Origin of the sequence: Methylobacterium sp. Leaf85 (assembly GCF_001422125.1) — a bacterium.
GTDB classification, from domain to species: Bacteria; Pseudomonadota; Alphaproteobacteria; order Rhizobiales; family Beijerinckiaceae; genus Methylobacterium; species Methylobacterium bullatum.
This window is the reverse complement of the sequence record NZ_LMME01000001.1, coordinates 449873-506859: the sequence shown is the minus strand read 5'-3', so window position 1 is coordinate 506859 and position 56987 is coordinate 449873. Positions and strand designations below refer to the sequence as shown.

52 protein-coding genes and 1 tRNA gene (2 of these 53 running past the window's edge) are annotated in these 56987 nt (G+C 67.0%); 28 read left to right on the top strand and 25 right to left on the bottom strand.

Annotation, left to right across the window (positions count from 1 at the left end):
- The 3 genes from ASF08_RS02325 to ASF08_RS02315 form a co-directional block, all read right to left on the bottom strand.
- Positions 1-1984, bottom strand: partial view of an efflux RND transporter permease subunit gene (locus ASF08_RS02325; RefSeq protein ID WP_056140652.1) — the 5' portion only. 1115 nt of this gene lie to the left of the window's left edge; the window shows 1984 of its 3099 coding nt (coding positions 1-1984); the start codon lies at positions 1982-1984; the stop codon falls past the left edge of the window.
- Between the two features lie 62 nt (positions 1985-2046).
- Positions 2047-3132: an efflux RND transporter periplasmic adaptor subunit gene (locus ASF08_RS02320; protein WP_018044968.1), complete on the bottom strand. Its 1086-nt coding sequence runs from the start codon at positions 3130-3132 to the stop codon at positions 2047-2049.
- Positions 3129-4247: an efflux RND transporter periplasmic adaptor subunit gene (locus ASF08_RS02315; RefSeq protein WP_056140649.1), complete on the bottom strand. Its 1119-nt coding sequence runs from the start codon at positions 4245-4247 to the stop codon at positions 3129-3131. The genes ASF08_RS02320 and ASF08_RS02315 overlap by 4 nt, the downstream gene beginning before the upstream one ends.
- Positions 4248-4348: 101 nt before the next feature.
- On the opposite strand from ASF08_RS02315, the gene ASF08_RS02310 reads away from it, so the two are divergent.
- The gene (locus tag ASF08_RS02310; RefSeq protein ID WP_056140646.1) at positions 4349-4942 is read left to right on the top strand and encodes a TetR/AcrR family transcriptional regulator; all 594 of its coding nucleotides are present in this window, start codon (positions 4349-4351) and stop codon (positions 4940-4942) included.
- Positions 4943-4948: 6 nt separating this feature from the next.
- On the opposite strand, the gene ASF08_RS02305 is transcribed toward ASF08_RS02310, so the two are convergent.
- Positions 4949-5848 carry a histone deacetylase family protein gene (locus ASF08_RS02305; protein ID WP_200931814.1) on the bottom strand — a complete coding sequence of 300 codons (900 nt, stop codon included), beginning with the start codon at positions 5846-5848 and terminating at the stop codon, positions 4949-4951.
- Positions 5849-6011: 163 nt separating this feature from the next.
- On the opposite strand from ASF08_RS02305, the gene ASF08_RS02300 reads away from it, so the two are divergent.
- The 3 genes from ASF08_RS02300 (at position 6012) to ASF08_RS02290 (ending at position 9619) form a co-directional block, all read left to right on the top strand.
- Positions 6012-7172 carry a ceramide glucosyltransferase gene (locus ASF08_RS02300; RefSeq protein WP_056140641.1) on the top strand — a complete coding sequence of 387 codons (1161 nt, stop codon included), beginning with the start codon at positions 6012-6014 and terminating at the stop codon, positions 7170-7172.
- A gap of 96 nt (positions 7173-7268) precedes the next feature.
- Entirely contained in the window at positions 7269-8645 is a 1377-nt protein-coding gene (eat, locus tag ASF08_RS02295) for an ethanolamine permease (protein ID WP_056140638.1), read from the top strand.
- 275 nt (positions 8646-8920) lie between these two features.
- Positions 8921-9619, top strand: a complete 699-nt coding sequence (locus ASF08_RS02290; RefSeq protein ID WP_056140635.1) for a glutamine amidotransferase-related protein — start codon at positions 8921-8923, stop codon at positions 9617-9619.
- A gap of 43 nt (positions 9620-9662) precedes the next feature.
- On the opposite strand, the gene ASF08_RS02285 is transcribed toward ASF08_RS02290, so the two are convergent.
- Positions 9663-9749 (bottom strand) — tRNA-Leu (locus ASF08_RS02285).
- Between the two features lie 143 nt (positions 9750-9892).
- Between ASF08_RS02285 and ASF08_RS02280 the strand changes: the two genes are divergently transcribed.
- Both ASF08_RS02280 and ASF08_RS02275 read left to right on the top strand, forming a co-directional pair.
- On the top strand, positions 9893-10474 hold the full coding sequence (locus ASF08_RS02280; protein ID WP_018044975.1) for a YqaA family protein: 582 nt from the start codon (positions 9893-9895) through the stop codon (positions 10472-10474).
- Complete coding sequence (locus ASF08_RS02275) at positions 10471-10962, top strand: disulfide bond formation protein B (protein ID WP_056140628.1); 492 nt, start codon at positions 10471-10473, stop codon at positions 10960-10962. The genes ASF08_RS02280 and ASF08_RS02275 overlap by 4 nt, the downstream gene beginning before the upstream one ends.
- Positions 10963-10980: 18 nt before the next feature.
- Here the strand turns inward: ASF08_RS02275 and ASF08_RS02270 are convergent, their stop codons facing one another.
- The 4 genes from ASF08_RS02270 to cpdR form a co-directional block, all read right to left on the bottom strand.
- A complete protein-coding gene (locus ASF08_RS02270) occupies positions 10981-11466 on the bottom strand; it encodes a DUF1178 family protein (RefSeq protein WP_056140625.1) in 486 nt (161 codons plus the stop codon).
- 25 nt (positions 11467-11491) lie between these two features.
- Complete coding sequence (locus tag ASF08_RS02265) at positions 11492-12367, bottom strand: carbon-nitrogen hydrolase family protein (protein WP_056140622.1); 876 nt, start codon at positions 12365-12367, stop codon at positions 11492-11494.
- Positions 12364-12636 (bottom strand): glutaredoxin 3, encoded by a 273-nt coding sequence (gene grxC / locus ASF08_RS02260; RefSeq protein WP_056140619.1) that lies wholly within the window; start codon positions 12634-12636, stop codon positions 12364-12366. The genes ASF08_RS02265 and grxC overlap by 4 nt, the downstream gene beginning before the upstream one ends.
- Positions 12637-12754: 118 nt before the next feature.
- The gene (gene cpdR, locus ASF08_RS02255; protein ID WP_003603128.1) at positions 12755-13111 is read right to left on the bottom strand and encodes a cell cycle two-component system response regulator CpdR; all 357 of its coding nucleotides are present in this window, start codon (positions 13109-13111) and stop codon (positions 12755-12757) included.
- A gap of 208 nt (positions 13112-13319) precedes the next feature.
- Here cpdR and ASF08_RS02250 point away from each other — a divergent pair, with 208 nt between their 5' ends.
- Entirely contained in the window at positions 13320-14228 is a 909-nt protein-coding gene (locus tag ASF08_RS02250) for an N-formylglutamate amidohydrolase (RefSeq protein ID WP_056140616.1), read from the top strand.
- Positions 14229-14552: 324 nt separating this feature from the next.
- Here ASF08_RS02250 and galU read toward each other — a convergent pair whose 3' ends face one another.
- Entirely contained in the window at positions 14553-15419 is an 867-nt protein-coding gene (gene galU, locus ASF08_RS02245; RefSeq protein ID WP_026176136.1) for a UTP--glucose-1-phosphate uridylyltransferase GalU, read from the bottom strand.
- Positions 15420-15607: 188 nt separating this feature from the next.
- Here galU and galE point away from each other — a divergent pair, with 188 nt between their 5' ends.
- The 3 genes from galE to ASF08_RS02230 all read left to right on the top strand — a co-directional run bounded on the left by galE (position 15608) and on the right by ASF08_RS02230 (position 19599).
- Complete coding sequence (gene galE / locus ASF08_RS02240) at positions 15608-16600, top strand: UDP-glucose 4-epimerase GalE (RefSeq protein ID WP_056140613.1); 993 nt, start codon at positions 15608-15610, stop codon at positions 16598-16600.
- Positions 16597-17823, top strand: coding sequence for a lytic murein transglycosylase (locus ASF08_RS02235; protein WP_156629421.1), 1227 nt, complete (start codon positions 16597-16599; stop codon positions 17821-17823). The genes galE and ASF08_RS02235 overlap by 4 nt, the downstream gene beginning before the upstream one ends.
- A 405-nt stretch (positions 17824-18228) precedes the next feature.
- Positions 18229-19599, top strand: coding sequence for an SGNH/GDSL hydrolase family protein (locus ASF08_RS02230; RefSeq protein ID WP_056140898.1), 1371 nt, complete (start codon positions 18229-18231; stop codon positions 19597-19599).
- 78 nt (positions 19600-19677) lie between these two features.
- On the opposite strand, the gene ASF08_RS02225 is transcribed toward ASF08_RS02230, so the two are convergent.
- The 4 genes from ASF08_RS02225 to gltB form a co-directional block, all read right to left on the bottom strand.
- Positions 19678-21111 carry a glutamate synthase subunit beta gene (locus ASF08_RS02225; RefSeq protein ID WP_056140607.1) on the bottom strand — a complete coding sequence of 478 codons (1434 nt, stop codon included), beginning with the start codon at positions 21109-21111 and terminating at the stop codon, positions 19678-19680.
- Between the two features lie 72 nt (positions 21112-21183).
- Positions 21184-21585, bottom strand: a complete 402-nt coding sequence (locus ASF08_RS02220; RefSeq protein WP_056140605.1) for a type II toxin-antitoxin system VapC family toxin — start codon at positions 21583-21585, stop codon at positions 21184-21186.
- Complete coding sequence (locus tag ASF08_RS02215) at positions 21585-21815, bottom strand: hypothetical protein (RefSeq protein WP_056140600.1); 231 nt, start codon at positions 21813-21815, stop codon at positions 21585-21587. Before ASF08_RS02215 ends, ASF08_RS02220 begins: the two co-directional genes overlap by 1 nt.
- 95 nt (positions 21816-21910) lie before the next feature.
- On the bottom strand, positions 21911-26623 hold the full coding sequence (gltB, locus tag ASF08_RS02210; protein ID WP_056140597.1) for a glutamate synthase large subunit: 4713 nt from the start codon (positions 26621-26623) through the stop codon (positions 21911-21913).
- Between the two features lie 434 nt (positions 26624-27057).
- Here gltB and ASF08_RS25965 point away from each other — a divergent pair, with 434 nt between their 5' ends.
- Both ASF08_RS25965 and ASF08_RS02205 read left to right on the top strand, forming a co-directional pair.
- Positions 27058-27189, top strand: coding sequence for a hypothetical protein (locus tag ASF08_RS25965; RefSeq protein ID WP_274533759.1), 132 nt, complete (start codon positions 27058-27060; stop codon positions 27187-27189).
- Between the two features lie 129 nt (positions 27190-27318).
- Entirely contained in the window at positions 27319-28185 is an 867-nt protein-coding gene (locus tag ASF08_RS02205) for a hypothetical protein (RefSeq protein ID WP_244474423.1), read from the top strand.
- 85 nt (positions 28186-28270) lie between these two features.
- On the opposite strand, the gene ASF08_RS02200 is transcribed toward ASF08_RS02205, so the two are convergent.
- The 6 genes from ASF08_RS02200 to ASF08_RS02175 all read right to left on the bottom strand — a co-directional run bounded on the left by ASF08_RS02200 (position 28271) and on the right by ASF08_RS02175 (position 35417).
- The gene (locus ASF08_RS02200; RefSeq protein WP_018044990.1) at positions 28271-28564 is read right to left on the bottom strand and encodes a formate dehydrogenase subunit delta; all 294 of its coding nucleotides are present in this window, start codon (positions 28562-28564) and stop codon (positions 28271-28273) included.
- 41 nt (positions 28565-28605) lie between these two features.
- Positions 28606-29463: a formate dehydrogenase accessory sulfurtransferase FdhD gene (gene fdhD, locus ASF08_RS02195; protein WP_056140593.1), complete on the bottom strand. Its 858-nt coding sequence runs from the start codon at positions 29461-29463 to the stop codon at positions 28606-28608.
- Entirely contained in the window at positions 29450-32311 is a 2862-nt protein-coding gene (fdhF, locus tag ASF08_RS02190) for a formate dehydrogenase subunit alpha (protein ID WP_056140590.1), read from the bottom strand. Before fdhF ends, fdhD begins: the two co-directional genes overlap by 14 nt.
- A 13-nt stretch (positions 32312-32324) precedes the next feature.
- Complete coding sequence (locus tag ASF08_RS02185) at positions 32325-33884, bottom strand: formate dehydrogenase beta subunit (protein WP_056140587.1); 1560 nt, start codon at positions 33882-33884, stop codon at positions 32325-32327.
- Positions 33881-34354, bottom strand: a complete 474-nt coding sequence (locus ASF08_RS02180; protein ID WP_018044994.1) for a formate dehydrogenase subunit gamma — start codon at positions 34352-34354, stop codon at positions 33881-33883. The genes ASF08_RS02185 and ASF08_RS02180 overlap by 4 nt, the downstream gene beginning before the upstream one ends.
- 154 nt (positions 34355-34508) lie before the next feature.
- Positions 34509-35417 (bottom strand): LysR family transcriptional regulator, encoded by a 909-nt coding sequence (locus ASF08_RS02175; protein WP_018044995.1) that lies wholly within the window; start codon positions 35415-35417, stop codon positions 34509-34511.
- A 423-nt stretch (positions 35418-35840) separates the two neighbouring features.
- Here ASF08_RS02175 and coxB point away from each other — a divergent pair, with 423 nt between their 5' ends.
- The 14 genes from coxB to ASF08_RS02105 all read left to right on the top strand — a co-directional run bounded on the left by coxB (position 35841) and on the right by ASF08_RS02105 (position 50952).
- The gene (coxB, locus tag ASF08_RS02170; protein WP_056140584.1) at positions 35841-36692 is read left to right on the top strand and encodes a cytochrome c oxidase subunit II; all 852 of its coding nucleotides are present in this window, start codon (positions 35841-35843) and stop codon (positions 36690-36692) included.
- 107 nt (positions 36693-36799) lie between these two features.
- Entirely contained in the window at positions 36800-38428 is a 1629-nt protein-coding gene (ctaD, locus tag ASF08_RS02165) for a cytochrome c oxidase subunit I (RefSeq protein WP_018044997.1), read from the top strand.
- A gap of 198 nt (positions 38429-38626) precedes the next feature.
- Entirely contained in the window at positions 38627-39589 is a 963-nt protein-coding gene (locus ASF08_RS02160) for a heme o synthase (protein WP_027172192.1), read from the top strand.
- A gap of 5 nt (positions 39590-39594) precedes the next feature.
- Complete coding sequence (locus ASF08_RS25145; RefSeq protein ID WP_162238932.1) at positions 39595-39759, top strand: hypothetical protein; 165 nt, start codon at positions 39595-39597, stop codon at positions 39757-39759.
- Positions 39760-39802: 43 nt separating this feature from the next.
- Complete coding sequence (locus ASF08_RS02150; protein ID WP_056140582.1) at positions 39803-40417, top strand: cytochrome c oxidase assembly protein; 615 nt, start codon at positions 39803-39805, stop codon at positions 40415-40417.
- A 165-nt stretch (positions 40418-40582) separates the two neighbouring features.
- On the top strand, positions 40583-41434 hold the full coding sequence (locus ASF08_RS02145; protein WP_018045001.1) for a cytochrome c oxidase subunit 3: 852 nt from the start codon (positions 40583-40585) through the stop codon (positions 41432-41434).
- A 140-nt stretch (positions 41435-41574) separates the two neighbouring features.
- Complete coding sequence (locus ASF08_RS02140) at positions 41575-41943, top strand: DUF983 domain-containing protein (protein WP_026176139.1); 369 nt, start codon at positions 41575-41577, stop codon at positions 41941-41943.
- Entirely contained in the window at positions 41943-42719 is a 777-nt protein-coding gene (locus tag ASF08_RS02135) for an SURF1 family protein (RefSeq protein ID WP_056140579.1), read from the top strand. Before ASF08_RS02140 ends, ASF08_RS02135 begins: the two co-directional genes overlap by 1 nt.
- Positions 42720-42814: 95 nt before the next feature.
- Entirely contained in the window at positions 42815-43237 is a 423-nt protein-coding gene (locus tag ASF08_RS02130; protein WP_056140577.1) for a DUF4864 domain-containing protein, read from the top strand.
- Between the two features lie 262 nt (positions 43238-43499).
- Complete coding sequence (thrC, locus tag ASF08_RS02125; RefSeq protein ID WP_056140572.1) at positions 43500-44912, top strand: threonine synthase; 1413 nt, start codon at positions 43500-43502, stop codon at positions 44910-44912.
- 6 nt (positions 44913-44918) lie between these two features.
- Positions 44919-46214 carry a M16 family metallopeptidase gene (locus tag ASF08_RS02120; protein ID WP_056140569.1) on the top strand — a complete coding sequence of 432 codons (1296 nt, stop codon included), beginning with the start codon at positions 44919-44921 and terminating at the stop codon, positions 46212-46214.
- A gap of 393 nt (positions 46215-46607) precedes the next feature.
- Positions 46608-49427, top strand: coding sequence for an EAL domain-containing protein (locus ASF08_RS02115; protein WP_238253768.1), 2820 nt, complete (start codon positions 46608-46610; stop codon positions 49425-49427).
- Positions 49428-49541: 114 nt separating this feature from the next.
- Positions 49542-49919 (top strand): hypothetical protein, encoded by a 378-nt coding sequence (locus ASF08_RS02110; RefSeq protein ID WP_018045009.1) that lies wholly within the window; start codon positions 49542-49544, stop codon positions 49917-49919.
- A gap of 76 nt (positions 49920-49995) precedes the next feature.
- Entirely contained in the window at positions 49996-50952 is a 957-nt protein-coding gene (locus ASF08_RS02105) for a ferredoxin--NAD(+) reductase (protein WP_200925963.1), read from the top strand.
- A 126-nt stretch (positions 50953-51078) separates the two neighbouring features.
- Here ASF08_RS02105 and ASF08_RS02100 read toward each other — a convergent pair whose 3' ends face one another.
- From ASF08_RS02100 to ASF08_RS02090, 3 genes are all read right to left on the bottom strand, one after another.
- Positions 51079-51792 carry an RlmE family RNA methyltransferase gene (locus ASF08_RS02100; RefSeq protein ID WP_056140564.1) on the bottom strand — a complete coding sequence of 238 codons (714 nt, stop codon included), beginning with the start codon at positions 51790-51792 and terminating at the stop codon, positions 51079-51081.
- Positions 51789-52895 (bottom strand): Ppx/GppA phosphatase family protein, encoded by a 1107-nt coding sequence (locus tag ASF08_RS02095; protein ID WP_026176142.1) that lies wholly within the window; start codon positions 52893-52895, stop codon positions 51789-51791. Before ASF08_RS02095 ends, ASF08_RS02100 begins: the two co-directional genes overlap by 4 nt.
- A gap of 109 nt (positions 52896-53004) precedes the next feature.
- Positions 53005-53475, bottom strand: a complete 471-nt coding sequence (locus ASF08_RS02090) for a response regulator (RefSeq protein WP_018045013.1) — start codon at positions 53473-53475, stop codon at positions 53005-53007.
- 392 nt (positions 53476-53867) lie between these two features.
- On the opposite strand from ASF08_RS02090, the gene ASF08_RS02085 reads away from it, so the two are divergent.
- Entirely contained in the window at positions 53868-54626 is a 759-nt protein-coding gene (locus ASF08_RS02085) for a cold-shock protein (RefSeq protein WP_056140561.1), read from the top strand.
- 174 nt (positions 54627-54800) lie between these two features.
- On the top strand, positions 54801-55067 hold the full coding sequence (locus ASF08_RS02080; protein ID WP_056140558.1) for a hypothetical protein: 267 nt from the start codon (positions 54801-54803) through the stop codon (positions 55065-55067).
- On the opposite strand, the gene lpxB is transcribed toward ASF08_RS02080, so the two are convergent.
- Both lpxB and ASF08_RS02070 read right to left on the bottom strand, forming a co-directional pair.
- On the bottom strand, positions 55045-56235 hold the full coding sequence (gene lpxB, locus ASF08_RS02075) for a lipid-A-disaccharide synthase (RefSeq protein ID WP_200931813.1): 1191 nt from the start codon (positions 56233-56235) through the stop codon (positions 55045-55047). The two genes, ASF08_RS02080 and lpxB, sit on opposite strands and share 23 nt — an antisense overlap.
- A protein-coding gene (locus ASF08_RS02070) for an LpxI family protein (protein ID WP_056140555.1) crosses the window boundary here: on the bottom strand, positions 56232-56987 show its 3' portion. 129 nt of this gene lie beyond the right edge of the window; 756 of the gene's 885 nt are visible here — the last part of the coding sequence; the start codon falls outside the window, past its right edge; it ends in the stop codon at positions 56232-56234. The genes lpxB and ASF08_RS02070 overlap by 4 nt, the downstream gene beginning before the upstream one ends.

Genomic DNA, 56987 nt, shown 5'->3' with positions numbered 1-56987 from the left:
TCGGTCGGCCCACGGGGGGACCGAGGTCGAGGGAGTGGACGAAGACGTCGGTGCCGACGAATTCCTTGGCCGCCAGCGCCTCGAATTTCTGGATCATCTTATCGCGGGCCTCGAGCGAGGAGGTTACCACGATGATCTGGCCGAAGAACGCGTTGCCGAGCTGCTGGTCCAGCGGAAGATAGAAGCGCACCGCGCCCTGCCCGACATAGGAGCTCCAGCGCAGGATCTCGGGATCGCCCTTCAGCGTCGCCTCGAACCGGTCCATCTGGGCCTTGGTCTCGGCGATGCTGGCATTCTGCGGCAAGGTCATGTCCACGAGGATCTCGGGACGGTCGGAGGCCGGGAAGAACTGCTGCTGCACGAACTGGATGCCGTAGAGCGACAGGCCGAGCAGGCCGACGCAGAAGGCCACGGTGGTCCAGCGGAACCGCATGGCCGGCAGCAGCAACGCGCGGAAGGTGCGAAGCAGGAAGCTCGGCTTGTCGTGGTGCTTCTTGATCGTCTTCGGCAGCAGCTTCACACCGATGAGCGGCGCGAACAGCACCGCCACGACCCACGAAATCAGGAGAGAGGCCGCGATAACCACGAACAGGCTGTAGGTGTATTCGCCGGCCGCCGAGCCGTTGAAGCCGATGGGCAGGAAGCCCGCCACGGTGACCAACGTGCCCGTGAGCATCGGGAAGGCGGTGGAGGTATAGGCGAAGGTCGCCGCCTTCTTCAGGGTGTCGCCCACCTCCAGCCGTGCGACCATCATCTCGACGGTGATCATGGCGTCGTCGACGAGGAGGCCGAGCGAGATGATGAGGGCGCCGAGCGAGATGCGCTGCAGCGTGACGCCCATCACCTGCATCACCACGAAGACCACGGCGAGGACGAGAGGGATCGAGAACGAGACCACGAGCCCCGCCCGCCAGCCGAGGCTGATGAAGCTGACGCCCAGCACGATGACCACGGCCTCAATGAGGGCCTTGGTGAAGCCGCCCACCGCCTCCTCGACGATCTTGGGCTGATCCGAGACGAGGTGGATGCCGACGCCGTAGGGCAGCTCGCCTTCGAGCTTCTTCATCCGCGCCTTGAGGTCGTGGCCGAAGGTCAGCAGGTTGCCCGAGGGCTGCATGGCGATGGCGAGGCCGATCGCCGGCTGGCCGTCGAACCGGAACAGGGCCGTGGGCGGATCGGTGAAGCCGCGCGAGATCTCGGCCACATCGGAGAGGCGGAAGAAGCGGTCGTTCACCCGCAGGTTGATGGTCCTGAGACTGTCCTCGGAAATGAACTGGCCGCCGACCCGCACGGAGACGCGCTCGGGGCCGGCCTGGATCACGCCGGAGGGGGCGATGGCATTCTGAGCCTGCAGCGTTGCGATGACGGCGGCCTGGTCGACGCCGAGGCCGGCGAGCTTGCGGGTGGAGAAGTCGAGGTAGATGACTTCGTCCTGCGCGCCAAGGAGCTGCATCTTGCCGGCATTGTTGACCTTCTTCAGGTCGGCCCGCACCCGCTCCACGTAGTCGCGCAACTGGCGCATCGAGACACCGTCGGCGGTGAACGCGTAGACGTTGCCGAAGACGTCACCGAACTCATCGTTGAAGAACGGCCCCTGGATCCCCTGCGGGAAGGTGCTGCCGATATCGCCGATGCGTTTGCGCACCTGATAGAAGATGCCCGGAATCGTCTTCGGCGGCGTCGTCTCGCGCAACTGGACGAAGACCGTGGTCTGCCCCGGCGTGGTGTAGCTGCGGCTGAAATCGACGGCGTCGATCTGCTGCAATTCCTTCTCGATCCGCTCGGTGACCTGATCCAGCGTGTCGCTGATCGTGGCGCCGGGCCAGCGCGCCTGCACGATCATGGTCTTGATGGCGAAGGGCGGGTCTTCCTCGCGGCCGAGCTTCTCGTAGGCGAGGAAGCCCGCCAGCATCGAGATCAGCATCAGGAACCAGACGAAGGAGCGATGCTCGAGCGCCCATTCGGACAGGTTGAAGTTCTTCACGGGCGGCTCTCGCGTGAGGCTGTTCGGGTCGGCGCGGCTCTAAACCCAGCGCGGGGCGGCAGCTATTGCGGCTTGTCGGACAGGCGGACGCGCTGGCCTTCGCCGAGACTGCGTGCGCCCGCGAGGACGACACGGTCCCCCGGTTTCAGTCCCTCGGTGACGGACACGCGCTGGTCGTTTCGTTCCGCCAGGGTGACGTCGCGGCGGGACACGGAATCCCCGGCCTCGTTCACGATCCAGACCGCGCTTCGACCATCGGCCTCGAACACCGCCGTCGCCGGCAGCTGGAACCGCGCTTTCATGTGGCGCGAGAGCCCGACCGTGATGGTGGAGCCGAGACGGAACGCCTCCGGCGGGTTGAGCAGGGTCATCCGAATGCGCCGGGTGCGGGTCTTCTGGTCGGCGAAGGGCGAGATCTCGCGGACTTTGCCCGTCGCCGTCACGTCGGGGGCGCTCTGGAGCGCCACGGTGAAGACCGCGTCCTTCGGCATGGCGCCGACCAGATCCTCGGGGATGTCGACCACGGCCTCGCGCTCCTCGGGCCGGGCCAGGGTCGCCACCGCCTGCCCCGCCGAGAGCACCTGCCCCACTTCCGCGCTGCGGACGGTGACGACGCCGTCGAAATCCGCATGCAGCTCGGTATAGCCCATCTGGTCGCGGGCCTTCTGCAGGTTGGCCTGGGCCTGGGCGAGACGGGCCTGGGCGGTGTCGCGGCTCGCCACGGCGCTGTCGAGCCGTGCCTGGCTGACATTGCCGTTGGCGATCAACCGCCGCTGGCGCAACTCCGTGGCGCTGGCATTCTCCGCCTGCGCCGTGGCATCGGCGAGCTCCGCCTCGGCGCGGGTGAGAGCGAAGCGGGTGACGATGGGGTCGAGGGCGGCGATGCGCTGGCCCTTCTTGACGACATCGCCCATCGTCACGTCGCGGGCGATCATACGGCCCGCGATCTGGAACCCGATCTCCGATTGATATCGGGGGGCCACGAACCCGGCGAAGGGCCCGAACACGATGGTGTCGACGGGCTTGGCCTCCGTATAGAGCACGGGCCGCACCGGCGGCGGTCCGGCCTCCTCCTCCGCGCCATGGCAGGCGCCGAGGCCGGACAGGGCCACCCCGATCAGGGCGAGGCGGATGCCGGAGCGGATCATTGGGCGATCTCCTCGGCGACGGCGACGGTCTGGCCCGGCCGGAGGAACTGGATGCCGGCGACGACCACCTCCTCGCCCGGCTCGACACCGCCGGACAGGGCGATGGTGTTGGGCGAATACCGGTCGATGGTCACGTTGCGCGGGGCGACCTTGCCGCTGGCCGGATCACGCACCCACACGGCGGGGCCGTTATCCCAGCGGTAGAGCGAGGACCAGGGCAGGACGATGGCCGTCTGCGGCCTGAACTTGCCGGTGCCGATGACGATGGCCCCGAGGGACATGGCGGCGGGCGTGTCCTTCAGGCCGACCTTGACCCGCACGGTGCCGGAGGCGGCGTCCACGCTCGGCGAGATCTCCCGCACCGTGCCGACGGTCCGCACCTTCGGGTCCGCCTGGAGGGTGATCTCCACCTGCTTGCTCTCGGGCGGGGTCGCCAGCACCGCCTCGAACACGTTGAACACCGCGTCGCGCGGCCCGTCCTCGGCCATGGTGAGAACGGTCTGTCCGGCCTGGACCACCTGGCCCACCTCGAAGCTGCGGCTGAGCACGATGCCGTCCACGCCCGCCTTCAGGTCGGTATAGGAGAACTGCTCCTGGGCGGTGCCCAGGGCCGCCTTGGCGGATTCCACCGAAGCCTGGGTCGTGCGGAGCTGCTGCTCGGCGTCGTCATAGCTCGGCCGCGTGGTGTATCCGCTGGAGAGCAGCATCTCCTGGCGCTTGAAATTGACCTTGGCCTGGGTCAGCAGCGCCTCGGCGGAGGTCAGCGCGGCCTGGGCGTTGTTGAGGTTGGCGCGTTGCTCCTGCGGATCGAGCTTGGCCAGAACCTGGTCGGCGGTGACGTGATCGCCCACTTCCACCAGACGCACGGCGATCTTGCCGTTGTTGCGGAAGGCCACGTTCACCTGCGACTGGGCCTGGATGTCGCCGGTGAAGACGAGATCGGCCGCGATGGTGCTGCGCTCGGCCTTCGCCGTGCGGACGGTGGCGAGGCTCTTTTTCGAGGAAGTCGGGCCGGGTTGGGCGGTTTCGTCCTTCGCCTGCGCCGGGAAGCAGACCAGGGCAGCGAAGCCGAGGCAGGCCACCGTCCGGGCGCCTCGGTACCGTCGAATGGACATGGTCGGACCAGACACTGTGACCCCATCCCGCAAAAGCTCTATCGAAACGCCTGTCTATCGGTTATCTTACCGACCGTCCAGACGGTTTTTAGGGTGTGAACATGGCGAAGCCGCGCACACGGCGGGAGGATCGGCCGAGCGTCATCCTCGATGCGGCCGAAAGCCTGATCCGTCGCGCGGGCACGCGCACCCTGACAATCGACGCGGTGGCGGCGGAGGCGGGGCTGAGCAAGGGCGGGGTCCTCCACCATTTCTCCTCGAAGGAAGCGCTCATCACGTCCATGGCCGAGCGCAAGCTGAAGGAGGTCAAGGAGGGCATTGCCAAGCTCGAAGCGGAGCAGGTGCCGGGCCCCTCGGCCCTCCCCCTCGCGCTGATCGCCCATGCGAGGCAGGTCTATGCGGAGGAAGAGGGGTTCCCGCGGGCCTTCCTCCTGGCCTCGGCGGAGAATCCCGAGGCATTCGCCGGATTCAACGCCTTCCTCAGCGAACGGCTCGCCGCCCTGGAAAAGATCGAGACCTGTCCGGGAATCGGTGCGGCTTTGGTTTTCTCGACGCTGGGGCTGCTGATCTCCCGGACGCTGGGCTTCCATTCCCTCGAAGGCGCGCAGTTGGAGCGGCTCTTCGACGGTCTCGAAAAGGTGGCGCGCTGCGTGACCGAGGGCGAGATCCCGCCGGATGCGTGCGGGACGCCTTGAGCGGCTTCACGCGAGGGCGGCCATGGCCTGGAAGACGAGGGCGTGGCGGGCGGCCAGGGCGTCGATATCGGTGGCATAGCCGCCGCCGATCACCGCCACGAGGGGAATGCGGCGCCGGCGCGCTTCTCCCACGACGAAGCGATCCCGTGCGGCGAGGCCCGCATCGGTGAGGGCCAGGCGCCCAAGCCTGTCGTCCACGTGCGGATCGACCCCGGCATTGTAGAACACGATGTCCGGCGAGAGCCCGTCGAGGAGGCCCGGCAGATGCGCGCCGAGGACGGCGGCGTAGGCCGCGTCGTCGACGCCGTCGACGAGGCCCACATCGAGGTCGCCGGGGATCTTGCGTGTCGGATAGTTCTTCTCGGCGTGGATCGAGAAGGTGAACAGGTCCGGCGAGCCGGCGAGGCAATCGGCGGTGCCGTCGCCCTGATGCACGTCGCAATCGACCACCAGCGCCCGGCGGATCGTGCCCTCGTCCTGGAGCGCCAGGGCGGCGACCGCGACGTCGTTGAACACGCAGAAGCCTGCGCCGGTCTCCCGCCGCGCATGGTGGCTGCCGCCGGCGGCGCTGCCGGCGAGGCCATGGACCAGCGCGAGCCGCGCCGCCGCGAGGGTGCCGCCCGCGGAGGCACAGGAGCGGGCGACGACGCTCTCGTCCACCGGAAGGCCGATCTCGCGCTCGATCTCCCGCGAGACCGAACAGGACAGGACCGCATCGACGTAATTCGAGCGGTGCGCGCGGTTCAGCAGGGCCGCATCGGCGGGCTCCGGCCTGACGAAACCGGAAGGCGCGAGGCCGAGCTCCGCCAACGTTTCGGCGAGGCGACCGTATTTCCGCATCGGGAACCGGTGCCCGTCCGGCAGGACGGCCTGATAGGCGGGGTGGACGACGATGGGCGGAATCATGTCGTGTCGGCGATCTGCCACGTCTCGGTCACACCGGCCCCTTCCCTGCGACGAGGAGCCGATCGACTCCGCATTGCTGTCATACGACTGAAACAGCCTGCCTGTTACGGCCTCGGGCAGGGGCTGGTTCCGTCAGGCGGCGGATGCCCGGAGGGAGCACGGCATGATCGGCAGCATCGAGACCGGCGCGATCGTCGCGCTCTCGCTCTGTGCCGCGCTGACCCTGGTCAATTGTCTCAGCATCGCCATCGCCGCATGGCGCATCGGCCGCAACCGCGGCACGCCGAGCTTTCCCAGCGCCGCGCCGATCTCCCTCGTACGCCCGGTCTGCGGCCTCGAAGCGTTCAGCGAGGAGATGCTGGAGCGCGGCTTCCATCTCGCCCACCCGGATTACGAACTGATCTTCTGCGTCGCCGACGGGCGCGATCCCATCGTCCCGCTCCTGCACCGCCTGATGGCGGCCCATCCGGCGGTGCCGGCGCGGCTCATCGTCGGCGACGAGCGGATCAGCGACAATCCCAAACTCAACAATTGCGTGCGCGGCTGGGAGGCGGCCCGCCACGACTGGGTGGTATTGGCGGATTCCAACGTCCTGATGCCGCCGGACTACCTGCAGCGGCTGCAGGCCTCGTGGCGGCCGGATACGGGCCTCGTCTGCTCGACGCCCATCGGCGCACGGCCGCACGGCTTCTTCGCCGAACTGGAATGCGCCTTCCTCAATACGCTCCAGGCGCGCTGGCAATATACCGGCGAGAGTCTCGGCCTCGGCTTCGCGCAGGGCAAGAGCATGCTCTGGCACAAGCCGTTCCTCGACGGGCGGGGCGGCATCCGGGCGCTCGCCGCCGAGATCGCCGAGGACGCGGCGGCGACCAAGCTCGTGCGCGCGGCGGGCAAGCGGGTGCATCTCGTGGCCTCGCCCTTCGACCAGCCCCTCGGATTCCGGACGTTTCGTGAGGTCTGGTCGCGGCAGGTGCGCTGGGCGCGCCTGCGCCGGGTCACCTTCCCGCATTTCTTCGCGCCCGAGATCGGCTCGGGCGCGGTGCTTCCCTTCGCCATCGCGGCCCTCGCGGTCCCGGACGCTCCGGTCATGATCGGCGTCGTCGCCATGGCCATGCTCTGGTACGGGGCCGAGTATACGCTCGCCGCCCGCGCCGGGTGGCACCGCTCTCCCCGGCTCCTCCTCGCCTTCCTCCTGCGCGACGCGATCCTCCCCGTCATGTGGGCGAGCGCCTGGATGCAGAGCGCCATCGTCTGGCGCGGTAACGCCATGGACATCCGCCCCAAGGAGACGCCCCGCCTGCGCACCCGCGCCACGGCGGCGTGAGGCCGGATACGGGCTTCGCACGCCCTATTTCTCTTGCGGCAAAACTCTTGCTTGGCCATTCCCGACGGCAGCCTTCGCCGATGACGGGAACCCACCATGCAAAGCGAATCCACCGGCCTGCATAAGGGCCTGAACGCCTTCCATCTCTGGGGCATCGCCGTCGGCCTCGTGATCTCGGGCGAGTATTTCGGCTGGAGCTATGGCTGGGCCAGCGCCGGAACGCTCGGCTTCCTGGTGACCACGACCTTCATCGCGGCAATGTACGTCGCCTTCATCTTCAGCTTCACCGAGCTCACCACGGCCATTCCGCAGGCCGGCGGCCCCTTCGCCTATAGCCGGCGCGCCTTCGGGCCCATCGGCGGCTGCATCGCGGGCTACGCGACGTTGATCGAGTTCGTCTTCGCGCCCCCCGCCATCGCGCTCGCCATCGGGGCCTATCTCAACGTCCAGTTTCCGGGCCTCGACCCGAAACATGCGGCGCTCGGCGCCTACCTGATCTTCATGACCCTCAACATCGTCGGCGTGCAGATCGCCGCCACGTTCGAGCTGTTCGTGACCATCCTGGCGGTGGCCGAATTGCTGGTCTTCATGGGCGTCGTCGCCCCGGCCTTCAGCTTCTCCAATTTCGCCGCCCATGGCTGGGCCGGTGAATCCACATTCAGCCTCGCCGCAATCGGCGGCATGTTCGCGGCCATTCCCTTCGCCATCTGGTTCTTCCTCGCCATCGAGGGCGTCGCCATGGCGGCGGAAGAGGCCAAGGACCCCAAGCGCACGATCCCCATCGCCTATATCACCGGCGTCCTGACACTCACCGTCCTCGCCTTCGGCGTGATGATCTTCGCCGGCGGCTCGGGTGACTGGCGCACCCTGAGCAACCTCAACGACCCGCTGCCCCAGGCCATGAAGACGGTGGTGGGCGAGTCGAGCGGCTGGCTGCACATGCTGGTCTGGCTCGGCCTGTTCGGCCTCGTGGCGTCGTTCCACGGCATCATCATGGGCTATTCGCGCCAGATCTTCGCCCTCGGTCGCGCCGGCTACCTCCCCGGGTTCCTGGCCAAGGTGCACCCCCGCTTCCAGACCCCCCACGTGGCGACCGTGGCCGGCGGCCTCGTCGGCATCGCCGCCATCTACAGCGACAACCTCATCGAGATCGCGGGCCAGTCCCTCACCGCGAGCATCGTCACCATGGCGGTGTTCGGCGCGCTGGTGATGTACGGGATGAGCATGGCGGCCCTGTTCAAGCTACGCCGCAGCGAGCCCGGCCTCGCCCGTCCCTACCGAGCGCCGTTCTTCCCCGTCGCCCCCGCCTTCGCCCTGGCCATGGCCGGCATCTGCTTCATCGCCCTGGTCGTCTTCAACCCGATGATCTTCGCGATCTTCCTGGCCGTGATGGTGGTCGCGGTCGCCGCCTCGCATTTCCTGGCAAAGCCGGTGGAGACCGCTCCCGCCGCGACGCTCGATCCGGTCATCTGAGGAGCTAATTGAGACGTTTCTCCAATGCTTTACCTCATCCTGAGGTGCCGCGCAGCGGCCTCGAAGGAGCCTTCCAGGGATCGCTTTGGTTTCTGGAGAGCTCCTTCGAGGCCCTTTGCTCCAGCAAAGGGCACCTCAGGATGAGGAGGTCTGCTTGGACGATCGCCTTTGGCGGATGATCGACGTCGACATGAGTATTCGCTGAGAAATCCAATCAAGCAGGATCTGAGGGCATAGGGCTCGCATCGATCCCCTCTCTTGGCCATAAGGCGGCGATGAAGATTGGAATCATCGAGGCGGGCGCACCGCCCGCCCGCCTGGCCGAGACCTACCCGTCCTACGGCCGCATGGTGGAGAGGCTCCTCGGCGACCCTGCCGAGGTGACCACCTTCCCGGTGGCGGAGGGGCGGTTTCCCACCTCTCCCGAGGCGTTCGATGCGTTCGTCGTGACGGGATCGGCGGCGGGCGTCTATGACGACCTGCCGTGGATCGCGCCGCTCAAGAGCTTCCTGCGCGACCTCGACGGGCGCGCCAAGCTCGTCGGGCTCTGCTTCGGACACCAGATCCTGGCGGCGGCCTTCGGCGGCACGGTGGAGAAATCGGCCAAGGGCTGGGGCATCGGCCTCCACACCTATGACCTGTTCGAACGCGCGGACTGGATGGACGAGGCGACCCGCGTCTCGGTCCCGGCGATCCATCAGGATCAGGTCGTCGTTCCTCCGGCGGATGCCCGCATCCTCGGCGGCAACGCCTTCACGCCCTACGGCATCCTGTCCTACCCGCAACGCCGGGCGATCTCGTTCCAGGTCCATCCGGAATTCGAGACCGATTACGCCACGGATCTGATTGCCGGGCACCGGCCCGCTCTGCCCCACGACGAGGCGTTTCAGGCAGCCGCCGTCGCCTCGTTGCGCGGCGAGAGCGATGCTCACCGCGTCGGCGGCTGGATCCGCCGTTTCCTGCAATCGAGATAGGGTTTGCCCGCCTCTGGCTCACGGGCCGCGTCGCAGGGGCGATTGGTGCGGGCGGTCGGAATCGAACCGACACTCTGTCACCAGAACCGGATTTTGAGTCCGGCGCGTCTACCAGTTCCACCACGCCCGCAACATGCGCCTCATGGCACAGGATCGCGCGGACGGCCAGAGGGGTTTTGCGGGGAAACCTCGCCGCTACGGTTCCGGCTCGCAAGTCCGGCCGGGTTGTGCTCAAAGGGCCTCGCGCCCTCCCCTTTCGGATAGAAGCCCTTCATGATCCGCCGCCTCTACGAGTGGATACTCGCGCTCGCGGGCAAGCCGTCGGCCCCCTACGCACTCGGTGCGGTGGCGTTCGCGGAGAGCTCGTTCTTTCCGGTCCCGCCCGACGTGATGCTGGTGCCGATGGCGGTGAGCCGACCCGACAAGGTCTGGTTCTACGCGACGATCACCACCCTGTCCTCGGTGGCCGGCGGGCTGCTCGGCTACGCCATCGGCGCCCTGCTCTACGATTCCATCGGGGTCTGGCTGTTCTCGCTCTATGGGCTGAACGAGAAGGCGGCGAGCTTCCAGGCCTCCTACGCCCAGTACGGGCATTGGGTGATCCTGCTGAAGGGGCTCACGCCGATCCCGTTCAAGCTGGTGACGATCACCTCGGGCTTCGCCCATTACGACCTGTTCTGGTTCGTCCTGCTCTCGCTCATCACCCGCGGGGCGCGCTTCTTCCTGCTCGCTGGGCTTCTGAAGCGCTACGGCGTATCCATTCGCGCCGTCCTCGACCGGCATCTGAATGTCGTCGCGGCCATCACGGTGGCCGTCGTCATCCTCGGCTTCGTCCTGTTCAAGGTGCTGCTGTGATCGATTACTCCACCCTTCTCCGCCTTCGCCGGGCTGCGCTGGCGGTCCTGATCGGCTCCGCACTGGCGATCGCGGGCGCCTTCTATTTTCAGTGGGTCCTCGGCTACGTGCCGTGCAAGCTCTGCCTGACGGAGCGCCTGCCCTATTACGCGGCGATCCCGCTGGCTCTCCTGGCCCTGTTCACGCCCGAGCGCCTGACCCGGCTGATCCTCGGGATCGCCGCCCTCGGACTGCTCTACGGGGCCGGCCTCAGTGTCTATCACGCGGGCGCCGAATGGGCGTTCTGGGCCGGCCCGTCCGATTGCGGCGGCGGCAGCGGCGCCAATCCCCGCGATGTCGGCGACTTCCTCGATACCCTGAAGGCAACGCGGGTCGCCGATTGCTCCACCGCCGCCTGGCGTTTCCTCGGCATCTCGCTGGCCGGCTGGAATGCGGCGATCGCCTTCGTCCTGGCCTCCATCGCCGGTACGGCCGCCCTCAAGCGGTGACGAGACGGGGCCGACCTCTCAGTTGAGGTCGCCCGGCAGTGCGGGGAGCGGCGCCACGTCGATTCCCTCCTCCACCAGCGCGCGCGCCTCGGCGGGACTCGCTTCACCGTAGATCGGCCGGGACTCGGCCTCGCCGTAATGCATGCGGCGGGCTTCCTCGGGGAAACGGGGGCCGACATTGTCGGCCGTCCGGGTCACATGCTCGCGCATGGCACGCATCAGGGCGCGCAACTGCCGCTCCGGCTCGGCCATCACCGGCACGTCCGCCGAAGGCACGGCAACGGACGCGCTCGCAGGAGGTTCGACAGTCGAGCGGCTTCGGTCAGGCGACAATGCGACGGTCTTTGCCAGCGCTGGCGCCATCATGGCCTTCGCGACCTTGGTCGAGCCGCAGGCCAGACAGGCCACGAGACCGTCCGCCGCCTGAGCGTCGTAGGAATCGCTCGAGCGAAACCAGCCCTCGAAATCGTGTCCGTTCTCGCAGACGAGCGTGTAGCGGATCATGGGCGGGATCGGACCGGACGCATGCTCACCCGGCCCGCCCGACGCGCTCGACCGTGAAGGGGCGCGCGTGTTTGAGGGCGGGGATCCGCCCCCTCGCCTCGGTGACGCGGGCGAGGTCGATCTCGGCCAGGATCACGCCGGGCTCCGCCCCGCCGGCATCCGCCAGCACCTTGCCCCAGGGATCGACGATAATCGAATGGCCGTAGGTCTCGCGGCCGTCCTCGTGGCGACCGCCCTGGGCGGCCGAGATCATGAACGATCCGGTCTCGATGGCGCGGGCGCGGTGGAGCACATGCCAATGCGCCTCGCCCGTCTGCTTGGTGAAACAGGCCGGCGCGCTGAGGATCGTCGCCCCGGCTTCCGCCAGAGCCCGGTACAGGGCGGGGAAACGCAGATCGTAGCAGATCGCGATTCCGAGCGGCGCCCACGGCGTCTCGGCGACGACCGCGCAGGCGCCGCCGGTATAGGTGTTGGATTCGCGCCAGCGCTCGCCGTTGGGAAGGTCCACGTCGTAGAGGTGGAGCTTGTCGTAGGACGCGGTGATCGCGCCTTCCGCATCGATGAGGAAGGCGCGGTTCGCGATCTTGTCGCCGTTCCGCACGGCCAGCGAGCCGATATGGACGACGATGCCGCGCTCGCGGGCCACATCGCGCAGGGCGGCGAGGGTCACGTCCTCGTCCTGCTCGCGCACGTTGGCGAACAGGCTGGCTTTGTCCCGCTCCACCAGGGAGGTCATTTCCGGCGTCTGGACGTAGTCCGCCCCCTGGGACGCCGCCTCTCGCACCAGGGCGACGGCGGCATCGCGGTTGGCGAGGGGATCGCGCCCGGACCGCATCTGGACGCAGGCCGCGACGAAGCGGGGCTCCGTCTTGCTCTGTTCCGTCGATGACGCGTCGCTCATGATTGCACTGCCGGCGCCGACAGGAGCGGGTCGAGCTTTCCCGACCGGTCGAGGGCATAGAGGTCGTCGCAACCACCCACATGCGTCTCGCCGATGAAGATCTGCGGCACACTGGTCCGGCCGCCGGCACGCTGGGTCATGGCGAGGCGCGAGCCCGCGATCTTCTCGACGTCGATCTCGGTGAAGGAAGCGCCCTTCTCCCGCAGCAAGGTCTTGGCGGCGGTGCAATAAGGGCACCAGGCTGTCGTATAGATGGTCACCGGAGGCATGGTTTGCTGACGTCCCGCTTCGCTCCCCTCAGCATATAGGGGAACGGCGGTCACCTTCCTACCGACAAGACACCGTCCTGTTACAAAGCCGTCGTCGGGCCGGGGATCACGTCCCGACTCAGGCGGCCAGCAGCTTCTCGACCTCATTGACGAGATCGCGCAGGTGGAAAGGCTTGGACAGGACCTTCGCGTCCTTCGGAGCCTTCGAATCGGGGTTGAGGGCCACCGCCGCGAAACCCGTGATGAACATCACCTTGATGTCCGGATCGAGTTCGGTGGCGCGGCGGGCGAGCTCGATCCCGTCCATCTCCGGCATCACGATATCGGTGAGGAGCAGTTCGAAAGGCTCCTCCCGCAGGCGGTTGTAGGCCGACAGGCCGTTATCGAACGACAGCACGTCATAGCCGGCATTCTGCAACGCCTTGGCCAGGAACCGGCGCATGTCGTTGTCGTCTTCGGCCAGGAGGATCTTCATCTGTCGGTGTCCCGCACCCGTGAGTCGCTGAGTTCATTTCATAAAGCGCAGACTTGGTAAACAAGGTGTTGAGATTGGTGGCCGGGCCACGTGCACAGGGGCACACCGTTCGTTTCACCTCAGGTCGTGTCACAGTGGACACCACCCTCCGCGCACCGCAAAGTGCGGTCATGCGTTTCCCCGTCAGCCCCTGGGCGCCCACGCCGCGATGACCGAGCCGAGCCTCCGCCGGGATGCAGCGAATCCAGGAGATTTCGCGCCACCCTTCGCCATCGACGAACCGAGGGAGCACACGCTTCCGTTCGTGTTCAACACGCCTCATTCCGGTGCGGTCTACCCGAAGGCCTTCCTGGCGGCGTCGCGCCTCGACCCGTTGGCGCTCCGGCGCTCGGAGGACGCCTATGTCGACAGGCTGTTCGCGCCGGTGGTCGATCTCGGTGCGCCGCTGATGCGCGCGAACTTCCCGCGGGCCTATCTCGACGTGAATCGCGAGCCCTACGAACTCGACCCACGCATGTTCGACGGACGCCTCCCGCCCTTCGCCAACACCCGGTCCATGCGGGTGGCCGGCGGCCTCGGCACGGTGCCGAGGGTGGTCGCCGACGGTCAGGAAATCTACCGTGGCCGGTTTCCCGTCGAGGAGGCGGTCGCGCGGATCGAGGAGCTCTACAAGCCGTATCACCGCACCCTGCGCGGTCTCGTTCAGCGCACGGCCCGCGTGTTCGGCCACGCCATCCTCATCGATTGCCACTCGATGCCGTCATCGAGCCTGCTGCGCGAGGAGGATTCGAAGGCCGATTTCGTTCTGGGCGACAGGTTCGGAACGAGCTGCACCCCGGCCCTGATCGCGGCGTTCGAATATCATTTGCACGCGCGCGGCTTCCGCACCCTGCGCAACAAGCCCTACGCGGGCGGCTTCATCACCGAGCATTACGGCGAGCCGAATATCGGCCGTCACGCGCTCCAGATCGAGATCAATCGCGGTCTCTACATGAACGAGGCCACCCTCGCGGTCACGCAGGGCTTCGCCGATCTGGTCTGGATGCTGCGCGAGGTGGTGAAGGTGGTCGCGGAGGAGATGGACAGCCTCACGCCGCGCAGAATGGCGGCCGAATAGGCCTGGGCTTTCGGCCCCCTCACCTCCAAGGTTCGAGCGCGCCTGAACGGCTGCACTGAGCCCGACCCCACCGAAGCCCAACCCCGTCGAAGAATGGATCGCCCAAGAAAAAAGGCCGCTCCGAAGAGCGGCCCGAAGTCTAGGGAGGAAACGCCCAAGAAGGGCTGCGGGACCGCGACGCCATCGCGATCTCGCAATGCACAAAGTAAAGTGCGTCGCACAAAACGCAAGAGTGTTTCGCCGTCGAAAGGCTGCACACCGCGCATGCCCCGCCCGCGTCCGCTGCACCATACGGCGCAGCTTGCAGGTCTCCTCCGTTTTACCTCACGATTCGCTGAGCAGACGGGCGATTTCGGCTTTCAGCGGCTCGGCCAGATCCTTGCGCTCCAGCGCGTAGGCGATGTTCGCGGTGAGGAAGCCGAGCTTCGAGCCGGTATCGTAGGTCCGGCCCTCGTAGCGCATGCCGAAGAAGGATTGCTTCTCGGCGAGTTTGATCATGGCGTCGGTGAGCTGGATCTCGCCGCCGGCACCCTTCTCGCCATGCTCCAGGATCGAGAAGATCTCCGGCTGGAGGATGTAACGCCCGGAAATGATGAAGTTCGACGGGGCGGTGCCCTGTTTGGGCTTCTCGATCATGCCGTTGATCTCGAAGGTCTGCCCGTAGGTCTCGCCGACGCCGACGATGCCGTACTGGTGCGTCTCTTCGGGCTTCACCTCTTCCACGGCGATGACGTTGCCGCCATGGCGCTCGTAGGCCGAGAGCATCTGCTGCATGCAGCCCTTGCTCAGCATGTCGGGCAGCAGCACCGCGAAGGGCTCGTCGCCGACGATCTCGCGGGCGCACCAGACCGCATGGCCGAGGCCGAGGGGGGCCTGCTGGCGGGTGAAGCTCGTCTGCCCGGCGGCCGGGAGATCACGCTTCAACTCCTCGTAGATCGCTTCCTTGCCGCGCTCCTGCAGCATGCGGTCGAGTTCGAAGGCGATGTCGAAATGGTCCTCGATCACGGCCTTGCCGCGGCCGGTGACGAAGATGAAATGCTCGATTCCGGCCTCGCGCGCCTCGTCCACCACATGCTGGACGACCGGCCGGTCGACCACGGTGAGCATTTCCTTCGGGACGGCCTTGGTGGCGGGCAGGAAGCGGGTACCCAACCCTGCGACAGGCAGGACGGCTTTACGAATCGGTTTCATCAAGCGGGACCCGGTCTCTTAAAATGCGGTGGGAACAACCCGGAGGCGGAGAACGATAGCACGTTGTCGCGATCTCGCGAGCAAGAACAAAACCATTTCCACCCCCGACTCAGCCTAACGCGCCGCATGATCACACGGGGGGTTTGAGGTATATCTTCCGCGAAGTCGGCGGGAATGGAAGCGGGGCCATGGCGATTCTGGTGACGGGCGGCGCGGGATATATTGGCAGCCACATGGTTTTGGCGCTGCTGGATGCCGGCCATGAGGACGTCGTCGTCATCGATGATCTGTCCACCGGTTTCGACTGGGTGCTCCCCCCCGAAGTGACCCTCGTGGTGGGCGACGTGGCGGATCAGGCCCTGGTGAAGCGGGTCATCGCCGAGCACGGAATCGACGTGCTGGCGCATTTCGCCGCCAAGATCGTGGTGCCGGAATCGGTGGCGGACCCGCTCGGCTACTATCTCGCGAACACGGTCAAGACCCGGGCGCTCATCGAGGCCGCCGTCGCGGGTGGGGTGAAGCACGTCATCTTCTCCTCCACAGCCGCCGTCTACGGCGAGCCCGAGATCGTCCCGGTACCGGAGAACCTCGTGGCCGCGCCGATCAACCCCTACGGCCGCTCGAAACTGATGAGCGAGTGGATGATCGCCGACGCGGCCAAGGCCCACGGCTTCAGCTACGTCATCCTGCGCTATTTCAACGTCGCCGGGGCCGATCCGCGCGGGCGCAGCGGCCAATCCGCAAGCGACGCCACCCACCTCATCAAGGTGGCCACTCAGGCGGCACTCGGCCGGCGCACCCATCTCAATGTGTTCGGCACGGACTACCCCACCCCCGACGGCTCGTGCCTGCGCGACTACATCCAGGTGTCCGACCTCGCCGATGCCCATTGCGTGGCGATCGCGCATCTGCGCTCGGGCGGCGAGAGCAAGACGCTCAATTGCGGCTACGGGCGCGGCTATTCGGTCCTCCAGGTGATCGAGGTGGTGAAGCGCATGTCGGGCCGCGACTTCGAGGTGAGGCTGGCGCCGCGCAGGCCCGGCGACCCGGCGCAGATCGTGGCGAAGGCCGACCGGATCCGCGACGAATTGGGATGGCGCCCGCGCCATGACGACCTCGATGGGATCGTGGCCCAGGCCCTCGCATGGGAAGAGTCGCTGGCCCGGCGCAACCGCCTATGACAACGCTCCTTCGCGCCGCCCTCGCCCTCTGCGTCCTGTTGGCGACCGAGAGCAGGGCACAGGACGCTGTCCGGGTCCCCGCAACCGCGAAACCCGACATGGCGGCCAACGCATCGTTCCGCAGCTTCATCGATGCCCTGCGGCCCGATGCGGAGGCACGTGGGGTCAGCGCGGCGACCTTCGATGCGGCCTTCCGCGGAGTCTTCTCCCCCGACCCCGGCATTCTCGCCAAAACCACCGCTCAAGGGGAGTTCGGACGCCCCGTCTGGGACTATCTCGTCGGTGCGGTGTCGACCGGGCGGATCGCCAAGGGGCGATCCCAGGCGGCGCGTCTCTCCGGCACCCTGTCGGCGATCGAAGCGCGCACCGGCGTGCCCCGCTGGATCATCCTCGCCTTCTGGGGGGTCGAGTCGGATTTCGGGGCGAGCGGCGGGACCGTCCCGACCATCCGCGCCCTGGCGACCCTGGCCCAGGCGCGCTTTCGCGGGGCGCTGTTTCGCGACGAACTCCTCGACGCCCTGACCATCCTTCAGCGCGGCGACATCGCGCCGGAGGCGATGAAGGGATCCTGGGCCGGCGCCATGGGCCAGACCCAGTTCCTTCCATCGACCTTCCTCAAACATGCGGTGGATTTCGACGGAGATGGCCACCGCGACATCTGGCGCTCCGAGGCCGATGCCCTCGCCTCCATCGCCGGTTATCTTCAAACGCTCGGCTGGAACCGCGACCTGTCTTGGGGCTATGCCGTGACGCTTCCCGGCGGTTTCGACCTGACGAAGTATCGCGCGGACCTGTCGGACTTCACCAGACGCGGCGTTCGCAGGATCGATGGCGAGGCCCTGCCGGCATCGGGGGCGGCCAGCCTGTTCCTGCCCGGCGGTTCGGGCGGCCCGGTCTTCCTGATCACCGACAATTTCGAGGTCATCCGGGGCTACAACACCTCGGATTCCTACGCGCTCGCCGTCGGGCACCTCGCCGACCGGCTCGCCGGCGGGCCGGCCTTGGCGGCGCCCTGGCCGACAGGCGCGGCTCGCCTCGACAAACCGGGCCTGCAGGCACTGCAGAAGGGCCTCGCTACCCGAAACCTCTATGCCGGCGACGCCGACGGCCGCGCCGGACCGAAGCTGCGCGAAGCGGTCCGCCAGTATCAGATCAAGGAAGGTCTCGTGGCCGACGGCTATGCCACGCCCGCTCTCCTCGAACACATCACTTCGCGCCCGTGACTCCTGTCATACGAAGCGTCTTGCTACTCAAGGGGGATACCGGCGACGGGGGACCTGACGAGGTGGCTCGAATTGAGTTTGCCTCGACGATCCAAGACCTTACCTCATCCTGAAGCGCCGCGAAGCGGCCTCGAAGGAGCCCTCCAAGGATCGCATCGGTCTCTGGAACCCTCCTTCGAGGCCCTTCGCCGAGGCGAAGGGCACCTCAGGATGAGGTGGTCGGATCGGAAGACCCGATCGATCCCGATCATCCGCTGAAAGGTTCGATCGAACGCCCGCTTAGACGCGGGGCGGATCGTCGGATAGGATGGCATTGTCTCGTCCTTCGACGATCAGCAGGCAGGTCGCAGCGTGGCATCAAGGACCGTCAAGACCGTACCGAACGGGGCGACCATCGCGGGACGGGTGAAGGACGCCGTTCGTCGCGCCTGTCTCCTCGCTCTGTTCGCGACGCCCCCGCTCTTCTCGTCGAGCCCGTCCGCCGTGGCCCAATGGGGAGATTCCTACGATACCCCTCGCGGCGATTCCTACTACGCGCCGCGCCGCCGCCCCCGCGAGGAGGGTGATTACGGCGCTCGCCAGGCCAATCGGCGCTACACCCCTCCCCCTCAGGAGGCACCGCGCCAGTTCTACTGGCCCTGGGAGGATCGTCCTCAGCAGGTTCAGCCGACCCCCGCGCCCGTGCCATCGGCCCGACCCACCCGGCCGCGGCCGCCGACCATCGGGGAGAGCCAGCGCTCCTACACGAAGCGGCCGCGTCCCGCTCCGGTGATCGCCCAGCCGAAGCCGGTCCAGCCCAAGGCGGAGCCGTCGATCCGCATCGCAGTGTTCGGCGATTCGCTGGCGAGCTATCTCGGACGCGGCCTCGACGACGTGTTCGAGGACAATGCCGATGTGGCGATCCTCGACCGCTCGAAGGCCGATAGCGGCCTCGTCCGGAAGGACGTGGTCGACTGGCCCAAGGCCGCGGAGGATTTCCTCAAGACGAGCCCGAAGGTCGCCTACGCCGTGGTGATGCTGGGCGCGAACGACCGCCAGCCCATCCGCGAGGGGACGGAGAATGTGGACCCGGGGACGGAGCGCTGGCGCGAGATCTACCGCGACCGCGTGGACGCCCTGGCCAAGGTCTTCGCCAGCCAGAAGATCCCCTTCATCTGGGTAGGCGCGCCCCCCATGCGCAGCGAGCCACTGACGAAAGACATCGCCTCGATCAACGACCTGATCCGTGACCGGGTCGCCAAGGCGGGCGGGACTTATGTCGACATCTGGCCGGGCTTCGTCGACGACCGCAACCGCTTCACCATGACCGGCCCCGACCTGGAGGGGCAGGAAGCCAAGCTGCGGACGTCGGACGGCGTGCATTTCACCAAGGCGGGCGCCCGCAAGGTCGCGCATTTCGCCGACGTGGAACTCAAGCGTCTCATGGGCACGAACCCCACGGAAGCGCCTGCCGTCGCGCCCGTGGCGACCTTCCCCGGCCCCCTCCTCGATGGCGAGGCGCCGAAGCTCGACGATACCGCCGCGATCGATCGCCAGATCACCGCGATGCTGCCGAGCCTGCCGGAGCCTCCGGGCATCCCCGCCTTGCCGGTGAAGCCCGCGTTCGGCCCGGTCATTCCCCTCGGCCGCGCCGAAGTGACCCCCGGCGGCACGCTCATCAGCGGACGACCGCGCGATGGCGACGCATCGGGGAACGTGGAGCGGGTGCTTCAGCGCGGCTCGGCGCCGATGCCCCAGCCGGGCCGGGCCGACGATTTCAAATGGCCGCCGGGCTGAGCCCGGCGTGGCGGCACTGAGTTCGAGAAGAGATCAAGTCGCCGGGGCCTGACATAAAGCCGGCCCCGGATTGCTACTTCAGCGCGGCAGGACGCTCGATCCCATCAGCGCCTCGTCGATGGAGCGCGCCGCCTGGCGGCCTTCACGGATCGCCCAGACCACGAGGGACTGCCCACGGCGCATGTCGCCGGCGGCATAGATCTTCTCGTTGGACGTCCGGTAATCGAGTTCGTTGGCGGTGACGTTGCCGCGCTTGTCCATGACGACACCGGACTCCTCGAGCAGGCCCTTGCGGACCGAACCGGCGAAACCGATGGCGAGGAAGACCAGATCGGCCGGCAGGGTGAACTCACCGCCGGGAACGGGCTGGCGCTTCTCATCCACACGGGTGCAGACCACGCCGGTGAGCTTGCCCTTCTTGTTGCCTTCCAGGCGCAGGGTGGCGGCCTGGAACTCGCGCTCGGCGCCTTCGGCCTGGCTCGACGAGGTCCGCATCTTGGTCGGCCAGTAGGGCCAGACCGAGAGTTTGTCCTCGCGCTCGGGCGGACGCGGACGGATGTCGAGCTGCGTCACCGAGAGGGCGCCCTGGCGGAAGGAGGTGCCGACGCAATCCGACGCCGTATCGCCGCCGCCGATCACGACGACATTCTTCGCGGTGGCGAGGATCGGCAACTCGCCGTTGCCCGGCATCGGCTCGGCGCCGACCCGGCGGTTCGACTGGACGAGGAACGGCATCGCGTAATGCACGCCGGCCAGATCCTGGCCGGGGAGCTGCGGGTTGCGCGGGTCTTCGGCGCCGCCGGCGAAGAGCACCGCGTCGAACTCGGCGGTGAGTTCGTCGAGCGGCTTCGTCACGCCGACATTGACGCCGTAATGGAAGGTCACGCCCTCCGCTTCCATCTGCTTCACGCGCCGGTCGATATGGCGCTTCTCCATCTTGAAGTCGGGGATGCCGTAGCGCAGCAGACCACCGGCCTTCGGCTCACGCTCGAAGACATGGACGTCGTGGCCGACGCGCGCGAGCTGCTGCGCCGCGGCCATTCCGGCAGGTCCGGAACCGATGACGGCGACCTTCTTGCCGGTGCGGGTCGCGGGAATTTCCGGCTTCACCCAGCCATTGTTCCAGGCGCGGTCGGCGATGGCCTGCTCGATCGTCTTGATCGCGACGGGCTGGTTCTCGAGGTTGAGGGTGCAGGCTTCCTCACACGGAGCGGGGCAGACGCGGCCGGTGAATTCCGGGAAATTGTTGGTGGAGTGGAGGTTGCGCGCGGCCTCCTCCCAATCCGACTGGAAGACGAGCTCGTTCCAATCGGGGATCTGGTTGTGCACTGGGCAGCCGGTCGGCCCATGGCAGAACGGGATGCCGCAATCCATGCAGCGCGCCGCCTGCTTCTTCAGGTCGTGCTCGTCGAGGGGCAGCGTGAACTCGCGGAAGTGCCGCACGCGGTCCGCTGCGAGCTGATACTTCTGCTCCTGCCGGTCGAACTCAAGGAAACCCGTGATCTTGCCCATGACCTAAAGCCCCACTCACCCAAAGCGCTCCGCACGAAGCGGAGACCGATTCTTCTTTCGCGAGCGAGCTCGCTACGGTCTTATCCAGTTCTCGACGTCGAGCATCGGCACCCGCGAGAACTCACCGACATTGTCCGTCACCAATACACTGCCATCGCAAATCGCGTGCGACGCGATCAGCAGGTCGTTCGATCCAATCGGTGTTCCAGCCGCTTCGAGAAGTCGGCGCAGTTCGCCATAGGTGTAATCGACGGGCACGGAGAGGGATGCGACGGTGATCGCACCCAAAACCGCATCCACCTGCCGGGTCAGGCGTTCGGATCCTTTCCTGGCGGCACCGAAACGCAGTTCCGAGGCCACCACCACACTCGTATAGACGTTCGACTCCCCCACCCGCACAATCGTCTCTCGCAGGAGCCCATTGGGAGCGCGAACGAGGGCCGACAGGATGTTCGTGTCGAGCAGGTAGCGCACTAGAGATCGACCGGCTCCGGAAGTCGGTCCTCGATCTCGGGCCACGCGTCGTCCAGAGGCATGAGGCGCGAAAGGGTCGACAGGAGGGAAAGCTGTCCGACGGCTTCGAGCGTCAGACGGCCGGCCTCCAAGCGAAGGATCGCCTCGTCGCCGGGCAGAGCGAACTCATCCGGGAGCCGGATGGTCTGCTCGTGCCCCTCGCGATGAAGCTTGATCCTCCGTTCGATCATGTATCCCTTCTCCTCAGACACGGTCCGACGCGGAACGAGCGTCCGCGTCAATCCCCTCGACGACGTCGGATCGGAACCGATCCGACGTCACAGTGCTATTCCGCCGCCACCGGCATCCGCGCCATCTCCATTTCGCGCAGGGCCCGGCGGTATTCCACCGGCATCACCTTCACGAACTTGGTGCGGTAGCCGGCCCAATCTTCCAGAATCGCCTTGGCACGCGGGGAACCCGTGTACTTCAGGTGATTGGTGATGAGCTGGCTCAGGCGCTCTTCGTCGTGCCCGGACATGTCAGCGAGGATGTCGACGCGCCCCTTGGTCTCGAGGTCGCCGTCCTGGTGGAAGCGGCGCATGACGTCGTCCTCCTCCTCGACGGGTTCGAGATCGACCATGGAGAGGTTGCAGCGGGCGGCAAACGAACCGTCCGCATCGAGCACGTAGGCGATGCCGCCCGACATGCCGGCCGCGAAGTTGCGCCCGGTCTCGCCGATGGACACCACGACGCCGCCGGTCATGTACTCGCAGCCATGGTCGCCCATGCCTTCGACCACGGTGATGGCGCCTGAATTGCGGACGGCGAAGCGCTCGCCGGCCGAACCGCGGATGTAGCATTCGCCCGCGATGGCCCCGTAGAGCACCGTGTTGCCGGCCATGATCGTCCGCCAGGCGGGCGACCGCAGCGCGTCGCTCGGCCGGATGATCAGCTTGCCGCCCGACAGCCCCTTGCCGACGTAATCGTTGGCGTGGCCCGTGAGAACCACGGTGATGCCGGCGGCGAGCCATGCCCCGAAGCTCTGGCCGGCGGTGCCGGCGAGGTTCACCGTGATGGTGTCGTCGGGCAGTCCCTCATGGCCGTAGCGCTTGGCGACGACGCCGGAGAGCATCGCGCCCGCGGTGCGGTCCGAGTTCCTGATGACCTCGTTGAGCACCACCGGCTCGGCGGTCTCGATGGCGGCCTTGGCGCCCTCGATCAAGCGACGGTCGAGCACCGTGTCGATCGGATGCTTCTGCTTCTCCGTATGGCGGATCGCCACGTCGGGGCCGACATCGGGACGATGGAACAGCTTCGAGAAATCGAGGCCTCGCGCCTTCCAGTGGTTGATGACCTCCAGCGTGTCGAGGAAGTCGGAGCGGCCGATGAGGTCTTCGAGCTTGGTGTAGCCCATCGCCGCCATCAGCTCGCGCAACTCCTCCGCCACGAAGAAGAAGTAGTTCACCACATGCTCGGGCGTGCCCTTGAAGCGCTTGCGCAGGACGGGGTCCTGCGTCGCCACGCCCACCGGGCAGGTGTTCAGGTGGCACTTGCGCATCATGATGCAGCCGGCCGCGATGAGCGGCGCGGTGGAGAAGCCGAACTGGTCGGCGCCGAGCAGGGCCGCGACGAGCACGTCGCGACCGGTGCGGATGCCGCCATCGGCCTGCAGCACGACACGGCCGCGCAGGTGGCTGAGCACCAGGGTCTGCTGGGTCTCGGCGAGACCCGTCTCCCAGGGACCGCCCGCATGCTTGATCGAGGTCAGCGGCGCGGCGCCGGTGCCGCCGTCGAAGCCCGAGATGGTGATGTGGTCGGCGCGCGCCTTGGCGACGCCGGTGGCGACCGTGCCGACACCGACCTCGGACACGAGCTTCACCGACACGTCGGCCGCTGGGTTCACGTTCTTCAGGTCGAAGATGAGCTGGGCCAGGTCCTCGATGGAGTAGATGTCGTGATGCGGCGGCGGCGAGATCAAGCCGACGCCGGGGGTGGCGTAACGGACCTTGGCGATCTTGGCGTCGACCTTGTGGCCGGGCAGCTGGCCACCCTCGCCGGGCTTGGCGCCCTGCGAGACCTTGATCTGCATCATGTCGGCATTGACGAGATATTCCGTCGTTACGCCGAAGCGGCCGGAGGCCACCTGCTTGATCGCCGAGCGGCGCGAACGACCGTCGGCCATCGGCTTGAACCGCTCGACCTCCTCGCCGCCCTCACCGGAATTCGAACGACCGCCGAACGAGTTCACCGCGATGGCGAGGGTCTCGTGGGCTTCCTTCGAGATGGACCCGTAGGACATCGCGCCCGTGGCGAACCGCTTGACGATGTCCACCGCCGGCTCGACCTCGGAGATGTCGACGGGCGCCCGGCCGAGCTCGGCCGCCTGCTTGATCCGGAACAGGCCGCGGATGGTCTTGAGGTGGTTCTCCTGCTCGTTCACCAGCCGGGCGAACTCGCGGTAGCGCTCGGGCAGGCCGAGGCGCACCGCGTGCTGCAGGGTCGCCACCGAATCCGGCGTCCAGGTATGGCTCTCGCCGCGCAGGCGGTAGGCATACTCGCCGCCGACATCGAGGGCATGGCGGAAGACCGGGGCATCGCCGAACGCGTCGGCATGGCGCCGGGCGGTCTCCTCGGCGACCTCGGCCATGCCGATGCCTTCGATGGTGGTCTTGGTGCCGAAGAAGTCACGGGCGACGAAGGACGAGTTCAGGCCGATCGCGTCGAAGATCTGGGCGCCGCAATAGGATTGATAGGTCGAGATGCCCATCTTGGACATGACCTTGAGCAGGCCCTTATCGATCGACTTGATGTAGCGGTAGACGATCTCGTCGTCGGTGAGATCCGGCGGGAACTCGGCCTTCATCGCGATCACGGTCTCGAAGGCGAGATAGGGGTTGATGGCCTCCGCGCCGTAGCCGGCAAGACAAGCGAAGTGATGCACCTCGCGCGGCTCGCCGGATTCGACCACGAGACCGACCGAGGTGCGAAGCCCCTTGCGGATCAGGTAGTTGTGCACCGCCGCCGTGGCCAGCAGGGCGGGGATCGCGATGCGATCCGGCCCGACGCCGCGGTCGGTCAAGATGATGATGTTGTAGCCGCCGCGCACCGCCGCCTCGGCCCGGTCGCAGAGCCGGTCGACCGCGCCTTCCATGGCGACGGCGCCTGACTCTGCCGGGAAGGTCATGTCGAGGGTCTTGGTGTCGAAACGGTCCTCGAAATGCGAGATCGAGCGGATCTTCTCCAGATCGCCGTTGGTCAGGATCGGCTGACGGACCTCCAGGCGCTTCTTGCGGGAGGCGCCTTCCATGTCGAGCAGGTTCGGGCGCGGCCCGATGAACGAGACGAGGCTCATCACGGCCTCCTCGCGGATCGGGTCGATCGCCGGATTGGTGACCTGGGCGAAGTTCTGCTTGAAGTAGGTGTAGAGGGGCTTGGGCTTGTCGGAGAGAGCCGAGAGCGGCGTATCGGTCCCCATGGAGCCGACCGCCTCCTGGCCGGTGACGGCCATGGGCGCCATCAGCAGCTTGAGGTCTTCCTGGCTGTAGCCGAACGCCTGCTGGCGATCGAGCAGCGACACGTCGGAGCGCGAGGCGCGCGGGATGACCGGCTTCAGGTCTTCCAGCACGATCTGGGTGTTCTTCACCCATTGCGCATAGGGATTGGCCGCCGCGAGCTCGCTCTTGATCTCCTCGTCGGAGATGATGCGGCCCTTCTGCAGGTCGATGAGCAGCATGCGGCCCGGCTGCAGGCGCCAGGATTCGACGATGCTCTCGTCCGGGATCGGCAGGACGCCCATCTCGGAGGCCAGCACGACGAGGCCGTCTTCCGTGACGATGTAGCGGGCGGGGCGCAGGCCGTTGCGGTCGAGGGTCGCGCCGATCTGGCGGCCATCGGTGAAACAGACGGCGGCGGGGCCGTCCCACGGCTCCATCAGCGCGGCGTGATATTCGTAGAACGCCTTGCGCTCTTCGCTCATGAGCGGATTGCCGGCCCAGGCCTCCGGGATCAGCATCATCATGGCATGGGCGAGCGAGTAGCCGCCCTGCACGAGGAATTCGAGGGCGTTGTCGAAACAGGCCGTGTCGGACTGGCCCTCGTAGGAGATCGGCCAGAGCTTCGAGATGTCGTTGCCGAACAGATCCGAATCGACACTGGCCTGGCGTGCCGCCATCCAGTTCACGTTGCCGCGCAGCGTGTTGATCTCGCCGTTATGGGCGACCATCCGGTAGGGATGCGACAGCTGCCAGGTCGGGAAGGTGTTGGTGGCGAAACGCTGGTGCACGAGGGCGAGGCCCGAGACGTAGCGCTCGTCCTGCAGGTCCTTGAAGTAATGGCCGAGCTGCGTGACCAGAACCATGCCCTTGTAGACGATGGTACGGGTCGAGACGGAGACCGGGTAATAGGCCTTCACGCGCGGATCGTTGAGGCCGTAGACCTTGTTCGAGATGACCTTGCGCGCGATGAACAGACGGCGCTCGAAGGCGTCCTCGTCCGTGATCGCGGCCGGGCGGCCGATGAAGACCTGCTTGTGGTGCGGCTCCGTCTCCTTGACGCGCACGCCGAGGTCGCTCGAATCCACCGGCACGTCGCGCCAGCCGAGGAAGGGAAGCCCTTCGTCCTGGAGGGCCTTCTCGACGATCTCCTCGACGATGCGGCGGCCTTCCTCGTCCTTCGGCATGAAGAACTGCCCGACGCCGTAATGGCCGGGCTCGGGCAACGCGATGCCGAGGCCCTCGCACTCCTCCTTCAGGAGGAAATGAGGGATGTGGGTGAGGATGCCGCAACCGTCGCCCATCTTCGGATCGGCGCCGACGGCGCCGCGATGGTCGATGTTCTCGAGGATGAGCAGGCCCTGCGCCACGATGGCGTGGGTGCGCCGGTCATGCATGTCCGCCACGAAGCCGACGCCGCAGGCATCGCCTTCGCGGGCGGGATCGTAGAGGCCCTGCTTGGGCGGGAGAGCGTGATCGCGGACGACGAGCGGCGCGACGCCGTCCCGCGTGGCGGGGATCGGGTTCTGGACGACCCCGGCAACCTCAGATGCGGCCATGTTCATAACCCCTCAGCCTCGTTCGTCCGTGCCCGCATGCGAGCATGTTTCATGCCCAAATGCCATCCGGCACTCAGGCTCCGTCCTCGACGCGGTCGGATTCGGGCAGGGTCTTCGGTGAGGAAGCGCCCGCTCTCCGCGGGCTCAGCGCCGGCTTGAATTCAAGCCGTGCGGGCCCGGATCGCCGCGATGGCGACCGGCTTGGAATCTCGTTTTTTCGTGAGATTCGACACCCGCTCCAGACCTTCCACGTTCCTCGAAGGCACTTCGTCCCCGGCGATCGCTCGCCGTAGGGACGCCCCGCCAAAAATGGGACAGCCGTACTGTCCTAATTATGGAAGGTGACAGATTTTAAACGGTCCAGCAAGAGGCTCGCGCGCCCGATGGACAGGTTTGATGCGCCATGCGACGCCGCGACCGGCCGAGGCGCAAGGCAGCCTATGAACAGCACTCGCCCCCTCGCCGAATGGCGGCGGATCGAGGCCGCCCGCGACTTGCCGCGCTTCACCCGTATTCCCGCCCCATTCGGGCAGTCTACAGGGCTTGCCAAGCACAAGCGGCATGCGGGGTGATGGACCGCACGGAGACCTCCTTAGACCTGCGCCAACAGTGGGCTACGGAACGACGACACTTCATCGAGACGAGGCACCATGGAATCGAGCCGCAGGGCGCCTGTGCGCTTCCATACGATAAGCCTGACCATGCTGGCGGGGTTCATCACCCTGTCGGCACTCGGGACGGGCACGGCCCAGGCACAGTACGGCTACGAGCCCGATCCGTTCCTTCCACCCCGTGCCGTGGTCTGGCGCCTCAACGACCGGGGCTTCACCGAAGTGACGCGGCCGCGATTCGACGGCCGGGCCTATATCGTCGAAGCGACCGGCCCCTATGGCGACAGGGTCCGGTTGTTCGTGGATGCACGGGACGGCGCCGTTCTCGACCGCCAGCGGCTTGGTGTCCCGATGCAGCCGGCACCGGTTCCGGTCGCCCGTCCGGCGGCGCCCGGCTATGGCTGGACCGAAGCGGACGAGCAGCCCCGTCGACCGATGCGCGAGGCGGAACGGCTGGTTCCTCCCGGCAGGATCCCGAGCCAGGATAGCATCGGCCGGCAGCCGCGTTACGACGTGGCGGCGCGCCCCGAGTCCACCACCCGCGCCGAGCCCTCCGACCGCAATCCGCTGGGCTTGAACCCGGATGCCCGGTCCGGCGACGTCAGACGCCCGGGGGAAGCAGCACCTGCCCGCAAAATCACCAGATTGGCCCCGCCGGCGAAACCGGCCGCGCCCCGGCTCGCGCCGGAAGCCCCCTCGCCGTCGCCCGCGGACGCAGCGTCCGACGCTCGGGCCAGCACGCCGCCGGTCGCCGCCATCGAGCAGCCGAAGGCCGAGCCAACGACGCCGGCTGCGAATCAGCCCCGCCGCGACACGGCGCAGGCTCCGTCATCCGCCAAGTCTCAGACCTGGAGCGACCCGCCGTCTGACAGGAAGGCCGTTCGGGTCATCGGCGGCGCGACGGTGGTGCCGGGATCGACCGACAAGGATCAGCAAGGCGACCGTCCGGCCGAATAGCCGGCACCTCGATTTCCGCCATGCCGACAAAAGGCGTCGAGCCATGAGGGCTCGGCGCCTTTTTCTTCGAAACGCCTCCGGCCGTTCAGCCGGCGTCGCTGGCGCCGGCACCCTGGAGGTGCGGATCGTTGGTGGCCGCCCGAACGGGGCTGTCGTTCTGGTCCGGGGAGGTCGTGATCGCCTTCAACGCCAGCGGATCGAGGCCGCTTCCCTCCGTGGGGCCATGCGCTTCGAGGGCGCGGCGCATCTTCGGCGTCCAGAACGCGACGATGTGCTTGTGAATGCCGGCGACCGCCTCGTCATCGGGGTAGGATCGGAAGAAGCCCGCGATCTGGTTCGCCATGCGGACGAGCTTGTCGTTGGTGGTCAGGGCGCTCATGGGACTGGCTCTGGTCGACGGGTGAAGGGGGCCGCGCGCCTCTAGCGCTCGGCTGCAAGGAGAAGGCGTTCGCGGCCGGTGAAGACCGTGAGGGTGTCAGACCGGGCGATGGCGCAGAGCGTCATGTCGTGCAGGCGCGCCCGGTCGATGGCCAGCGATGTCGGGGCCGAGATCGCCACGAGGATCGCGGCGCCGAAGGTCGCGGCCTTTTCGACCATCTCGAACGAGCAGCGGCTGGTGATGACGACGAACCCCTCGCGTGGGTCGGTCCGCTCCCGCATCAGCGCGCCGATCAGCTTGTCGAGGCCGTTATGGCGGCCGACATCCTCGCGCAGGGCAAGAAGGTTGCCGTCCCGATCCGCCCAGGCCGCGGCATGGACGGCGCGGGTCGTGTGGTTGAGAAGCTGCGCGTCGCCCATTCCAAGCAGGGCGCGCTGGATCGATTCGATCCCGACCGCCTGCACCGCATGAGCACGCGGCTCCGCCTTGGGCAGGGCGGCGAGATCGTCGATCCCACAGACGCCGCAACCGGTGCGCCCGGAGATGGCGCGTTTCCGGGCAAGGTGCTCGCGCAACCGCCCCGGTGCGAGATCGACCACGAGGCGCAATCCCCCGTCTCCGTCCTCCACCCGGACCGACCTGATCTCGTCGACGGACTCGACGATTCCCTCGGTGAGGCTGAACCCGTAGGCGAAATCCACGAGGTCGGACGGGGTCGTCATCATGACCGCGTAGGGGACGCTGCCATAGACGAGGTTGACGGGCATCTCGACGGCAAGATCGCGATGCCCTTCGCGGGCCGTGGGGTCGTCGTAGGCCACGACCAGGGTCGGGACACGCCGGCTCGTCGGAGCCGGCGTGTCGCTCTCGTTCAGATCGTTCCGTTCACTCGGCAGCATTCAATTGCGTCGCGATTCTCGTGAGCGAGAAGTCCTCCTCGAAGAACTTCGCCTGCCAATCCGACGGCCGGTTGGTCCGTCGCACCTGCACCGCCGTCACCTTATACTCGGGGCAGTTGGTGGCCCAGTCCGAGAAGTCGGTGGTGATGACGTTGGCGCCGGTCTTGGCGTGGTGGAACGTGGTGTAGACCACGCCCGGCTGCATGCGCTCGGAGACGATCGCCTTGAGGGCGATGTCGCCGGAACGGCTCTCCAAGGCCACCAGATCGCCGTGGACGATGCCGCGCACCTCCGCGTCGAACGGGTGGATCTCCAGCACGTCCTCCTCGTGCCAGCGCGAGTTCTCCGTGCGGCGGGTCTGCGCGCCGACATTGTACTGCGACAGGATGCGGCCGGTGGTGAGGATGAGCGGGAAGCGCGGGCCGGTGCGCTCCTCGGTGGCCACGTATTCCGTGATCATGAACTTGCCGAGGCCGCGCACGAAGCGGTCCACGTGCATCATCGGCGTGCCGTTGGGGGCGGCGTCGTTGCACGGCCACTGGATCGAGCCGAGCTCGTCGATCTTGGCGAAGCTCACGCCCTTGAAGCTCGGGGTGAGCGAGGCGATCTCGTCCATGATCTCGCTGGGATGCGAGTAGTTCATCGGGTAGCCCAGCGCGTTGGAGAGCAGGATCGTGCCCTCCCAATCGCCGTAGCCGGCCAGCGGCGGCATCACCTTGCGCACGCGGCTGATGCGCCGCTCGGCATTGGTGAAGGTGCCGTCCTTCTCAAGGAACGACGCGCCCGGCAGGAAGACGTGGGCGTATTTCGCCGTCTCGTTCAGGAAGATGTCCTGGACGACGATGCATTCCATCGCCATCAGGCCGGCGGTGACGTGGTGCGTGTCGGGGTCGGACTGGGCGATGTCCTCGCCCTGGATGTACATGCCCTTGAAGGCACCATCGACGGCTTCGTCGAGCATGTTGGTGATGCGCAGGCCCGGATCCTTGTCGAGCTGGACGCCCCACAGGGATTCGAAGGTCTCGCGGGTGGCATCGTCCGACACGTGGCGGTAGCCCGGCAGCTCGTGCGGGAACGAGCCCATGTCACAGGAGCCCTGGACGTTGTTCTGGCCGCGCAGCGGATTCACACCGGCGCCCAGCATGCCGATATTGCCGGTGGCCATGGCGATGTTGGCCATGCCCATGACCATGGTCGAGCCCTGGCTGTGCTCGGTGACGCCCAGACCGTAATAGATGCCCGCGGCCCCGCCGGTGGCGTAGAGGCGGGCGGCACCCCGGATGTCCTCGGGGTTCACGCCGATCTTGTCGGCCTGGGCCTCGGGCGAGTGACGCTCCTCGGCGATGAAACGCGCCCAGGATTCGAAGTCGCCGAGATCGCAGCGCTCGCGGACATAGGCCTCGTCGATGAGCCCTTCCGTTACGATGACATGCGCCATCGCGTTGATGAAAGCGACGTTGGAGCCGGGCTTCAGCGGCAGGTGATAATCGGCCTCGATATGGGGCGACTTCACCAGGTCGATCCTGCGCGGATCGGCGACGATGAGCTTGGCACCCTCACGCAGGCGCTTCTTCATCCGCGAGCCGAAGACCGGGTGACCGTCCGTCGGGTTGGCGCCGATGACGAGGATCACGTCGGAATGCGCCACCGAGGCGAAGTCCTGCGTGCCGGCCGAGGTGCCGAGCGTCGACATCAGGCCGTAGCCCGTGGGTGAATGACAGACGCGGGCGCAGGTATCGACGTTGTTGTTGCCGAAGGCGGCGCGCACGAGCTTCTGGACGAGATAGGCTTCCTCGTTGGTGCAGCGTGACGAGGTGATGCCGCCCACCGAATCCTTGCCGTACTTGGCCTGGATGCGCTTGAACTCCGACGCGGCGCGGTCGATCGCGACCTCCCACGACACTTCCTGCCAGGGGTCCGTGATCTTGTCGCGGATCATCGGCTTGGTGATGCGGTCCTTGTGGGTGGCGTAGCCGTAGGCAAAGCGGCCCTTGACGCAGGAATGGCCCTCGTTGGCCTTGCCGTCCTTGTAGGGGACCATGCGGACGATGCGGGTGCCCTGCATCTCGGCCTTGAACGAGCAGCCGACGCCACAATAGGCGCAGGTGGTGACCTCGGAATGGTCCGGCTGGCCATGCTCGATGATCGACTTCTCCTGCAGCGTCGCCGTCGGACAGGCCTGGACGCAGGCGCCGCAGGACACGCATTCGGAATTGAAGAAGTCGGTGGGGCCGGCAGCCACGCGGCTGTCGAAGCCACGGCCCGAGATCGTCAGCGCGAAGGTGCCCTGGGTCTCTTCACAAGCGCGGACGCAGCGATTGCAGACGATGCACTTCGACGGATCGTAGGTGAAATACGGGTTGGACGTATCCTTGGCCAGGTACTGGTCCGAGGTCGGCTTGACGTGGTTGGCACCGTCATAGCCGTAGCGCACGTCGCGCAGGCCGACCGCGCCGGCCATGTCCTGCAACTCGCAATCGCCGTTGGCGGCACAGGTCAGGCAGTCGAGGGGGTGATCGGAGATGTAGAGCTCCATCACGCCCTTGCGGAGCTTGGCGAGCTTGTCCGTCTGGGTCGAGACCACCATGCCGTTCTCGGCTGGGGTGGTGCAGGAGGCGGGCGTGCCGCGCCGCCCCTCGATCTCCACGAGGCAGAGGCGGCAGGAGCCGAAGGCTTCCAGCGAATCGGTGGCGCAGAGCTTGGGGATCTGCGTGCCGGCATGCATCGCCGCCGCCATCACCGAGGTGCCGGCGGGAACGGTCACGCTCATGCCGTCGATGGTGAGGGTGACGGTCTGCTCGTTCACCCGGATCGGGGTGCCGTAATCGATCTCTTTGATGAGGGCCATGGGTCGCGCCTCCTTATTCAGCGGCCACGGACATCGGTCCGCGCTGCTGGAAATCCTCGGGGAAATGGGTGATCGCGCTCATGACGGGCATCGGTGTGAGGCCTCCCATGGCGCAGAGCGACCCATCGGTCATGACGTCGCAAAGGTCGGCCACGACGGCGAGATTCTCGGTGGGACGGATGCCGGCGATGACCTTGTCCATGGTCTCGACGCCGCGCGTCGCGCCGATGCGGCAGGGGGTGCACTTGCCGCAGGATTCCACCGCGCAGAACTCGAAGGCGAAGCGAGCCTGCTTGGCCATGTCCACGGTGTCGTCGAACACGACGATGCCGCCATGGCCGACGAGGCCCTTCTTGGCCGCCATCGCCTCGTAATCGAGAGGCGTGTCGAGGAGATGGTCGGGGAAGTAGGCCCCGAGGGGGCCACCGACCTGCACGGCGCGGACCGGACGGCCGCTCTGCGTGCCGCCGCCGAAATCCTCGATGATCTCGCGCAGGGTGATGCCGAAGGCGAACTCGATGAGGCCGCCATGCTTGATGTTGCCGGCGAGTTGGATCGCCAGCGTGCCGAGCGAACGACCCATGCCGTAATCGGCATAGGCCTTGGCGCCGTGCTCCAGGATGTAGGGCACGGCCGTGAAGGTCATGACGTTGTTGACGAGGGTCGGCTGACCGAGGAAGCCCTTGAGTGCCGGGATCGGCGGCTTGGCGCGGACGATGCCGCGACGACCCTCCAGGCTCTCCAGCAGAGAGGTCTCCTCGCCGCAGATATAGGCGCCGGCGCCCAAGCGCACTTCGAGATGGAAGGCCTTGCCCGAGCCCGCCACGTTCTCGCCGAGATAGCCGGCGGCCCGGGCATTGACGATCGCTTCCTTGAGCGTCGCGAAGGCCTGGGGATATTCGGACCGCAGGTAGATGTAGCCGCGCGTGGCACCCGTCGCGATGCCCGCGATGGTCATGCCCTCGATGAGGTTGAAGGGGTCACCCTCCATCATCATCCGGTCTGCGAAGGTGCCGGAATCGCCCTCGTCGGCATTGCAGACGACGTATTTCTGCTCGGACTGGGCGAGCATAACCGTGTTCCACTTGATGCCGGCGGGGAAGCCGGCGCCACCGCGTCCGCGCAGACCGGAATCGCGCACCTGCGCCACGATGCCGGCGGCATCGAGCTTCAGCGCGGCATCCAGCCCGTTATAGCCGCCATGCGCCCGGTAATCCTCCACCGAGACGGGATCGATCACACCGCAGCGATGGAAGGTCAGGCGCTGCTGACGGGCGAGATAGGTCATCTCCTCGGGCTTGCCGAGGCGAAGGGCATGCTCGCCGCCGTTCACCAGACCGGCATCGAGAAGGCCGTCGACATCGCCGGGAGTGACGGGACCGTAGGCGATGCGGCCCTCCGGGGTCGCGACCTCGACCATGGGCTCGAGCCACAGCATCCCGCGCGAGCCCGTGCGGACGATGGTGACGTCGAGGCCGCGGCGCTCGGCGCCGGCGAAGATCGCGCGGGCGACACGGTTGGCGCCGAGACCGAGGGCGACGGCGTCGCGCGGGACATAGATGGTGATGCTCACGACTTCATCTCCGTGAGGGCCGATTCCAGGGAATCTGCGGTGAGGCGCGCGAGCGGCTCATCGTCGACCAGGGCGCCCGGACCGTTGGCGCAGAGGCCGAGACAATAGACGGGCTCCACGGTGATCTGACCGTCAGGCGTCGTCCCGTGCCAATCGATCCCGAGGCGGGCGAGAATGTCGGCATGCAACGCGTCCGAGCCCATGGCCTGGCAGGCCTCGGCCCGGCACAGCTTCACCTGATGCTTGCCCGAGGGAGCGCGACGGAAGTCGTGGTAGAACGTGATGCAGCCGTGAACCTCGGCCCGGGACAGGTTCAGCGCATCCGCGATCAGCGGTACCGCGCCCTCGTCCACGTAACCGAAGGTCTCCTGCAAGGCGTGGAGGATGGGGAGCGTGGCGCCTTCGAGATGCGTATGGTCGGCGATGATGCCGGCCGCACGCTGCGCGCTCCAGGGCTCGTGCTGCAGCATTGTTCCTACCTAGTGAACTTGTTGTCGTTCCAAGGTGGTATATCTCCGAACGTGAATCAATCGCGCGGTTCGGTCGGTCGACAATGCTTTTTTGTTATAATTCTATTGTGCGCTGCGAAAGGGCAGTGTGACGAGTGAGTTGCGGGGCAGCCCGTCAGAGCGAGGCGATGTCGTCGGCGACGGTGGGAGCGATCGCCTGGGCCTCGACGATGAGCGCGGCGCAGAGGGGCGTCATCGGGTCCCGTTCCGGCACCACCAGCCCGATCATGTGGCTCACGTCGGGCTCACCGATCGGAACGGAGCGGACGCGCTCACTCAGGCGGAAGCTGTCGGCGAGGACAGCGGGCATCACGCTCGCCCATTTCGCCGTGCGGACATGGGTGAGCAGCACGATCATCGAATTCGACTGGAGCAGCGGCGCGGCATCCCGCCCGGCATTGTGCAAGTGACCGTCGATGATGCGGCGGTTCTGCATGTCCGGCGTGAGCAGGCACAGGGGCAGACGACCGACCTCCTCCCAGCTGACCGAATCCCTCTTGCCGTAGACGCCGTCGATGGCCGTGAGCAGGCGGTAGCGCTCGCGGTAGAGTGGCACCGCGATGACTTTCCCGAGGGGCTCGTTCTCCAGATAGGTGATTCCGGCGTCGATCTCGTGGTCGGCGATCAGCCGGCCGATCTCGCCGGAGGTCGTCGAGTGGACGGAGAACCGCACGTCGGGATGGCGGGCACGGAAGGGCGTCGTCAACGAGGCGACGATGGGCGTCGCGGTGGGAACCGCCGCGAGCCGCAGGGTACCCGACAAACCTCGGCGCAAGCTGGCCACTTCTTCCCGCATGGCGCGCGCGTCGCCGACGATCCGGCGTGCCCAATCGAGGACGCGCTCGCCTTCCGGGGTGAACCCCTGGAAGCGGGACCCGCGCTCCACCAGCAGGACGCCGAGTCGCTCTTCGAGCTGCTTCACCCCGGCCGACAGGGTTTGCTGAGACACGTTGCAGAATTGCGCCGCCCGGCCGAAATGCCGCTCGCGGGCCAAGGCAAGGAGGAATTCGAGACGCTCGATCACCGCCGGGACCCTATCGTGTTCATCCCCGTTCCGGCCTTCGGCGCGTTCGAAACCTGGATGGGCACGGGCATCCTCGCACGGGATCAAGCCCCCTCCATAGCGGGAACGGCGCTATACTGGCGACGGATTCAGCCCCGAAGACGGCTGTAAGATAAATTTAAGTTCGCCGCCGAGCAAAATCGCTTTGAACCCCGCTCGTCATTCGGGCTCCCTTCGGCCTGGACTACGGGGAAAGCCTCATCCATGCGACGCTGTTGCGGTTGCGCCGTCGACCTCCATGTGGTCTGACACCGGCAATGCCGGCCCGAAATACGTGATCGAGGCTTGCCTTTCCCGTTGAGCTAGGACTTGCGCGCGACGTCAAAAGTCGCAAGACGCTGCGGGACGACGTAGAACGATACCAAGGGGAGCCACGAGAGGCACATGCGGACCACGCAGGCGCAACACCGGTCATCATGGGGACTTGCTGCGGGCGCTTTTGCTGCGCTCGGCACCGCCCTCGTTTCTACAGCCGCTCTGGCGGCGGGCATCGGCCAGCCCGAGCCGTGGCAGATGGACCGTCAGGTCGCCGTCACAGAGAACGCGCGGGACATTCACACGTTCGAGCAGGGGATGCACTGGCTCTCCTTCGGCATCTCGGCCTTCGTGCTGGGCCTGATCGTCTATTGCATCTTCAAGTTCAACGCGAAGGCGAACCCGGTCCCGTCCAAGACCACTCACAACACCATGATCGAAATCGCCTGGACCATCGTCCCGGTGCTGATCCTGGTGGCGGTGGCCATCCCCTCGTTCCGCCTGCTGCGCACCCAGCTCTCGGACCCCAAGGCCGACGTCATCATCAAGGTGATCGGTCATGCCTGGTACTGGTCCTACGAGTACCCGGCCGTGGAGAACGGCGGCGGCTTCACCTTCGATGCCAATATCGACGAAGACAAGCAGCCCAAGCTGCTGGGCACCGACAACGACATGGTCGTTCCGGTGAACAAGATCGTGAAGATCCAGGTGACCGCGGCCGACGTGCTGCACTCCTGGGCGATGCCGTCCTTCGGGTTCAAGATCGACGCGATCCCCGGCCGCCTGAACCAGTTCTGGTTCAAGGCCGAGCGTGAGGGCACCTATCACGGCCAGTGCTCGGAGCTCTGCGGCGCACGCCACGCCTACATGCCCATCACGGTGCAGGTGGTGAGCGACGAGGCCTACGCCGCTTGGCTCGCCGAGGGGAAGACCAAGTTCGCCCGCCTCGATGAAGGTTCGAAGTTCGCAGAAGCCAAGTAGCGGCTTTTTCCGGCGCCGCCCGACGGCACCGGCTGGACCGGCCCTTCACCGGGTCGGTCCATTCGCAAATCGAGAGATTTAGAGAAACCTGAACAGGGTCTGCAACGATGGCAACCGCCACAGCACAATCAGGGCATCACGACGCCCACGCCTCCCATACGCCGTCCTTCTTCGCCCGTTGGTTCCTGTCGACCAACCATAAGGACATCGGCACGCTCTACCTCCTGTTCGCGTTCTGCGCGGGCATCATCGGCGCGTTCCTCTCCTTCGGCATCCGCATGGAGATGGAAGAGCCCGGCCTGCAGTACTTCTCGAATCCCGGCACCTACAACGTGTTCGTGACCGGCCACGGCCTCATCATGGTGTTCTTCATGGTGATGCCGGCGCTCATCGGCGGCTTCGGCAACTGGTTCGTCCCGCTCATGATCGGCGCGCCAGACATGGCGTTCCCGCGCATGAACAACATCTCGTTCTGGCTGACCGTCGCCGGCTTCGCGAGCCTCGTCTGCTCGCTGTTCGTCGAAGGCGCCCCCGGAACCACCGGTGCCGGCACGGGCTGGACCGTCTACCCGCCGCTCTCCACCTCCGGCCATCCCGGCCCGTCCGTGGACTTCGCGATCTTCGCCCTCCACCTCTCGGGCGCCGGCTCGATCCTGGGCGCCATCAACTTCATCACCACCATCCTGAACATGCGCGCGCCGGGCATGACCTTGCACAAGATGCCGCTGTTCGCCTGGGCCGAGCTGGTGACCGCGTTCCTGCTGCTCCTGTCGCTCCCGGTCCTCGCCGGCGCGATCACGATGCTGCTCACCGACCGCAACTTCGGCACGACCTTCTTCGATCCGGCCGGCGGTGGTGATCCGGTGCTCTACCAGCACCTGTTCTGGTTCTTCGGCCACCCCGAAGTGTACATCATGATCCTGCCGGCCTTCGGCATCGTCTCCCACATCATCTCGACATTCTCGCGCAAGCCGGTGTTCGGCTACCTCGCCATGGCCTATGCCATGGTCGCCATCGGCGTCGTCGGCTTCGTCGTGTGGGCTCACCACATGTACACGGTCGGCCTGTCGCTCCAGACGCAGTCCTATTTCGTCTTCGCCACCATGGTCATCGCGGTACCCACCGGCGTGAAGATCTTCTCGTGGATCGCGACGATGTGGGGCGGCTCGATCCGCTTCACCGCCGCCATGCACTGGGCAGTCGGCTTCATCTTCCTGTTCACGGTCGGCGGCGTCACCGGCGTCGTGCTGGCGAACTCGGCGGTCGATAAGTACCTGCACGACACCTATTACGTCGTCGCCCACTTCCACTACGTGCTGTCGCTCGGCGCCGTGTTCATCATCTTCGCCGGTGTCTACTACTGGTTCCCGAAGATGACCGGCTACGTCATCCCGGAATGGGCCGGCAAGCTGCACTTCTGGCTGGCCTTCATCGGTGCGAACGTCCTGTTCTTCCCGATGCACTTCCTGGGTCTCGCCGGCATGCCGCGTCGTTACGCCGACTACCCGGAAGCCTTCGCCGGCTGGCACAAGGTCTCCACCTGGGGCGGTCACATCTTCGCTCTCGGCATGGTGGTGTTCTTCATCGGCGTCGTCCTCGCCTTCCGTTCGAAGGTCCGCGCTGCCGACAATCCGTGGGGCGAAGGCGCCACCACCCTCGAGTGGACGCTCTCCTCGCCGCCGCCCTTCCACCAGTTCGAGACGCTGCCGACCATCGTCGACGACCACGGTCACTGAGGCACTGCCGTCTTCACGATCGCGATCGGCTTCGAAATTACGATTGTTCTAAAACGACACTAGGGATTGCGAGGATCGCGTGAGCGGTCCTCGCTCTTTACCGGATGCCCCTCTTCACCGAGCGACATCCCGCAAAGGGCGGCGCCAGAGACGGCGTGATCCGAATTCCGGCCATACCGACAACAGTATCGGGACCCCATGACGAGCCTGTCGAACAGCGTCTCCGCTGCCGCCGAGCCGCACGATTTCGCGCCGACCCCGATGATGGTCGGTGGTGAGGTCGCGGATTTCTTCGCACTCCTGAAGCCGCGCGTGATGGTGCTGGTGATCTTCACCGCCCTCGTCGGCATGGTGGTCTCGCACGTTCACATCCAGCCCGTCGTCGGCGTGATCTCGCTCCTGATGATCGCGGTGGGCGCCGGCGCCTCCGGCTGCCTCAACATGTGGTGGGATGCCGATATCGACGCGGTCATGACCCGCACCGCGACCCGCCCGATACCCGGCGGCCGCATCCAGCCCGGCGAGGCCCTGGCCTTCGGCATCGTCCTGTCGGTGGGCTCGGTGCTGGTGCTCGGCCTCGCCTCGAACTGGCTCGCCGCTTCGCTCCTGGCCTTCACGATCGTCTTCTACGCCGTCGTCTATTCCATGTGGCTGAAGAGGGCGACGCCGCAGAACATCGTCATCGGCGGCGCTGCCGGTGCCCTGCCCCCGATGATCGGTCAGGCGGCCGTGTCGGGATCGGTGGGCATCGAATCGACGATCCTGTTCCTCATCATCTTCATCTGGACCCCGCCGCATTTCTGGGCGCTCGCGCTGATCAAGGCCGGCGAATACGCCAAGGCCGGCATCCCGATGATGCCCAACGTCGCCGGGCCGCAATCCACCCGCCGCCAGATCATCTACTACTCGATCGTGCTGTTCCCGGTGGGCCTCGCCCCGGTGTTCCTCGGCTTCGGTGGTTGGCTCTACGGAGTCACCGCCTTCATCGGCGGCCTCGGGATGCTGGCCTTCAGCGTCCATGTCTACCGCAACCGCGAGGGCGAGGCGGAACGCAAGGCCGCCCTCGGCATGTTCGGCTTTTCCATCCTCTACCTGTTCCTGCTGTTCTCGGCGGTCCTGGCCGAGCAGGGCCTCGGGCTCTACCGCGCGGTGCTCGCGTGACCTCGATGCCGGAGAAATCCACGCCGCCGCGGCGTCTGACGCCCGAGGAGCAGCAGCGCCAGCGCAGGCGCTCGATCGCCATCGCCACGGTGCTGTTCGTCCTCGTGGCCATCTTCTACGCCCTGACCATCGCCAAGCTCGGACCGCAGATCCTCAACCGCCCGCTGTGACCCGATCGACCGGACCGTTCAGCGAAGAGAGTCGGACGTCATCATGACCGACATGCCAACCAAGCGAAGCAGCACGCCGAACCGCAAGGCTTCGGTCACCGCCCTCGCCTGTGCGGGTCTGGCTATGGGAATGGTCGGCCTCGCCTTCGCGTCGGCGCCGCTCTACGACATGTTCTGCAAGGCCACCGGCTATGACGGCACGCCGCGGGTCGGGCTCGCTCCCACGCAGGTCGCGATGGACGACAGCATGGTCGTCCATTTCGACACCAATGTCGCGTCGACCCTGCCCTGGCGCTTCGTCGCGGAGACGCCGAAGATCGAGGCGCGTCTGGGCGAAACGAAGACCGTGTTCTTCCGCGTGAAGAACACGGGGACGACCCCCTCGACGGGGATCGCGACCTACAATGTTCAGCCCGGGCTCATGGGCAGCTTCTTCGTGAAGATCCAGTGCTTCTGCTTCAACGAGCAGACGTTGCAGCCCGGCGAGACGATGGATTTCCCGGTGGTGTTCTACATCGATCCGGCCGTACGCGCCGATTCGAACACCGCCCATCTGCAGGAACTGACGCTCTCCTACACCTACTTCGCGTCGAAGAACGGCCAGCCCTCGGCCGCCCTGGCGACGACGGACGGCAAGGGTGCGAAAACCAATTTCTGAGGTCGTCAAATAATTTGGCGGGACGCGTTTTGTACGCGCCAGGTTTTTTGAGGTCTCAAGCGTGACAACACTGCGCCGTCCCGATTAAGGGTTCCGGTGTAGCCGAACGTTCAGAAGGTCAGAGCCGTTCGCGGCATTGGGCCCGGGGTGAGGAGAAGAATTGAGATGGCCGAGGCGCACGCCAAGAATCACGACTTCCATATCTTGAGCCCGAGCCCTTGGCCGCTGTTGGGTGCCTTCTCCGGCTTCCTCATGGCGTTCGGCGCCGTGTTCTGGATGAAGAGCCTGCAGATCGGCACGCTCAGCCCCGGCCCCTACATCTTCGGCGCCGGCACGATCGGTGTGCTCTACGTCATGTTCTCCTGGTGGCGCGACGTCGTCCACGAGGCGAATGCCGGCGACCATACCCGCGTGGTGCAGCTTCACCACCGCTACGGCATGATCATGTTCATCGCCTCCGAGGTGATGTTCTTCGCCGCCTGGTTCTGGGCCTATTTCGAGGCGGCGCTCTACACCGCCGACCCGATCCAGACCACGCGCCTGGATTTCACCGGGGGCACCTGGCCGCCCAAGGGCATCGAGGCGTTCGATCCCTGGCACCTGCCGCTCCTCAACACGCTGATCCTGCTGACCTCCGGCACGACGATCACCTGGGCTCACCACGCCCTGCTGCACAACGACCGCAAGGGCCTTAAATACGGTCTGTGGCTCACGATCATCCTCGGCGTGCTGTTCACGGCCTGCCAGGCCTACGAGTACAGCCACGCGCATTTCGGCTTCTCGGGCAGCATCTACTCGGCGACCTTCTTCATGGCGACGGGCTTCCACGGCGCTCACGTCATCATCGGCACGATCTTCCTCGCGATCTGCCTATACCGGGTCTATCTCGGCCAGTTCACGGTCCAGCAGCATCTCGGCTTCGAGTTCGCCGCTTGGTACTGGCACTTCGTCGATGTGGTCTGGCTGTTCCTGTTCGCGTCGATCTACGTCTGGGGCGCCGGCACGGCGGCTCACTGACACCGGTCCCGCCTCATCGAGGCGAAGCGACACAGGTATGAGAATCAGGGCGGCGCGAGCCGCCCTTTTTCGTGCCATGACTGCCGGGAACCCCATATGGGACGGACGGCGGACTCGCCCGTCACCGAGGAGCAAGCATCGTGAATCACCCTCGGCCGCTACCGCCGCCAGTTCCCACCGGATTGCGCTGCCGCTGCCCCCGCTGCGGCAAGGGCGCGATGTTCGACGGCTTCCTCACGTTCCGGCCGTCCTGTGAGGTCTGCGGCCTCGACTATTCGAACTTCAATTCCGGCGACGGCCCCGCCTTCTTCGTCATGTCCATCGTCGGCATCGTCGTCGTCGGGCTGGCGCTCTGGCTCGAGATCACCTTCGAGCCGCCGATCTGGGTCCATGCGGTCGTGGCCATCACCCTGTCGGTCGGGCTGAGCCTCGCCCTCGTGCGCCCGTTGAAGGGAATGCTGGCGGCGCTTCAATTCGCCAACAAGGCCGCGGAGGGGCGCTTTCGCTGATGCCCAAGCCTGTTCGTCCGGGCGCCGTGCGGGCGCTGGCGGCGCCCGCCATCGCCTCGCTGATCTGCCTTGCCATCCTGTTGAGCCTCGGCGTCTGGCAGTTGCATCGCAAGGGCGAGAAGGAAGCCCTGATCGGCCGCATCGTCGCCCGCTCGCGCGCCGAGCCCCCTGCCCCTCTCCCGGCCCGAAACGATTGGGATCCGGCGCGGGACGAGTTCGAGCGCGTGCGGGTGACGGGGACGCTGCTGAACGACCAGGAGACCCTGGTCCACGGTCTCGCGGCCGGTGCCGTGCCTGGCAAGGCGCTCCAGGGCTTCTACGTTCTGACGCCGTTGAAGCGGGACGATGACGGCAGCCTCGTCATCGTCAACCGGGGTTTCGTGCCCACGGAGTTGAAGGATGCGGCGCGTCGCCAGCCGGGACAGGTCGCCGGATCGGTCACGATCACCGGGATGCTGCGCGGTCCGGAGATACGGACCATGTTCGTGCCGCCGCCGGAGCCCGCCAAGGGAGAGTGGTTCCATCGCGACATCGACGGCATCGCCGCTGCGAGGGGGCTCACCGTGATGCCCTATCTCATCGAGGCGGATGCCACGCCGAACCCCGGCGGCTGGCCCAAGGGCGGACAGCTTCGCGTCGACCTTCCCAACAACCACATGCAATACGCCTTCACATGGTTCGGCATCGCCGCCTGCCTGGTCGGCGTCTTCGGCGTCTTCGCGTGGAAGCGTCTTTCGGAAGAACGGGACGGCTCCGCGAGCAACCCGGCCACATAAGGAAGCCGGCAGGGCTCGGGATCCGGGCTCGCTCTTGCCGGCCGGACGCGTCGCGCTATCCTGACGTCGGACATCCCCATCGCGGAGTGTGGTCCATGCGCGCCGTCCTCTCCCTGCTGATCGCCCTCACCTGTCTCGCTTCGGAACCGGCCCGGGCCGCAGACGAAGCGGCGAAGCTCGCAGCCAGGGCGACGGTGGAGCGTCAGATCGCGGCGTTCCGCAAGGACGACGCGGCCACCGCCTATGCCCAGGCCGCCCCGTCGATCCAGGGGATGTTCGCCTCACCGGACACGTTCATCGAGATGGTCCGGAAGGGATACGGTGCCGTCTACCGCGCCCGCAGCTTCAGCATCGATCGTGTCGAGGAGAGCGGCGAGGACGGTCTCAGCCTGGGCATGACGCTGCAGGACGAGAACGGCATCGACTGGACTGCGCTCTACAGCCTCGAAAAGCAGAGCGACGGCACATGGCGGATCAATGGCTGCCGCCTCGTCAAGGCGCCCGGCGACAACGCATAGGCGAGGTCCGAGGCGGACGGTCTCGATCCGGTCTTCCCGGAACCTCGATATCTTGTTGGATGCAAGCCGCCTCGTTCACGGTCGAGCGGGCACGCGTGATCGAATGATTTTTGGCGAGGTGGGCAACCCCCAAGGCTTCCGGATGGCGGGCCATGTCGCTGCGCTCGCAGGGGCGGTGCACCCTCACAGCTTAGGCGGCAATTTCCGGCTTTCGACAGCGCCATCCACTTCGTGTAGACCGGCCCCCTTCCCGGAGGCCCCTTTGCTACACGTTTCGACCCGCGGCGCCGCGGCGCCCCTCAGCTTTTCCGATGCTCTCCTCGCCGGCCTCGCCCGCGACGGCGGTCTGTACCTGCCCGAGAGTTGGCCGCAGATTTCCCGTGCCGAGATCGCCGGGCTCGCCGGACAGCGCTACGCCGACGCGGCCAAGCTCGTCCTGCGGCCGCTGATCGACGGCGAGATCGCGGATGCCGATCTCGACCGGATGATCGAGGACTCCTACGCCACCTTCCGCCACCCGGCGGTGTGTCCGCTGGTGCAGCTCGACGACAACCTGTTCCTGCTGGAGCTCTTCCACGGTCCGACGCTGGCGTTCAAGGACGTGGCGATGCAGCTCCTCGGCCGGCTGATGGACCACGTCCTGCGGTCCCGCCGCTCCCGCGCCACCATCGTCGGCGCCACCTCCGGCGATACCGGCAGCGCCGCCGTCGAGGCCTTTCGCGGGCTCGATCAGGTCGACATCTTCATCCTGTTCCCGCATGGCCGCGTCTCCGAGGTGCAGCGCCGCCAGATGACGTCGGTGGGCGCGGACAACGTCCACGCCATCGCCATCGACGGCAATTTCGACGATTGCCAGAACATCGTCAAAGCCTTGTTCCAGCACGCGGATTTCGCCGACGAGCTGCGGCTTTCCGGCGTCAACTCGATCAACTGGGCGCGGGTCGCCGCTCAGGCGGTCTATTACTTCACCAGCGCAGTGGCCTTGGGCGCACCGCACCGCCCCGTCTCCTTCGCGGTGCCGACGGGCAATTTTGGCGACATCCTCGCCGGTTGGGTCGCCAAGCGCATGGGCCTGCCCATCGAGCGCCTGATGATCGGCACCAACGCCAACGACATCCTGGCCCGCACCCTGGAGCATGGCGCCTACGAGGTTCGCGGCGTCCAGCCGACCACCTCGCCCTCCATGGACATCCAGATCTCCTCGAATTTCGAGCGCCTGCTGTTCGAGGCTCTGGGCCGCGACGCGTCGAGCCTGTCGCGACTGATGGCCGGTCTCAAGCAATCGGGCGGCTTCCACCTCGACGAGGCGGTCCTCAAGGCCGTCCGTGACGAGTTCGATGCCGCCTCGGTCCCCGAAGAAGCCGTCATCGCCGAGATCGCGCGGGTCCACCGGGAGATCGGCATGGTCATCGACCCGCATACCGCCATCGGCGTTCATGCCGGCCGGCGCCTTCTGGAGAAAGACGGTAAGACCCCCGTCGTCGCCCTGGCCACCGCCCATCCGGCGAAATTTCCGGATGCGGTCGCACAGGCGACGGGTGGCCATCGCCCGGCCCTGCCGCCGCACCTCGCCGATCTGCTGGATCGGAAGGAGCGTTTCACCCGCGTCGCCAACGATCAGGCGGCGGTGGAAGCTTTCATCCGCGCACATTCACGCATCACGGCGGGGAACTGAGAACCCATGAACCAGCATTTCGCGACCCATGGCGCTTCTCCCGGCCTGAAGGTGTCCCGCCTCTCCAACGGCATCACCGTCACCACGGAGACGATGCCGGGTGTCGCCACCGCGACCCTGGGCGTCTGGGTGGGCGCCGGGTCGCGCCACGAGCGGCCCGACGAGGGCGGCCTCAGCCACCTCATCGAGCACATGGCGTTCAAGGGGACCGAGACCCGCTCGGCCCGACGGATCGCCGAGGACATCGAGAATGTCGGCGGCGACATCAATGCCGCCACCAGCGCCGAGGGTACGAGCTACACCGCACGCGTGCTCGGCGAGGATGCCGGCGTCGCCCTGGACGTCATCGGCGACATCCTCACCCGCTCGGTCTTCGACGCGGGTGAACTCGCTCGCGAGAAGGGCGTGATCCTGCAGGAATACGCCGCCATCGAGGATACGCCCGACGACGTGGTCTACGAGGCCTTCACCGCGGCGGCGTTTCCAGACCAGCCGATCGGCCGTCCGATCATCGGCACGCCGCAGACCATAGCGAGCTTCGACCGCGACGCCATCGAAGCCTATCTCGCCCGCGAATATACCCCGGACCGCATCGTCGTGGCCGCAGCGGGCGCCATCTCGCACGAGGCCATCGTCGAGGCGGCCGAGCATCATTTCGGCGGGATGCCGGCGACGGTCGCCCCGGACATGGTCCCCGGCACCTATGTCGGCGGCGAGAAGCGGATTCAGAAGAAGCTCGAACAGGCCAATCTCGTGCTGGGCCTGCCCGGCCTCTCCTTTCGCGACGAAGGCTATTACGCCCTCCACATGTTCGCGCAGGTGCTCGGCGGCGGTCTCACCTCGCGGCTCTGGCACGAGGTGCGCGAGACCCGCGGCCTCGCCTACGAGATTCAGGCGTTCCACTGGTCCTTCGTCGATTGCGGCCTGTTCGGCATCGGCGCCGGCACGTCCGGCTCGGATCTCGCCGAACTCGTCGACGTGACCCTGGCGGCCACGGCCAAGGCGGCGCGCGATGCCGATTCCGTGGAGGTCGCCCGCGCCAAGGCGCAGGTGAAGGTGGCACTCCTGTCGGCCCTGGAGACCCCCGGCGGCCGGATCGAGCGCAATGCCCGCCAGATGCTCGCCTGGGGCCGGGTGATCCCGCCTCAGGAAGTCATCGCCAAGATCGATGCCGTCACGGTGGATGACGTCAGGGCGGCGGGATTGCGCCTGCTCTCGGGCGCTCCGACGCTCGCCGCGATCGGCCCGATCAAGAAGCTCCCGTCCCTGGAAAAGATGACGGGCGTGCTGCGGGCGAATTGAGGGGCGCCGCTGGCCCGGCGTCGAGGATAAGGCTTTCGACGACCGACCGAACGCCCGGTAAAGGGTCGTAGGTATGATCTCATACCGGCGATTGTCGCCCCTGGGAGCGATCCGGGCGTACGCCTCCACGTTTCAGAAGTGTGTCCGGCTTGTTTTGGCCGCAAAAGGACGCGATCCAAAACGTCTCGGCGCTACGCCAAGAAGCAGTGGGTGCCGCGATTGCGGGCAAGCCGCTCGCCTTGTCCGTGGACCCCCCCGCCGGTACGACTGGGCCACAAGCTGAGCCGTATTCCTCGTCAGTGCCCGCCCGGCCGGAACACTCGCCCGTTGCGCAGATCTTTCCTCGTCCTCACCGCCTTCGTCTCGCTCCTGATCGGCTTCCTCGGAACGGGGATGCCGGCTTCGGCCGTGGAAGCCGTGCGCGTGACCCTCGACGCTCCGGCGATCGATCTGACGCCGATGATCGAGCGCTATCGCTCGGACGGCGACCTGATCCAGATCTCCACCGCCCCCGGCAAGGACGGCATCGTCCGGCGCATCGTGGTGAAGGCCCGCGACAGCGGAGCGCGGCCCGACTGGATGGTCTTTGCGCTCACCAACGACACCGACGAGCAGGTCGACCGGGTCCTCGTGGCGCCCCATTTCCGTCTCGTCGGCTCGGGCGTGATCTGGCCGGATCTCGGCGGCTCGCGCATCGCGGCGATCACGGCGAGCCAGGGCATCAGACCCGAGCGGGACGAGAACCCGGAAGCCGACCAGTTCGTGATCACCCTCGATCCCGGCGCCACCGTCACCTTCGTCGCCGAGCTGAACGGGCCGAACGTGCCGCAGGTCTATCTCTGGGACCAGGAAGCCTACCGCAAGAAATCCACCGGCCTGACGCTCTACAAGGGCATCATCATCGGCATCGCCGGCCTGCTCGCCCTGTTCCTCACGATCATCTTCGTGGTGAAGGGCGCGATCATCTTTCCCGCGGCCGCCGCCCTCGCCTGGGCGGTGCTCGCCTATGCGTGCATCGATTTCGGGTTCCTGCAGCGGGTCTTTCCCGTCACCGAAGTGGCCGAGCGGGTCTACCGGGCCTCCGCCGAGGCGGTGCTGGGTGCGACGCTCCTCGTCTTCCTGTTCGCCTATCTCAACCTGAGCCGCTGGCATGTGCGCTACGGCCATGTGGCCTTCTTCTGGCTCGCGTTCCTGGCCGGCCTCGTGGGCCTGGCGGTGTTCGACCCGCCGGTGGCGGCGGGCGTCGCCCGCATCTCCATCGCCGCCGTCGCCGGCGTCGGCCTGCTGCTGATCGTCTATCTGGCCATCCATAACGGCTACGACCGGGCGATCCTCCTGGTGCCGACCTGGTTCCTGCTCCTCGTCTGGGTCGTGGCCGCGGGCTTCGCCATCACCGGCCAGATCGGCAGCGACCTCGTCCAGCCGGCGCTCATCGGAGGCCTCGTCCTCATCGTCATGCTCATCGGCTTCACGGTGATGCAGCACGCCTTCACCGGGGGCGGGATGACCCATTCCCTAGTCTCGGACACCGAACGGCGTGCCCTGGCCCTGACCGGCGCCGGCGACGTGGTCTTCGACTGGGACGTGCCGGCCGACCGGGTCTTCGCCGGACAGGAGATCGAGAACCAGCTCGGCCTCAAGCGCGGCACCCTCGAGGGGCCGGCCTCGAACTGGCTCGGCCTCGTCCACCCCTTCGACGTGGACCGATACTCGGCCGCCCTGGACACGGTGATCGAGGAACGGCGCGGCCGCATCGTCCACGATTTCCGCCTGCGCTCCACCGAAGGCCTCTATGTCTGGTACCGGCTGAAGGCCCGGCCGGTGATCGGACCGGACGGTGAGGTCATCCGCATCGTCGGCACCATCTCGGACGTTACCGAGGTGAAGACGGCCGAGGAGCGTCTGCTCTACGACGCGATCCACGACAGCCTCACCGGCCTGCCCAACCGCGAATTGTTCAACGACCGCCTCGACGCCGCCCTCGCCTTCGCGAGCCAGGACGCGCGCCTCAAACCGACGACGATCCTCCTCGACGTCGACCGGTTCAAGGCGATCAACGACGCCATCGGTCTTTCGGCGGGCGATTCGATCCTGCTCACCCTGTCGCGCCGTCTCGGCCGGCTTCTGCGCCCGCAGGATTCCCTGGCCCGCATCGCAGGCGACGAGTTCGGACTGATCCTGCTCTCGGAGCGCGAGCCGGACCGCATCCTCGCCTTCACGGACATGATCCGCCGGGCCATCGCCACGCCGATCACCTATGCCGACCGCGAGATCTTCCTCACCGTCTCCATCGGCATCGTCCTGCACGAGGCCGGTGCCGCCCTGAAGCGCGAGGACGTGTTCAAGAACGCCGAGATCGCGATGATCCAGGCCAAGCGCAACGGCGGCGACCGCACCGAAGTGTTCCGCGCCTCCATGCGCAACGAACGCAGCGACCGGCTGATGCTCGAAGCCGACCTGCGCCGCGCCCTGGACCGCAACGAGATGAAGGTGCTGTTCCAGCCCGTCGTCCGCCTGGAGGACCGCACGGTAGCGGGGTTCGAGACGGTCCTGCGCTGGGACCACCCCAAGCTCGGCCGCATTCCGCATTCCACCTTCATGCCCATCGCCGAGGAGAGCGGATTCGTCGTCAATCTCGGCATCTTCGCCCTGGAGCGCACGGCCCTCGAACTCGCCGCCTGGCAGCGCTCCCTCGACGTCGATCCGCCGATCTTCGCATGCGTGAACGTGTCCTCGCGGCAGATCCTCCGGCACGACCTGCTTCACGACGTGAAGACGATCCTGGCCCGCTCGGGCGTGCTTCCTGGTTCGCTCAAGCTCGAACTCGGCGAAGGGCTGGTGATGGAGAACCCGGAATACGCGGCCCAGATGCTGAGCCGCATCCACGATCTCGGGGCGGGCCTCTCGCTGGACGATTTCGGCACCGGCTACTCGGCCCTGTCCTATCTCCAGCGGTTCCCGTTCGACACGATCAAGATCGACCCGAGTTTCGTGCGCCAGATGGCGGCCGGGCACTCGGTGATGCTGCGCTCCATCGTCAAGATGGCCCAGGAACTCGGCCTCGCGATCATCGCCGACGGCGCCGAGAACGAAACCGACGCACAGGCCCTGGCCGAGTTCGGCTGCGAATACGCGCAAGGTCCCGCCTTCGGCGACCCGATGTCGATGCTCCAGGCCCGCCAACTGGTCGGCGCGGCACCGGAAGCGGCCTGATCGCCAAACCGCGACGGTTGAATTAAACCTCCCTTAACCATGATCGCTCATCGTGACGGTCGAGATGGATCGAGCGGCGCGGCACGGTCTGCCGTTCGACAGGAGGCGGGCGTGATGGCCGAAGCGGCATTGCGATTAGGTGACGAATTCGGCCCGGGCGAGGATTTCGGCTCGGATATCGTGAAGCGCCTCATGGCGCGCCCGATCCGCACCGGCGCCGCGCGGAAGCGCGTGGACATCGCACCGGTGACATTGCCGGTGGAGCCGCGGGCGGAGGTGGCCGAGGAGGCCGCACCGTCCGACGACCTGGCGCGGCTGCGCTCCGAGATCATGGTGATGAAGGCGGTCCTGCGCGCCGAGCGGGAAGAAGCCGCCAGCGTCCGTGCCAGCGTCGAGCGTCTCGCCGGGCCGGCACCGCTCTCGCCGGAAGCCTGCGCGGTGCGCGACCGCTGGGCCGCTCTCGTGGATCAGTTGCTCGACGGACACCGGTGAGGTCTCCGCCATCGGCCGGCGCGCGTCATCCGACGCCGGCTTCCTTTCGACTTCTCTCACCATTCGAGGCTCGACCATGAGCGCGCGCTGCTCGCTTGTCGTCAACGGCAAGGCCGTGCGGGTCTCGACCGGCGATACGCCGCTCGAAGCCGCCCTTGCCGACGGCGTGATCGCCCCCACCACCGGCCTGCACGGGTCACATCTCCTCGGCCAGGGCGCCAGCCCGTCGTCGCGCCGCGCCCAGGCCCGCCTGCACCGGGCAGAGCCCGTCAAGCTCTCCACGCCCCGCCCGTCCAAGGCGGCCGAGAGCCTCGTCTTCGCCGAGGTCAAGCCGGCCGCCCAGGCGCGCCGGGTCGGCACCGTCACGCAGATCGTTCCCCTCGGCGCCCATGTGGTCGAGGTCGTGGTCACGATCACGCGCCGTCTCGACATCGAGCCCGGTCACCAGGTCACCGCCACGTTCGAAGGGTTCGACCCGATCGACGTGAGCCCGACCCTGCGCCTCGACGGCACGACGGAGCTCAACGAACTCGTCTTCCACCTGCGTCTCGGACATGCCTGCGACGCGGTCGCCCATGCCCTCGGCGAGGAGATCCTTCTCGGGCATCCGGTCAAGATCAAGGGTCCGGTCGGTCGCGGCTATTATCGTCCCGGCGGCGGTCGTCTTCTCCTCGTCGGCCGCGAGACCGGCTTCGCGCCGATCTGGGCGATCGCCCGGGCGGCGCGCTACATCGAGCCACAGCGCGAGATCGTGGTGGTGATCGGGGCGAGCGACCCCCTCGACCTCTACATGCGTCCGTCGCTCGACTGGCTCAGGGCCACGGGAGTCTCACGGATCACCCTCGTCGCCGACAGGACGCGGCAGCGCCCACCGGATGTTCGTCCGGGCCCCCTCACCGCGCATCTCACCGGCCTGAAGACCACCGACGTCGTGCATGTGGCAGGCGACGCCTCCACCGTGGGCGCGGTCGAGGTCCTGGCGGCGGGTGCCGGCGCGCGATGCTACCCGATCCTGATCCCGCCGGGACTCTGACCGCGACGGCTCATACTGGGCGGCGCAGATCCCAACCGCCGGTCGACATCAGCTCGCCCGGCGAACGGTCGCCGCCCCGCGATCAAACCGGCAGACGGCCATGCGAGCCCTCATTGCCATCCGCTGTCAGGCGTCGTCCTCGGCAGTTTCGGCGACGGCTCCGCGAAACCCGGTCGCCAGCACGTAGAGTTCGCTCGAATCGGCGCGGCTCGCCGAGGGCTTCACGTGGCGCACCAGGGTGAAGTCGCGTTTCAGGTCGGCGAGGAGCGTGCCCTCCGTCCCGCCCTGGAAGACCTTGGCGAGATAGGTGCCGCCCGGCGCCAACACCTCGCGGGCGAATTCGGCGGCGGTCTCGGCGAGGCCGATGATGCGCAGATGGTCCGTCTGCTTGTGGCCGGTCGTGTTCGCCGCCATGTCGGACATGACGATATCGGCCTGCCCGCCGAGAAGATCGATCAGCCGCTTCGGGGCGTCGGGATCGAGGAAGTCGAGGGTGATGAACTCGACGCCGACCATCGGCTCGATCTCGAGCAGATCGATGCCGACGATCCGCCCGCTCGGCCCGACGATCTTGGCGGCGACCTGGGACCAGCCGCCGGGTGCGGCCCCCAGATCGATGATCTTCTGGTTCGGCTTCAGGATCTTGAAGCGCTCGTCGATCTCGAGAAGCTTGAAGGCCGCGCGGGAACGGTATCCCTCGCGCTTGGCCCGCGCCACGTAGGGATCGTTGAGCTGCCGTTCGAGCCAGCGCTTCTGAGAGGCGGTGCGGCCTCGCCCCGTCTTGACCCGCTGCTTGAGATCGCCCCGCAACCCGCCGCCCGCACCACGCCTGTCGGTCAACGGTAGCCTCCGCGGCGCCAGACGCCGTCTTCGCGCATCATGTTCATCAAAAGACCTTCGCGCAGCCCCCGGTCGGCGATGCGTAGCCGTTCGGAGGGGAATGCCCGGCGGATCGCTTCCAGGATGGCGCAACCCGCGAGCACGAGATCGGCCCGATCACGGCCGATGCAGGGATTGTCTGCCCTCTGGTCGAGGCGCGTGTCGAGCAGATCGTCGATGGCGTCGCTGACTTCGCCGTCGCTCATCCACAAGCCATCGACGCGGCGGCGCTCGTAGCGTGCCAGTCGCAGATGCATGGCGGCCAGCGTCGTCACCGTTCCGGACGTGCCGAGGAGATGGAAATGCCGAGCATTGGCAGCCGGCGCGGCGCGGATGGCGAAGCGCGACAGCATGTCGGCCACCTCCTCCACCATGCCCTCGAACGTCAGGCGGGTGACATCGGCCGTTCCGTGCCGCTCGGCCAGGGTGACCACCCCGACGGGGAGGGAATCCCAGGCGCGGATCCGTAAGGTGGGGTCCGCCGAGGGGTTGGTGGCCGCGCCGTCGAGCCAGGCGATCTCGGTGGAGCCGCCGCCGATATCGAAGATGACCACCGATTCCGAATAGGGGTCGGCGAGGGCGGCGCAGCCGGTGACGGCGAGGTAGGCCTCGGTCTGCCGGTCGACGATTTCGAGATCGAGCCCCACCTCGTCGCGCACGCGCGCCACGAAATCCGCCCCGTTGACGGCAAGCCGGCACGCTTCCGTGGCGATGATCTTGGCACGGGCGACGCCGCGTGATTCCATCTTGGCGCGGCAGACGCGCAGAGCCTCCAGCGTGCGCTCCACCGCGGCTTCGCTGAGACGGTCGGACGTCCCCAGCCCTTCGCCGAGCCGGACGATGCGCGAGAAGGCATCGACCACGCGAAAGCCGTGGGACGCAGGCTCGGCGATCAGAAGGCGGCAATTGTTCGTGCCGAGGTCGAGGGCGGCGTAAGCATTGCGCCGTCCGGGCCGGTAACCCACCACGGGCGACCGAGCCGCATCCGGCAAGGCGGGAGCGCTCGGTGAAGACGGGCCAGCCATAGGGCGGGCCGGCATCATGGCGGCGCTCTCTTCCCTCATCGGCCTAGCCGGCATCCTCGATCGTGGCCCGACCGGGTAGGTCGACCATCATGCGATAAGAAGCCTACAGGCCTTGGGCGTCAGTGCAAAGCCTCGATCTATGATCGGCTTAGAGAGCTTTGCCGGCTGCCGTCATTCTCGGCACCGGACGCAGGAGGCTCTTCACCTGGGAGAACGGCCGGGGCCGGTTGATGACTTCGTCCAGGCGCGACCACAGGGTCTTGGGCGAGAACGGTTTGGCGATGATCTCGTTGACCCCGAGGGAGATGGCACGGTCGACGACGTTGCGGCGGGGCTGCGCCAGCATCAGGATGATCGGCACGGTGGGCGACGGCGACGTGGTGGGCGTGCGGGCGAGGCGGATGAACTCCTCGCCGGACAGGATGGCGAGGTCCCAGTCGATGATCGTGATGTCCGGCTTGCTCTCGGCCAGCACACCCAGCGCCTCGGCACCGTCCGGCGCTTCGAGGACGCGTTTGATTCCCACGCGCATCAGCATGTCGCGAACGATTCGGCGAATATAGAGGCTCTCGTCCACGACGAGGGCCGAAAGATCCGGAAATGACGGGGTTGCGATCATCGGCTAGGGGTTCCGGGCCACCGGCTTTCGCAGGCGCCTGCGCGCATCCTAGCGGCCATCGATGTGCATTTTCCTAACGCGATCAGGAAAAATTGGGAACGCGAAGTCGTTCATCCGCATGGCGTTTGCGCATCCTGTACGCAATGGCCTCCTGTCGAAAAGGCAGGCCTGAGACGGAACGGAATACGTAATCTGTCGCAGGAAATCCGCGGAACCTTGCAGAGTCCGGCGAGAAGCACCTTGCGAGAGAGCCAAGATTCAGTCAGGACTAAGGCGTTATTCTTGGTCACCGCTGCTGAGAGTGATGATAGTGTGGTGAAGTGCCCGTCTGGGACGGCGCGCACCCGGTATTCAAAGACAGATGGTCGGCGGACGGTTTTTGCGAGCTTTCGATGGGACGTGGTCGTGATTTCAGGGGGCCGCAGAAGCGCGGCTTCGATGAGGGTGGTGCCGAGCCTCGCTGGCCGGATCAGGCACCCCCGAGCGGTGGCTTCGGCGGTGGATATGGCGGTGGCGGCGGCGGTTTCGATCGTGGTCCGGCCCGTGCTGCAGCCGCTCCCTCTGGACCGGAGCGTGACGCGACGGTCAAGTGGTTCAACAAGGAGAAGGGCTTCGGCTTCGTCGAACTGGCTGACGGTTCCGGCGACGCGTTCCTTCACATCCGCGCAGTCGAGGCTGCGGGCCATGCCGATCTGCTTCCCGGCACGCGCCTGACCGTCCATACCGCGCAGGGCCAGAAGGGTCCGCAGGTCACGGACGTGACCAGCGTCGACACCTCGACGGCCGAGGCCGAGGCCCCGCGTCGTGCGCCCGCACCCCGCGCCGGTGGTTTCGGTGGTGGTGATCGCTTCAGCGGCGGTGGCGGCGGCTACGGCGGCGGCAACGATCGCTTCGGCGGTGGCGCTGGCGGCGGTGGCGGTCGTTTCGCCAGCGGTCCGTCCGTCGAGATGAGCGGCACCGTGAAGTGGTACGACCCGGCCAAGGGCTTCGGCTTCGTCTCCGTCAATGACGGCGGCAAGGACGTGTTCGTGCACCGCTCGGCCCTGTCGCGCGCCGGACTCGAGTCCCTCGCCGAAGGCCAGCAGGTCACCCTCAGCGTGATCGACGGCCAGAAGGGCCGCGAGGCTCAGAGCATCAACGCCGATTACTGATCGGTGAGAGAGCTTTCGGGTCAGACCGCGGTTACGCGGCCTTGCCCACGGAGAGACGAATCAGCGGCGGCCTTCGGGTCGCCGTTTTTCGTATCCAGCATCCTCGGGGGAAACCCTATGACGGTCTCCGAACGAAACGATCCGAAGGGACGATGCCGGGTGCCGGGAACAGCGATGCGTACCGTCTTCATGACGATGAGCCTGTGCCTGCCGATGGCTTTCGCGGTTCCAGCGCAGGCCGAGGATTTCACCGGCTTCTATGCGGGCGTGAATGCCGGCTACGCTTTCGGACGCGACGAGGCAGCGCGAACACCGGATATGCCGTCCCTGTCCTCGACACGCGGGGCGGACGACCGGGCCCTCCCGCCCAGCGCCCTCCAGGCCTCGGAAGTCATGCGGGGCGCGAGACCGAAAGCGCTTACGTCGACGACGACCCGCTGACCGCAGGGCGGACCGCCGACAGCACGATTCTCGCTGCCTTGCGGCTCGGCTCGTCATCGCCCGCGAGGCGCATCGAGCCGTCGATGCGTTGAAGCGAGCGCACCTGTGCGTCACGCGCCGCGCCGCCCTTGAGGAGCGGAAGCAGGGCCTCGCCCAGGCGCCCGGGGGTGCATTCGGCCTGAATGAATTCGGGCATGGCATTCTCGCCGAGGATCAGATTCGGCAGCACGATGGTCGGCACCTGGATCAGCCGCCGCGCCACGGCCTCCTCGAGGCGTGAGACCTTGTAGGCGACGACCATTGGCACGCCGGCCAGGGCGAGTTCGAGGGTGACCGTACCCGAGGCCGCCAGGGCCGCGCGGGACCGCCGGAAGGCCGCGTATTTCGCCGCCTCGCCATGCACGATCGTCACAGGGCGGGACCAGGAAAGGGCCAATCGCTCGATCATGGCGCGATGGCGTGTGACCGCCGGGAGCACGGCGTCGATAGGCCCGTATCGCTGCACGAGAAGGTCCAGGGTGGCACCGAAGACCGGCATCAGCCGCTCGATCTCGGAGCGGCGCGAGCCCGGCAGGATCACGAGGGTCGGCGGCGTCCCCTCCCGCGCCGCCGCCTCCGCGGAATCCGGGCGCAGCTCGGCCAGACGCTCGATGAGCGGATGCCCGACATAGGTGCAGTCCGGGCCGCCGAGCCGGCGATGCGCCTCCGGTTCGAAGGGCAGGAGCGCCAGGACGTGGTCGATGAACGGCCGCATCTTCGCCGCACGCCAAGGCCTCCACGCCCAGACGCTGGGAGAGACGTAATCGACGATAGGCAGATCGGGCAGGCGCTTTCGCACCCGCGAGGCGACCGCATGGGTGAAACCGGGACTGTCGATGATGACGAGGACGTCCGGGCGCGCCTCGACGATGTCCCGCACTGTCTGGCGAATGCGGCGCAGAAGGGTGCGCAGGCGGGCCGCCACGGGCAGGTAGCCCATCACCGCCACGTCATCGAGGGGAAACAGGGAGAGGAAGCCCTGCGCGGCCATGGCCTCGCCGCCGACCCCACCGAACGTCACCTGCCCGTCGGAGAGGTCCGACAACGCCCGCATGAGCTTGGCCCCGAGCTGATCGCCGGAATCCTCGCCGGCAACGAGCCAGATTCGTCTGGACGGATGCATGGTCATGCCTCGATCCGCAAACCGATGAGGAACAGGCCCGCGCGGTCGGCCTCGGCCACCGTGGCGTCCCTGTCGATGATGAGGGTGTAGCCCGCCTGGATGGCGATGCCGGCGCAGCCCGCCGCTGCGGCGGCCTTCACCGTGCGCGGACCGATGGCCGGCAGGTCGACCCGCAGATCCTGGCCGGTCTTGGCGAGTTTCACCAACACGGTACCGGGCTGAGCCGTGCCCAATCCGAACGGCTTGCGCCCGAGGGCACGCGCGCGGGCGAGCATCCGGTCGGTGCCCTCCGGACCCTCCACCGCCAGCGCGCGCTGGGCCGCGACGACGATCGCCTGGCCGACATCGTAGGCGGCCAATGCCGCGAGGATGCCGCAACCCGTGGCGATGGAGGCCTGCGCCGCCAGATCCGGCGCGAGGCGCCCGAGCTGCCCCTCTGGACTCAGCAGGTCGGGCGCCACGTCGTGGATGCCGACGACGCGGTGGCCGTTATCCTCCAGAAGGACGAGGGCGCCCCGCAGCAGCCGGTCGTCCCCTCCCCCCGAAATGGCCCGGAGCGCATCGCGATTCCGCAAGGCCGCCGCCGCGTTGAGGATGGCGGCGGGGTTGGGCCGCGAGACTCCGCCCACCGGTATGACGCAGGCCGGACCCCAGGCCTCCAGAACCTTTAACGCGCCGGCGATGTCGAGGAGATCGACCGTGGCCTCCGCGCGTGCGCGCATCGGGCGTTCGGCGAAACCACGGATGGCGAGCACCCG

What these genes read in the sequence shown, in the direction of transcription:
- ASF08_RS02320 (WP_018044968.1), bottom strand. Translation starts at nt 3,132, where the DNA reads ATGATCCGCTCCGGCATCCGCCTCGCCCTGATCGGGGTGGCCCTGTCC.
- ASF08_RS02315 (WP_056140649.1), bottom strand. Translation starts at nt 4,247, where the DNA reads ATGTCCATTCGACGGTACCGAGGCGCCCGGACGGTGGCCTGCCTCGGC.
- ASF08_RS02310 (WP_056140646.1), top strand. Translation starts at nt 4,349, where the DNA reads ATGGCGAAGCCGCGCACACGGCGGGAGGATCGGCCGAGCGTCATCCTC.
- ASF08_RS02305 (WP_200931814.1), bottom strand. Translation starts at nt 5,848, where the DNA reads ATGATTCCGCCCATCGTCGTCCACCCCGCCTATCAGGCCGTCCTGCCG.
- ASF08_RS02300 (WP_056140641.1), top strand. Translation starts at nt 6,012, where the DNA reads ATGATCGGCAGCATCGAGACCGGCGCGATCGTCGCGCTCTCGCTCTGT.
- eat (WP_056140638.1), top strand. Translation starts at nt 7,269, where the DNA reads ATGCAAAGCGAATCCACCGGCCTGCATAAGGGCCTGAACGCCTTCCAT.
- ASF08_RS02290 (WP_056140635.1), top strand. Translation starts at nt 8,921, where the DNA reads ATGAAGATTGGAATCATCGAGGCGGGCGCACCGCCCGCCCGCCTGGCC.
- ASF08_RS02280 (WP_018044975.1), top strand. Translation starts at nt 9,893, where the DNA reads ATGATCCGCCGCCTCTACGAGTGGATACTCGCGCTCGCGGGCAAGCCG.
- ASF08_RS02270 (WP_056140625.1), bottom strand. Translation starts at nt 11,466, where the DNA reads ATGATCCGCTACACGCTCGTCTGCGAGAACGGACACGATTTCGAGGGC.
- ASF08_RS02265 (WP_056140622.1), bottom strand. Translation starts at nt 12,367, where the DNA reads ATGAGCGACGCGTCATCGACGGAACAGAGCAAGACGGAGCCCCGCTTC.
- grxC (WP_056140619.1), bottom strand. Translation starts at nt 12,636, where the DNA reads ATGCCTCCGGTGACCATCTATACGACAGCCTGGTGCCCTTATTGCACC.
- cpdR (WP_003603128.1), bottom strand. Translation starts at nt 13,111, where the DNA reads ATGAAGATCCTCCTGGCCGAAGACGACAACGACATGCGCCGGTTCCTG.
- ASF08_RS02250 (WP_056140616.1), top strand. Translation starts at nt 13,320, where the DNA reads ATGACCGAGCCGAGCCTCCGCCGGGATGCAGCGAATCCAGGAGATTTC.
- galU (WP_026176136.1), bottom strand. Translation starts at nt 15,419, where the DNA reads ATGAAACCGATTCGTAAAGCCGTCCTGCCTGTCGCAGGGTTGGGTACC.
- galE (WP_056140613.1), top strand. Translation starts at nt 15,608, where the DNA reads ATGGCGATTCTGGTGACGGGCGGCGCGGGATATATTGGCAGCCACATG.
- ASF08_RS02235 (WP_156629421.1), top strand. Translation starts at nt 16,597, where the DNA reads ATGACAACGCTCCTTCGCGCCGCCCTCGCCCTCTGCGTCCTGTTGGCG.
- ASF08_RS02225 (WP_056140607.1), bottom strand. Translation starts at nt 21,111, where the DNA reads ATGGGCAAGATCACGGGTTTCCTTGAGTTCGACCGGCAGGAGCAGAAG.
- ASF08_RS02215 (WP_056140600.1), bottom strand. Translation starts at nt 21,815, where the DNA reads ATGATCGAACGGAGGATCAAGCTTCATCGCGAGGGGCACGAGCAGACC.
- gltB (WP_056140597.1), bottom strand. Translation starts at nt 26,623, where the DNA reads ATGAACATGGCCGCATCTGAGGTTGCCGGGGTCGTCCAGAACCCGATC.
- ASF08_RS25965 (WP_274533759.1), top strand. Translation starts at nt 27,058, where the DNA reads ATGAACAGCACTCGCCCCCTCGCCGAATGGCGGCGGATCGAGGCCGCC.
- ASF08_RS02205 (WP_244474423.1), top strand. Translation starts at nt 27,319, where the DNA reads ATGCTGGCGGGGTTCATCACCCTGTCGGCACTCGGGACGGGCACGGCC.
- ASF08_RS02200 (WP_018044990.1), bottom strand. Translation starts at nt 28,564, where the DNA reads ATGAGCGCCCTGACCACCAACGACAAGCTCGTCCGCATGGCGAACCAG.
- fdhD (WP_056140593.1), bottom strand. Translation starts at nt 29,463, where the DNA reads ATGCTGCCGAGTGAACGGAACGATCTGAACGAGAGCGACACGCCGGCT.
- fdhF (WP_056140590.1), bottom strand. Translation starts at nt 32,311, where the DNA reads ATGGCCCTCATCAAAGAGATCGATTACGGCACCCCGATCCGGGTGAAC.
- ASF08_RS02180 (WP_018044994.1), bottom strand. Translation starts at nt 34,354, where the DNA reads ATGCTGCAGCACGAGCCCTGGAGCGCGCAGCGTGCGGCCGGCATCATC.
- coxB (WP_056140584.1), top strand. Translation starts at nt 35,841, where the DNA reads ATGCGGACCACGCAGGCGCAACACCGGTCATCATGGGGACTTGCTGCG.
- ctaD (WP_018044997.1), top strand. Translation starts at nt 36,800, where the DNA reads ATGGCAACCGCCACAGCACAATCAGGGCATCACGACGCCCACGCCTCC.
- ASF08_RS02160 (WP_027172192.1), top strand. Translation starts at nt 38,627, where the DNA reads ATGACGAGCCTGTCGAACAGCGTCTCCGCTGCCGCCGAGCCGCACGAT.
- ASF08_RS25145 (WP_162238932.1), top strand. Translation starts at nt 39,595, where the DNA reads ATGCCGGAGAAATCCACGCCGCCGCGGCGTCTGACGCCCGAGGAGCAG.
- ASF08_RS02150 (WP_056140582.1), top strand. Translation starts at nt 39,803, where the DNA reads ATGACCGACATGCCAACCAAGCGAAGCAGCACGCCGAACCGCAAGGCT.
- ASF08_RS02145 (WP_018045001.1), top strand. Translation starts at nt 40,583, where the DNA reads ATGGCCGAGGCGCACGCCAAGAATCACGACTTCCATATCTTGAGCCCG.
- ASF08_RS02135 (WP_056140579.1), top strand. Translation starts at nt 41,943, where the DNA reads ATGCCCAAGCCTGTTCGTCCGGGCGCCGTGCGGGCGCTGGCGGCGCCC.
- ASF08_RS02130 (WP_056140577.1), top strand. Translation starts at nt 42,815, where the DNA reads ATGCGCGCCGTCCTCTCCCTGCTGATCGCCCTCACCTGTCTCGCTTCG.
- ASF08_RS02120 (WP_056140569.1), top strand. Translation starts at nt 44,919, where the DNA reads ATGAACCAGCATTTCGCGACCCATGGCGCTTCTCCCGGCCTGAAGGTG.
- ASF08_RS02115 (WP_238253768.1), top strand. Translation starts at nt 46,608, where the DNA reads ATGCCGGCTTCGGCCGTGGAAGCCGTGCGCGTGACCCTCGACGCTCCG.
- ASF08_RS02110 (WP_018045009.1), top strand. Translation starts at nt 49,542, where the DNA reads ATGGCCGAAGCGGCATTGCGATTAGGTGACGAATTCGGCCCGGGCGAG.
- ASF08_RS02105 (WP_200925963.1), top strand. Translation starts at nt 49,996, where the DNA reads ATGAGCGCGCGCTGCTCGCTTGTCGTCAACGGCAAGGCCGTGCGGGTC.
- ASF08_RS02095 (WP_026176142.1), bottom strand. Translation starts at nt 52,895, where the DNA reads ATGAGGGAAGAGAGCGCCGCCATGATGCCGGCCCGCCCTATGGCTGGC.
- ASF08_RS02090 (WP_018045013.1), bottom strand. Translation starts at nt 53,475, where the DNA reads ATGATCGCAACCCCGTCATTTCCGGATCTTTCGGCCCTCGTCGTGGAC.
- ASF08_RS02085 (WP_056140561.1), top strand. Translation starts at nt 53,868, where the DNA reads ATGGGACGTGGTCGTGATTTCAGGGGGCCGCAGAAGCGCGGCTTCGAT.
- ASF08_RS02080 (WP_056140558.1), top strand. Translation starts at nt 54,801, where the DNA reads ATGCGTACCGTCTTCATGACGATGAGCCTGTGCCTGCCGATGGCTTTC.
- lpxB (WP_200931813.1), bottom strand. Translation starts at nt 56,235, where the DNA reads ATGACCATGCATCCGTCCAGACGAATCTGGCTCGTTGCCGGCGAGGAT.